Genomic DNA, 49,547 nt, shown 5'->3' on the forward strand with positions numbered 1-49,547 from the left:
AGCTTCGCTACTACCACCAAGTCCTCATGTACATCCCGGGTGGCAACGGAAAGCCCCGCGCGCTGGGCCAGTACGGCGGCGTCGTCAGCGCCGACTCGGAGTGATCCACCAGATTCGGTCCGGACCCGCTACGATGGTTGCTGTTGCACGACGTTGGGCTCTACGAATGATCAAGTGTTCCGTAAAAGGTAGCTAGTTCTTCTCGCAGGTTGGATGTGTGTCGCGACAGTCACTCGCGAAAGTCGTGGGTGACAACTCGCCAAGAGGAGAAATATTATGGCTACAGGAACCGTCAAGTGGTTCAACGCTGACAAGGGCTTTGGATTCATCGCCCCCGACGACGGCAGCGAAGACGTCTTTGCGCACTTCAGCGCCATCGCGTCCAGCGGCTACCGCTCGCTGGATGAGAACCAGAAGGTCGAGTTTGACGTCGAGCAGGGCCAGAAGGGCCTGCAGGCGACGAACATCCGTCCCCTCTGATCTGAACAAGCTCGCAAGAGCCGGGGATGGCCTGCCGTCCCCTCTGATCTAGATCATCGGCGAGAGCCCCGGAGCGTGCTCCGGGGCTTTCGTCATGTCTGGCGACGATGTCTACTCGGCTGCCTTGGGGGCCTCGCGGTAGGAAGGCATCGCGCCGGCGTCGATGGCCTCGAGCAGCTCGATCGCGGCAGCGGCGGCATTCGCTCGGATGGTTTCGGGATCGCACCAGTGGACGGCCTTGATCTCCGTGGGCTGCAGCGTCATGCCCGCGGTGATCGTGGAGTCGACGACACCGAGATCGAACAGGAAGATGCAGGCATCGTCCCAGCTCCGCCAGGCCGGCAACCAGTTGACCGTGATCAGGTCACGGACCTCGACCGTGATGCCGAGCTCCTCGTGGAGCTCGCGAACCAGGCCTACCGCCGGCGCCTCGCCGACCTCGATGACGCCACCCGGCAGATCCCACTCGTTCTTGTACGTGAGCTCGCACAGCAGCACCCGACCCTGCTCGTCGCGCAGCAGTCCCTGGCTGATGACTCGCTTGGTCGGGAGCCCGGCGTTGAGGATCGCGATGAAGCCGTCGCGGCTGTACGGCTCGGGGTCGTCCGCGATCCGCGCCAGCAGCGCTCGGTCCGGCTCGGTCCCCGCGCCGCGAACGGTGCCTTCGCGCCGCATGCCCGCGATCGATGCCGTACGCACGTCGCTGGTCCGATCAACCGGGATCCGCGCTTCGACCCGGGTCATGCCGAGCTCACCGAAGGCGTGCGCGAGCGCGAGACGGAGTGCTCGAACCGCGACTGCGACGTTGTCTGCACCGGTGTTCCAGCGGATCGACACCGTGCGCCGCTCCTCTTGGCGCAGTGCGACCGTACCGATGCGTTCTCCTGCGAGCACGATCGAGAAGCCGGTGAACTCCTCGGAGCCCGAGGTCGGCTCGAGTGCGAGGTCGTCGTCGCGAAGAGTCTCGTTCACACGTTCAGGCTACCGACGAGTCCCCGCGCCGGCTCGACCGATCGTCACCCGGCTGCGAGAGTGACCGACCGCCGTTGCGATTTCGTGGACACGCCTTGCTTACGGTGCGCAACCGCCCACGCCGGCGATGTCCCCATCGCTGTGCAGGGATGAGCCACTGCGATCCGTGATGGCGACTGCCGAACAGTAGTAGAAGCTCAGTGCGCTGGCCCGCTGGAGTGTGACTGACTTCCACAGACCGTTGCCGACAGGCTCGAGGTAGGGCAGCGACGTCGCCAGCAGGGGGTCGGTCGTCGGTCGGGCCGGTACGTCCTCGTGCTTGAGGTAGCGCTCCAGCCAGCGCTGTGTGTAGACGCTGGCGAGGTCCTGGCCGTATCTGCTGGCTGGGAGAACCAACGGGATGTCGGTGTATTCCAGGTGGGTCGACGCCCGGGGGACCACGAGCATGGTGTCGACGCCTGCACTGCGCCAGGCTTCGAACCCGGTATTGCGCTCGCGCATGGGATCCGGGTTGCCCGGGGCGGGGAACAAGGAGGATCCGGCGGACAGGCTGGACGGGGTCACGGTGAAGCCGTACTCGGACTGGATGCCCAGAGCTGGAACAACGGGCCTGGTCGCACCGACGTCGAGCCCTGCGGTCTCGAATCCGCCACCCTGCAGCTTGTCGAGGGCGACGACCGCGGCCACTCGGTCATCCGTGCCCTGGACCTTCGAGACAGCAGCAGCGCCGAGTGAGTGCCCAATGATCGCGAAGCGAGTCGTCCGGCCCCGGGTCACCGCGCGGGGGTCGGAGCTGCGGTCGAACTGCTTCCACTGTGGGTTGTGGGCATCGACCTGTGCACCATCGGATCCGGGGTTGGGGTAGGGCTGCGAGGGCGTCGAGAAGAAGAAGTCGGTCGCGTCCTCGGTGCCCTTGATGAAGTTGGCCGGCTGCTGCGACGTCACGCCGGGACACCCGGTCTGCTCGGTCGGTTGTGCGGGCGACAACGGATTGCAGAATGGAAAGGCCTGGCCGCTGTCATGCGGGAGCGTCTCGCTGGTCCCTTGGCCCTGAACGTCGTAGACCAGCACGACGTAGCCGCGTTCGGCCAGGTCCTGGGCCAGCCACCAGTACATGCGCCCCGATCCCTGGACGGAGCCGGGAGTGATCACGACGCCGGGGAACGGCCCCTTGAGCGACTTGCCGGTGTACGGATCCGTGGCTCCTGGCTTCGGGGTGAAGACATCTCCGCGCAGCAGCGCGCCATGGCGGTTGGTGAATGCAACCGGTGTGATGACCCCACGCGTGCCGTTCCACCCGGCGCGCAGTGGGTTGCCGACGTTCCAGCCCGGCACGGCCATGGCGGGGGTGAGGGCAGGGCGGAGCGGACTGGCGGCCTGGGCCAGCAGCTGGGCCATGATGACCGCGTTGCTCTCCTGGACCAGGGCTGGGAGGTAGGCAGGATTGGACAGCTGTCCTGCGGTCCGGCCGTACGCGTCCGTCATGTTCGCGCTGTCGCGCAGGGTGTACTCGAGGCTGCCGGGCTCGGGAGCCCGTGCTTGAGCGGGGGTCGCGGCGGCGACCAGGGCGGCCGTGGACACGGCGGCAAGGAGGACTCGTGACAACCAGTGCATGCGCTGATCAACGACCGGGAGGAACCCGCGTCACGCGGCATCGGTGCAGTTGGCAGCTCCGCAGCGCTGTCGGCCGAACCCGTCGTGTGCCACGATGCGAGCGTGGAGATCGAGAACGTGCTGTGGATGCTGACCGCGCTGGCCGGAGTCGTCGTGCTGCTGACCCGGATGAGGCTGTCCACCGACGCCGGGCAACCCGGCAACGCTCAGATACCTGCGACGGTGCTCAACATGCACACCGTGCTGGGCGTCTTGGCGCTCGCCGTGTGGATCACCTACCTGATCTCGCCGGGAGGCGTGCTGGGTGTCCTGGCGTTGATCCTGTGGTGGGGTGAGGCGCTGATCGGCGTGCTCATTCTCGCCCGTTGGCTGCCCGGCGGAGGACGGCATGCGGCGGAATCGGTCGAGGACGACTGGGCCGGTGGCCCGTCACTGTCAATCCTGGGGCATGTCGGACTGGTGCTCGGCGTCATGTTCTTCACGTACAGCGTGCTGGCCGGCAAGGTCGTCTGACCCGCAGCCACGCGGTGATGGTTCTGCCAGATGAGTGGCGCCAGGGGCGGGCTGACGCCCGCCCGCAGCACCACTCATCTGGTGTGACTGAGATCAGCGCGGGGGGAGGTCGTCCCGACCGCGCTCGTCCCGGCGACCCTCGGCGCGCTGGCCGTTGAGCACCAGACTGAGCAGGATGCCGAGCGCTCCAGCAGCCATCAGGATGTAGCCGACCGCAACCAGATCGACTCCGTTGATGGAGTCTTGGACCGCGAAGGACAGGATCGCGCCGAGGGCGAGCAGGACAATGGATCCACCGAAGTACATGGCACAACCTTTCGTGGGGGACAGTCCGACGACCCTAGCGGTCCACGATCGGCGCCGCATCTGGTGGACCGCGCGGAGCCCAGGATGCCGCGTCACCGTCTCGCCACGCCGACGAGGCCGAACCGACGCGCTGATCTATGCTCATGCGGACGGCGGACCAACCGCCGGTGATGCGGCTGGAGGCCACGATGGGTGAGCTCGTTCGACTCGAGGTCAAGGACGGGGTCGGCACGATTCGACTCGATCGACCCAAGATGAACGCGCTCGACGCGCAGATGCAGCACGAGATCACCGAGGTCAGCGCGGAGGCGGACCGCAGAGACGACATCGCCGCGGTGGTCGTGTTCGGAGGCGACCGGGTGTTCGCCGCCGGCGCCGACATCAAGGAGATGTCGGCCATGACCTACCAGGAGATGGCGCGCCACGCGCACACCCTGCAGACCTTCACCCGGGCCCTGGCTGCGATCGGCAAGCCCACGGTCTCGGCCATCACGGGATTCGCTCTGGGAGGTGGCTGCGAGGTCGCGCTCGCGACCGACGTCCGTTTCGCCGCGGACAACGCGAAGCTGGGGCAGCCCGAGATCCTGCTCGGCATCATTCCCGGGGCAGGCGGCACGCAACGCCTGGCCCGACTCGTGGGCCCGGCTCGCGCCAAGGAACTGGTCTTCACGGGGCGTTTCATCGACGCGCAGGAGGCATTGGCGATTGGTCTGGTCGACCAGCTGCACCCTGCGGACGAGGTGTACGACAAGGCGACCGAGTGGGCCGCGCAGTTCGTCGGTGGCCCTGCGCTGGCACTGCGTGCGGCAAAGGCCGCGGTGGATCGGGGTCTGGAGGTAGATCTCCAGACCGGCCTCGAGATCGAACGTGCCGAGTTCGCGGCGTTGTTCGCGACAGCCGACCAGGCCGCAGGCATGGCTTCGTTCATCGAGAACGGTCCCGGGAAGGCGACGTTCTCGGGGAGCTGAGCCGGTCCGATCGGCTTGGCGGCCAGCAGCCGGTGGCTGCCAGGTCGCGGTGTGGGGTGCCGCCGCTAGGCTCGAATCATGGACTTCAGATTCCTCGGCAACAGCGGGCTCAAGATCAGCGAGATCATCTACGGCAATTGGCTGACCCACGGCTCGCAGGTGGAGAACGACGCTGCGCTGGCCTGCGTGCGGGCGGCTCTGGACGCTGGTATCACCACCTTCGACACCGCTGACGTCTACGCCAACACCAAGGCCGAGTCGGTGCTTGGCGAGGCGCTGAAGGACCAGCGGCGGGCGTCGATCGAGATCTTCACGAAGGTCTACTGGCCGACCGGGCCCGGCGGACCCAACGACACGGGCCTGTCGCGCAAGCACATCATGGAGTCGATCGACGGATCGCTGGAGCGGCTCGGCACCGATTACGTCGATCTCTACCAAGCGCACCGATACGACCACGAGACTCCGCTCGAGGAGACGATGCAGGCATTCGCCGATGTCGTCCGCCACGGCAAGGCGCTCTACATCGGGGTCAGCGAGTGGACCGCCGACCAGATCCGTGCCGGCCACGCTCTGGCTCGGGACCTGGGCATTCAGCTGATCTCGAACCAGCCGCAGTACTCGATGCTGTGGCGGGTCATCGAGGGACAGGTCGTCCCGGCCTCCCGTGAGCTGGGCATCTCGCAGATCGTCTGGTCGCCCATCGCGCAGGGGGTGCTGACCGGCAAGTACAAGCCGGGAGCCGAGCTCCCGGCTGGAAGCCGTGCGACCGACGAGAAGGGTGGCGCCGACAACATCAAGCACTTCCTTGACGATGAGGTGCTGACGGCCGTGCAGGGGCTCCAGCCGATCGCCGATGGCATGGGCGTGACGATGGCTCAGCTGGCCATCGCGTGGGTCCTGTCCAACGACAACGTGGCTGGCGCGATCGTGGGGGCGTCGCGCCCCGAGCAGGTCGAGTCCAATGCCGCTGCAGCGGGCCTCACGTTGGACGACGACGTGCTCGCCGCCATCGACGACGTGCTCGGCGCCATCCCGCAGACCGATCCGGCCCGGACGAAGTCGCCGTCCGGGCGTGTCGTCTGAGGTGGCTTGCACGCCGAGATGTGGACCGATCACGGGTTGATGCTGTGACAGCTGCAGCCGGTCCTCACAGGTTGGAGAACGCCTCGTTGCCGCCCACATAGGTGGCCGCCACCGGCATCGTCGCCAGCGGGCTGCCAGCAGCCAGGGGGTCGGTATCGAGCAGGACCAGGTCGGCGGGCGATCCGGGAGCAACCGTCGGTTGACCGTCGACCGATGCGGCCAGGGCCTCGCGGGGCGTCAAAGCCTGTTCAGGGTGCCACGGTGACGATCCGACGGCAGCACGGTCGACCGCCGCAGCAATCGTGCTCCACGGATCCAGCGGCGACACAGGGGCGTCCGAGCCGAGCGCCATAGTCACGCCCGCGTCGAGCATCTCGCGCAGTGCGAAGCACCGATCGCCCCGTTCAGGCCACAGGCTGTCGATGATCGGATGGTCATCGATCAGGTGTGACGGTTGGACGCTGGCCCGCAGGTCGAGCGAGGCCATGGCGGCGATGTCCTCCCAGAGCGCGAGCTGTACGTGCTCGATGGACCCGCGGGCACCGGTATCGGCATAGGCGCGGACGGCTTGATGCACGGCGGCGTCACCGATGGCGTGGGTCGCGACCTCGATGCCGGCGTCACGGGCGCGGCGCATGAGGTCGACGAGCTCCTCGGCGGAGTAGTTGGAGTAGCCCGCGGGGTGATCGAGCCGATCACCGTCGGCGTACGGCGAACAGCACCATGCGCTGCGGGTGTTGAGCGAACCGTCCGAGATGATCTTGAGCGGGCCAACGGTGGCGCGCGCGTCGCATCCCGGAAGCGGGTCACCCGTGCGCAGGCCGAGTGCGATGACATCGTCGAGATGGCCGGGGTAGAAAGCAGCGCGGAGGCGGAGCAACCCGGCGGTGTTCCAACGTTGGGGCCACGCTCGGATGTTGTCGGCCAGCTCGAAATCCACCAGCCCGACAACTCCCCGTCGTGCGGCCCGCTCGAGGACGTGCCGATATGCAGCCGCATCCGGCTCGCCGAAGACGTGCGCGACTCGCTCGTAGACCGGGAACCACTCGTGCTCCTGCAGCACCGTGCTGCGTGGAGGAATGCCGAGCATGCTCAGTGCCGCGGAGCTCAGCCAGCCGTGGTGGGCATCTCCGCTGACCAGAACCACCGGCACACCTCCTGCCACGACGTCGAGCTCGGCGACCGTTGCCTCGCGGGTCCATTCGCCCGCCCGGTGCCCGAAGCCGATCAAAGCCTCACCCGGATGCATGTCCAGTCGTTCGGCAACCAACCGAGTGACGTCCTCGGGAGAGCGCGTCATCGAGAAGTCGACCCGTTGCGCTGCCTGTGCCCACTGACCGAGGTGGACGTGTTGGTCCCACAGCCCTGGTATGAGCCAGCGGCCGTCTGCCTGCACCTCGACCGACGCGAACGTGCGGAGGTCGGATGGGCCGACCGCGGTCACGACACCCTGCTCGATCACGACATCGCGCAGGCCTGTCGGAGCTGGACCGCTGATCCCGACCACGCGGACGTTGCGCAGCACCATGCTCGACATGCGGCTCACGCTAGCTCGGACGAGTCCGGGGCTCGGCGCTGGTCCCGCTGCATCCCATTCCCGATCGACCGTTGAAGAGCATCGGCGCGACGCAGCTCAGCGGGAGTCGGGGGAGAGCTCGACCCGAGTCAGGACCCGCATCGAGCCGGTGACCGACACCTCCACGAAGTCTCCGCTGTCAATCGCCTCGCGATAGATCCGGTACGGCGCCTGTCCTCCGTCGTTGGGATCGGGGAAGACGTCGTGGATCACCAGCGCGCCACCCAGGCGGACCCATGGTGCCCAGCCGCGGAAGTCCAGCTGAGCTGCCTCCTCGGTGTGCCCGCCGTCGACGAACACCAGGTCCACCGGGGTGCGCCACCAGCGCGACACGGCGACGGAACGGCCGATCATCGGCACGACGACTTCCTCGAGATCGGCCTCGGCGAGCACGCGCCGCAGAGTCGGGAGCGTGTCGAAGCGACCGGACTCCGGGTCGACGAGCGAAGCGTCGTGGTACTCCCAGCCGACTTGGTGCTCCTCGGATCCGCGGTGGTGGTCGATCGTGACGACGGTCGATCCGGTCGCCTGTGCTGCGTGACCCAGGTAGATCGTCGATTTGCCGCAGTAGGTACCGATCTCGACGGCGACCCCGCCAGAACGTAGGTAATGCGATGCGGCGGCATGGAGCGCCAGGCCTTCGTCAGGCGGCATGAATCCCTTGGTCGACTCCGCCAGCTGCGTGAGACGCTCGGGAAACTCTGTCACCACGGACTCGGGCAGGGGCATGCTTCACTCACCTTCCAGTCGCACAGCGGAAGACCGCTGCCTCGGAACACGCCGTTGGCGGGGGTGGTTCGGGAAATGGCATCGGCAGCAAGGATGACCGTCGCCGCCGTCCACGTGGTCCGCTCATCGGGCCAACGGGTCTCGATGTCGTAGACCAGTCCAGTCCAGTAGGAGCCGTCATTCTCGCGCAGATGCTGCATCGCGGCGAGCTGCGCTCGGGCCTGATCCGTGCGTCCCAACGCGTCCAGCGCCAGGGCGAGCTCACAGGTCTCGCCACCGGTGACCCACGGGTTGGTGGAGACGCAGCGGGCGCCCAACCCGGCGACGACGAAGTCGTCCCAGCGCTCGTCGATCCGCTGCGCCGCACGCTCGGGGGTCAGGGCGCCGCCGAGCAGCGGGTAGTACCAGTCCATCGAGTGCGTCGGCTTGGGGTCGAAAAGCTCGGGGTGCTCGTCGAGTGCATGCCGCAGCCGTGCGGCCGACAGCTCCCAGTCCGGTCGCGAGTCGCCGAGCAGATCGGCCAGGCCGATGGCACAGCGCAGACTGAGGTGAATACTCGCGTTGCCGGTCACCAGGGCCTCCGCCTCCGGACCCGATTCGGTGCGAGCCCAGACGATCGCTCCGTCGGGCCGCTGCATCTCGAGCACGAGATCGATCGCGCGCGCGACGGTGGGAAACAGGCGCTCGACGAACGAGCGGTCGGCGGTGGCCTGCCAGTGATGCCACACACCGGTTGCGATGTACGCGCAGAAGTTCGAGTCGGTGTGCGGGTCTTCCACGACGTCGCCGACGTACCGGATCGCCCACGAACCGTCCGGCCGTTGCACGTCACGCAGCCATTCATACGCGAGTACGGCCGCATCGCATCGGTCGGCCGCGCTCAAGGACATCGCTGCCTGCACGTGGTCCCACGGATCAGTGTGACCGCCGGTGAACCAGGGGATCGCGCCCGAGGGAAGCTGCGTGGCCACGATCGACGCGGCGGTCTGCCGCACCTGACTCTCGGTCAGCACGCCGGGGACAGAAGGAACGGCGGCCACGGTCAGAGCGGCTTTCGGAAGTAGAGGGCGACACTCTTGCCGATGACGGGGTTGAGTGCGCGCTCGGCGAGCCGGGTTGCAGTCGGCGCCTGCATCATGTCCCACACGAGCATCCGGTGGTACGTCCGCACCAAGGGGTGCTGTTCGCGCTCGACCCCGACGGCGCACTTGAGCCACCAGAATGGCGAGTGCAGGGCGTGCGCATGATGCTTGTGGGTGCAGGTCATGCCGGTCGCGACGATCTTTGCCTCCAGCTCGTCGGCCTTGAAGATGCGGATGTGCCCGCCTTCGTTGGCGTGGTACTCGTCGGAGAGGGCCCAGCAGATCCGCTCCGGCAACCAGCGCGGAACCGTCACAGCCAAGATGCCGCCGGGGGCCAGGATGCGCACGAGCTCGTCGATCGCCCGGTCGTCCTGCGGTACGTGCTCAAGGATCTCCGAAGCGAGGACGACGTCGAAGCTGCCGTCGGCGTACGGCATGTCAAGGATGTCGCCGACCTGCACCTCGCCAGCTCCACCGGACGGGACCTCGCCCTCCAGGGCGAGTGCGCCGAACATCTGGTCGACCCCCTTGAGCTCGACCTCGTCCATGTCGTACGCCGTCACCAGCGCACCGCGCCTCAGTGCCTCAAAGGAGTGACGTCCGCCTCCGGCACCGACGTCGATGAAGCGGGTGCCGCGTCCAACACGGAGGCGGTCGAAGTCAACGGTCAGCATGAAGGCTCCTGCTCGTTCGGCCGCGGGCTGCGGCAATGGCCTCGGTGTAGGCCTCGACGGTCGCACGCGCGACCGAGGTCCAGCTGTAGCGTTCGACTGCCCGGGACCGCCCTGCGGCGGCGAGCCGGGCACGCTCGTCGGGTGAGTCCAGCAGTTGTTTGACGGCCGCAGCAAGGGCTTCGGAATCGCCGGGCTCGACCAGCACGGCGCAGTCGCCGACGACTTCCGGCAGCGCTCCGGCGCGGCTCGCGACGACCGGGGTCCCGCACGACATCGCCTCGACTGTCGGCAGCGAGAAGCCCTCGTACAGCGAGGGAACGCACATGACCTCGGCGGACGCGAGCAACGCGGCGAGGTGTTGATCGCTGATGCCGTTGACGACATGTACCGCGTCACCGATGCCGAGCTCGGTGATCTTCCGCTCGGTCGCGCCCCCGGGCTCGAGATTGGAGACCAGATGAAGCTCGACCGCGCGCTCGGTGCGCATCTTGGCGACCGCTTCGAGTAGATGAACGACACCCTTGAGGGGGCGGTCCGCGCTCGCCACCGCGACGATCCGCCCCGGGACGCGCGAGTCGGACGGCGCGAACAGGTCGGTGTCGACACCGAGGGGAACGATGCGCATCTGGGACGGATCGAGGTCGAAGTCTTCGACGGAGTCTGCGGCAGATGCGCCGGCGACTGCCAGCACGATCGGGATGCGACGGGCCACCCTGGCCTGCATCGGCACGAACGAGTACCAGCGACGGACTGAAAGCCTGCGACATAGGGGAGCGGCAGCCAGGTCGACGGCGCGATCTCGGCTGATGGGGTGGTGAACCGTCGCAACCAGTGGCATGCCCCGCCGTACGATGCTCAGCAATCCGTAGCCCAGGCTCTGGTTGTCGTGGACGACGTCGAATTCGTCGGCGCGCTCCCGCAGCAGGCGGGCTGCCCGCAGGCTGAAGGTGAATGGTTCAGCAAAGCATCCGGTCTTCGTGAGCACATACTCCAGCACGTCGGTCGCGCTGTGAAACTCCCGCAGGCGTGGTGTCCGGAAAGGGTCCGGATCCCGAAACAAATCGAGGCTCGGGACGCAGGTGAGCTTCACCCGTGGATCGATATCTTCCGGATAGGGCTGGCCCGAGAAGACCTCGACCTCGTGGCCGAGCTCGGCGAGACCCCGGCTGAGATGGCGCACGTAGACCCCTTGGCCACCACAGTGCGCCTTGCTCCGGTACGACAGCAGCGCGATCCGCACCGGTCCTCCTCGATACTCATGAGTAGGACTACATCATGCCGGGTTGGTCGATGGCTTGTTGCCGCGGGCCACCGTGCGAGGGTCCCGCGAGCGCAGCATGACTTTCCTGCGGTCCCGATCGTTGAGCCATTCGTGGCGGCTGCCCTCACCGCTCCTGAATGTTGCGGCCCGCAGCGGACGAACGAAACGTACGTGACACACGTGACGCATGGGGCATACTGACCACGACGTGCCATCAGCGGTGTAGATGAAAGGGAGTCATGACCGACTCAGAATCCAACCAGCCGGTCGATCGTCGGCGGGCCGACCCGTTGCAGGTTGCCGCTGACATGCTCGAGAGCGAAGAGGCCGCAGCTCGCAGGTCATCTTCAGTCGCCGCTGCGAAGTCCGAGGACGGCGCGCGCCGCACTCCTCAGGGTGATGTGCTGTCGCAGGCTGCCGCAGGTATCGAGGTCGAGGAGGCCAAGGAGAGCCGGGATTCAGAAGGGCGCGACGAGGACAACCCGCGCGCTCGCCGCGCCGCGGCACGTGCGGCCCGTCAGGCCGCGGCTGAAAAGCGTCGGGTCGAGCGCGCCACCGCCAAGGCGTCTGCTGCAACCCGGCGTCATGCCGCGCGCCGCGACGATTCCCCGGCCAGCGACACTCCCGCCGACAAGTCACTTGCGGAGAAGCTCGACGCCGCCCGCGAAGCCGTCTCCACCACGCCGGACCCAGCGCACGATGAGCAAGAATCTACCCAGACCTTCCCGGCTGTCAGCGAGTCTCCGGCGGTAGCGGAGGCGCAGCCGGTCGAGCCCGATGCCACCCGCCTCTCGTTCAATGATCCTGTCGCAGATGGCGACCACCCCCGCAGCCCCTCGCCGTTCTCGCGGCTGGGCAGCGCGCCCACGGCGGCTGAGTTCTCCGAGCAGGCGGTGCCAAGCCCCCAGCCTGAGATCGCCGCAGAGCCTCAGCCGGTGGTCGTCGAGGAACCAGTCATCGAAACGATCGAGAATGACCTGCGGGTCGAGGAGCCTGCCCGCGAAGCGGAGCAGGCCCAACCGGACGACGAACGTTCGGAGAGTCCCGCAGAGTCCGAGCCGGTCGAGCAGGCGCAGCCCGAGCAGGAGCCGGCTGCCCAGCAGCAGAGCGAGCCAGAACGCGTACAGGACGCGCAGTCCGACCTGAAGTCCGAGCCCGAGCCCGAGCCCGAGCCCGAGCCGGCGCAGCCCGAGCCCGAGCGGGCGGAGAAGGTCGAGCCGGTGGAGCAGCGCGAGCCGGCCGACGATTCCACGCCGACGCCGCCGACGGCTGACACCGTCCCGGTCACTTTCGCTGAAAAGCTTGCGGCAGCGAGCGCCGCTGCCCAGCAGCGTGTCGCGGCCGCCCGCGCCGAGGCCGCTCGGCTCATGGAGGAGGCCGCTCGGGAGCGAGCCGAGGTGTCGGCGCGCCTGCAATCCGACGAGGCCGCCCAGCGCGAGATCGCCAATGCGAGGCTCAAGGCCGCCGAGCAGGCTGCCGCAGAGCGTGTCAATGCGGCGCAGCAAGAAGCCGATCGGGTCACCGCGGACATCGAGCGTGAACGCAAGGCAGCTGCCGCCAAGATCGCCGAGCTGCAGAAGGCAGCCGACGAACGCGTCGCCGCGGCCAAGGCCGAGGCCGAACGTCAGGCCCAGCTGCGAATCGAGCAGGCCAACACCGAGGCGCTCCGCCTTGCCGACGAGGCCGAGGCGCAGGCGAAGGCCACCGCTGAGCGGCGATTGGCCGAGTCGGAGAAGGCCGCCGAGGAGGCCGCCCAGCGCCGCCTTGCGGCCGCCGAGCAGGACGCGCAGCGTCGCGTCGAGGCCGCACGGGCCGAAGCTGAGAAGGTCGCGGAGCAGGCTGCCGAGGATCGCGAGGCAGCGCTCAGTCAGCTCGCCAAGGAGCGCGAAGCCGCCGACGCCCGTCTGGTGGACGTCAAGGCGCAGTCCGAGCGGATCGTTGCCGAGGCCGAGCAGACTTCCGCAGGGCATGTCGCCGCGGCGCAGGCCGAGGCAGAAAAGGTTGCGACGCAGGCCGCTGCCGATCGGGAGGCCGCACTCGCCCAGCTCAATCGGGAGCGCGAAGAAGCCGACATTCGACTGGTGGAGGTCAAGGCGCAGGCTGAGCAGACGATTCGAGAGGCCGAGGAGACCGCCCGCAGCCACGTCGCAGCGGCCAAGGCCGAAGCCGAGAAGTATGCACAGGAGACCGCCGCTGAGCGAGTGGCGATCGCTGTGCGAGTGTCCGATGCGGAGCGTGCCGCCGAGGAGAAGCTCGTCGCGGCCAAGGTCCAGGCCGATCGTCTGGCTGCGGAGGCGCTGCAACGTCACGAAGACGATGCTGCGGAGCTGGCGCGCGAGCGCGACGAAGCCAAGGCGCTGGTCGACCGTGCCAACGAAGAGGCCGACAAGCTGGCCCGGGAGGCCGAGGCCGAGCGCGCCGAGGCGGCAGCCAAGCTGGCTGACGCCGAGCGCATGGCTGCCGACAAGATCCGCGCTGCCCAGGCCGAGGCCGAGCGCGTCGCCGCAGAGGCCAACGAAGCCGCTCGCGTGGCAAGCGAGGCGCGCGAGGAGGCCGAGCGCAAGCTCGCTGCTGACGTCGAGGCAGCACGTCTGGACGCCGAGCGAAAGGTCGCCCAGGCCGAGAAGGATGCAGCCGAGCGGATCGAGCAGGCTCAGGAGGAGGCGCGTCGAGTCGCAGACAGGTCCCAGCAGGACGCACGCGAACGTATCGCTGCCGCCCAGGCCGAGGCCGAGCGAGTCACGGTGCAGTCGAAGCGGGACGCCCAGGAGCGGCTCAGCCAAGCAGTTGCTGCGGCACGCTCAGCGGCCGAGGAAAAGCTGCAGGAGGCCGAGCGCACCGCGCTGGAATGGGTTGCTGCTGCGGAAGCCGAAGCCGAGCGGGTCGCCCAGGAACACATCGTGATGGCCAATCACACGTCGGCATCGACACCGCTGACGTCATCTGCGCCCCTGGTCGACGAATACGTCGACGAGGCACCAGACGTCGAGGAAGCTGCGGATCAATCGCCCGAGGAGGTGAATGACGACTCTGGGGCAGCCGCCCCCAAGATCAAAAAAAGAGTCGTCCGCCGCAAGTAGTTTCCTGACCGCAGGGTCCATCGTTGCTGGCCTTGATGCCGAGGCGGTGGCGCCCAAATCAGTCGTGCCCGCGGGCGCGAAGCAGGTAGACGATGGTGCCCGTTCAGAGTTGCGGGACGGGACCGCGACGTCCGAGCTCGCGGAGACTTCGGCACCCTCGCCCGCGGCCGAGGTCAGCACCGACGAACGTCGCGAGCGCCAGGCGACCGCCAAAGCCACCGCGCGTCGTGAGCGCGATGAGGTGAAGGCCGCCAGACGGCAGCATGACGCTGAAGTCAAGCAGGCCAAGCGTGGAGCCAAGGAACAAGCCAGACGTGAGCGCCGGCAGACGCGCGAGCAGGCGGCGGCCGCGAAGGTTCGTCACCGCGCCGACACAGCGTCTTCTGGATCCGCGTTGGCTTCGAGCCTGACGCCGGGGGACAGCCAGCTTCCCGGAGGAGACCGCGCCGGGGAGCAGACCCCGACTCCGTCCTCTCGGTTCGCAGAACGGCTGGCCGCCAAGCGCGAGCGACTCGCCGCTGAACAGGCAGCGGGCGACAAGCAGGCGCAGGATGTTCAGGAGCCGGAGGCCGAGCCGGGGGACGGGTCCATTGCGAAACAGGGCAAGGCGGTCCGGCGGCAGGAGCGGAAGGATTCTCGGCTCGCCCGCCGCGCGGTGGCGCAGAACAAAGCCGCGGCCAAGCAAGACACCCGGGCCAGGCGGACCAAGGTCAAGGAGCAGGCTGCTGCAACCAGGAGCCAGACGCGGGCGAGCACGGCCGCCGCCAAGGCTTCGGCCAAGGTCGATGGCCACTCGGTGCACAAGCAAGATCACGCGCTCGAGATCGAGGGCGTGCCCACCTCGGCCACGTCGGTCGGCGCTGGAGTGGACGACGGTGCTGCCAATCCGGCAGCCGCCGATTTCACCATGGCGTCCGAGCTCGTCGAGACCGCCCCGTGGGCGACTGAGGTCCACGTGGACGAGCGCCGCGTAGGTCAGGCGGCCGACAAGGCCGACGCGCATCGCGAGCGCGAGGAGGCCAAGTCAGCCCGGCGGCAGCAGAAAGCCGATGCCAAGCAGGTGAAGCTCGAGGCGAAGAAGGCTCAGCAGCGCAAGGACGCCGATGCCAAGCAGGTGAAGCTCGAGGCGAAGAAGGCTCAGCAGCGCAAGGATGCCGATGCCAAGCAGGTGAAGCTCGAGGCCAAGAAGGCCCAGCAACAGAAGCGTCAGGACTCGCGGCTCGCTCGCCGCGCGGCAGCCCAGGCGAGTACCGCGGCCAGGCAGGGGGCCCGGGCCAAACGAAGTGAAGCCAAGGAGCAGGCCGCCGCAGCCAAGGACCAGGCGCGGGCTGACGCAGTCGCGGCCAAGGCCGCGGCCACGTTCGACCCCCGTTCTGCAGAGCCGCAGGATCACGAGCTGATCCGGGCCGATGTTGAGCCTGAGAGCGGAGGCCTCGAGCCGGTCGAGCCCATCCAGCATGCCGAACCCATCGCTACGCCCACCGACGACGAGATCGGTGCCGATGATCTCGACGAGGTGAAGATCAGGGACGCCAGCGAGGCGCACTTCGGCCCCCACGTCAGCCACGAGCCGCCCATCACAGGAGACGCCGCTGTGGAGGCCGAGCGCGCCGAGGCGGAAGCCGCCGAGAAGGCCGAGCGCGCCGAGGCGGACGCCGCTGTGGAGGCCGAGCGCGAGCGTCGTGAGGCGCGTGAGCTCGAGGACCGGGCCAAAGAGGCCGCCGCAGAAGCGGCAGTGGTGGCCCGCCGCGAGCGTGAAGAGGCTAAGACGGTGGCCCGACAGGAGCGCGCTGACGCCAAGGCGCTGGCTCGCAGCGAGCGCGATGAGGCGAAAGCGGTGGCTCGGCAGGAGCGCGTTGACGCCAAGGCACTCGTCCGCAGTGAGCGTGACACGAAGCGTGCGCAGAAGGATGCCGATCGCATGGTGGAGCCCCCACGCGAGCCCAAGGTCTCCTTCGCGGAGCGTCGCCGGCAGAAGTCTGCTGGCATGACGGAGTCCGGCGATGCAGCACTTTCGCCCCGCACACGCGCAGCGATCGGCGTGGTGGCCGCGACGGTCGGCGCGATCGGACTCATCTGCTCGGTCATCCTCGCCGTGGGAGCCCTGATGGTCGCCCTCGGAGCCGGAGAGAGCAACGCGGCCTACGACCTGCTCTCCTCGATCTGCGACGCATTGGTCGGACCACTGAGCGATGTGTTCACGTTCACCGGCACCAATGGCGCGGACAAGGAGGCGTTGGTCGCCTGGGGCCTGGGCTCGATGGGCTATTTGCTGATCGGCCTGTTCGCCCAGTCCGTCCTGCGCTCGAGGATTGAAGACTGACCTGACGTCGTGTGACCTACCCCATGCCTGGATCTGTCGCTTGGATTGCTACCTGTAGGTAACATTCAAGTGACAAAGAACCGTGTCATTTCCTCGCTGCTTGGCGTGGGATGGTGGTTCTTGCACAGTCCAGAGACTGACGTGACGGCTGTTCGGCCGCCGCGCCCCAGAATCACAGGAGGGTCCTCGTGACCAAAATCGTTGTCGCTGTGAAGTACGTACCGGATGCCACCGCGGACCGGACATTCAGCGCCGATAACACCGTCGATCGCGTTGGTGTCGACGGCCTGCTCTCGGAGCTCGACGAGTACGCAGTCGAGCAGGCGCTCCAGGTCGTCGAGGCCGGCGAAGGCGAGGTGACGGTCTTGACGGTCGGTCCCGAGCAGGCGTCCGACGCCGTTCGCAAGGCGCTGCAGATGGGCGCTCATGCCGGCGTCCACGTTCAGGACGAAGCCATCCACGGTTCGGACGCGTTCGCGACCTCGTTGGTGCTCGCCGAGGCGATCAAGAAGCTTGACTACGACATGGTGTTCTTCGGCATGGCCTCGACGGATGCAGGACTGGGAGTCGTTCCGACGCTCGTCGCCGAACGTCTCGGCCTTCCGGCGGTCACCTACGCCTCCGAGATCACGGTCGAGGGCGACACCGTCAAGATTCGCCGCGACGGCGACGTGGCGACGCAGGACATCGAGGCCAGCGGCAAGCTCGTGGTCAGCGTCACCGACCAGACCGGAGAGGCCCGCTACCCGTCCTTCAAGGGCATCATGGCGGCCAAGAAGAAGGACGTCCAGGAATGGACGCTGTCCGATCTGGATCTCGACGCCGGATCGGTCGGCCTCGACAACGCCTGGACCAAGGTCGAGTCATTCGAGCCCCGCCCGCCGCGTACCGCTGGCGAGATCGTCACGGATGAGGGAGACGGCGGCAGCAAGCTCGTCGAGTTCCTCACCGCCAAGAAGTTCGTCTGAGAAGGGCACTGACACATGACTGAAGTACTCGTTCTGATCGACGCCCCCGACGGCAAGGTCACCAAGCCCTCGCTCGAGCTGCTCACGATCGCCCGACGCATCGGTGAGCCCTCGGCAGTGGTCTTCGGATCTGCTGACAACGCCGTGCTGGCGGAGTACGGGGCAGAGAAGATCTACACCTACGACGACGCCGCCTACAGCGACTTCCTGGTTGGTCCCAAGGCCGAGGCGCTTGCACAGCTGGTCGCCGACAAGAGCCCTGCGGCCGTCCTGGTGGGCGCCAGTGCCGAGGGCAAGGAGATCAGCGCCCGAGTGGCGCTGAAGACCGAATCGGGCTGGATCGGCGACGCGGTCGACGTTCAGGTCGATGGTGACACCATCACCACGACGCAGTCGGTCTTTGCTGGGAACTTCACCGTGAAGGCGCAGTCCACCCAGGGCGCGCCGGTCATCACGGTCAAGCCCAACTCGACCACTCCGGAGGCCGCGTCCGGTGCAGGTACTGTCGAGGCGGTCACGGGCGACATCTCCGACGCTGCCAAGACCGCCAAGATCACCTCGAGCAAGGCCAAGGAAGCTTCAGGTCGCCCCGAGCTGACCGAGGCCGCGATCGTGGTCTCCGGTGGACGCGGCACGGGCGGAGACTTCACCGAGGTCGAGGCGTTCGCTGACAGCCTTGGTGCGGCCGTCGGTGCCTCGCGCGCCGCGGTCGACTCGGGTTGGTACCCGCACACGTTCCAGGTGGGTCAGACCGGCAAGACGGTCTCGCCGCAGCTCTACGTGGCCAACGGCATCTCCGGAGCCATCCAGCACCGGGCCGGCATGCAGACGTCCAAGACGATCATCGCGGTCAACAAGGACGATGAGGCTCCGATCTTCGAGCTCGTGGACTTCGGCGTCGTCGGGGATCTCAAGGCCGTGCTGCCGCAGGCCACGGAGGAGATCAAGAAGCGCAAGGGCTGAGATTCTGCCTCAGGTCGGCCGGTCCCTCGAGGGGGCCGGCCGACCTGTCTTCGCTGCGATCCCAGGCAGTGATCCGGAGTGCTGGTCATCGCGAACCATCCACGATCACTCGATCTTGCTATTGACGTTCGGGCGACGAGCGAGACGGCTCACTTTGGTGACACTTTGATTAAGCAGCCTTCCAGCGCTGTCCGGTGACCTGATCCAGTGATAGTCATAGGGGGCGCGCGACAGCGCGCTGACTCAATCACAGGAGGAATGCATGCGACTCTCTCGGCGTACCCGTATCGCGGGTGTGGCGTTGATCGCGGCCGGCAGCCTTACCTTGGCAGCCTGCGGTGGCGGTAGCGACAGCAAGAGCAGCAGCGGTAGCAGCTCGTCGGTCATCTCGGTCTACGGCACCAACCCGCAGAACCCGCTGATCCCGACCGCGACCAACGAGGTCGGTGGCGGCGATCCGCTCGACAACATGTTCTCCGGACTTGTCGCGTACAACTCCGACGGCTCGGTCGTCAACGAGGTCGCCGAGTCCCTGGAGCCCAACGAGGACAGCACCGTCTGGACCGCCAAGCTCAAGGACTGGAAGTTCACCGACGGAACGCCCGTCACCGCTGACTCCTTCGTCGACGCGTGGAACTATGGCGCCAACCCGGCGAACAAGCAGCTGAACAACTACTTCTTCTACCCGATCAAGGGCACCGACGACGTCGGCAACACGGTCGGTGGCGCCAAGACCGTCTCCGGACTCAAGGTCGTCGACGACAAGACGTTCACGATCACCCTCAAGGCGCCCGAGTCGGACTTCAACCTGCGTCTTGGTTACTCCGCCTACTACCCGGTGCCGAAGTCGGCGTACGACGCCGATGGCAAGATCACCAAGGCGTTCGGTGAGCGCCCGATCGGCAACGGCCCGTACCAGCTCACGAAGACGGGCTGGGAGCGCAACAAGCAGATCGCGCTCGAGCCGAACCCGGACTACACCGGATCGCACAAGGCGAAGAACGGCGGACTGGTCTTCAAGTTCTACGCCGGCGGTGGCACCGATGCTGCCTACACCGATGTCCAGTCGGGCAACCTCGACGTCCTGGATCAGATCCCGCCGAGCGCGCTGACCACCTTCGAGTCGGACAGTGGAGTCCAGGCGTTCAACGAGCCCGGATCGAGCTTCTCGTCCTTCACCATCCCCGAGCGCCTTCCGCACTTCAAGGGCGAAGAGGGCGAGCTGCGTCGTGCGGCGATCTCGATGGCGATCAACCGTCCTCAGATCACCGAGAAGATCTTCAACAACGCTCGTACTCCCGCGTCGGACTTCACCTCTCCCGTGCTTGACGGCTGGAGCGAGGACGTGCCCGGCAACGAGGTGCTCAAGTTCAACGAGTCCGAAGCCAAGGCCAAGTGGGCCGAAGCCGACAAGATCAGCAAGTGGGACGGCAAGTTCCAGCTCGCGTACAACAGCGACGGCGCTGGCAACAAGGAGTTCAGCGAGGCGATGACCAACCAGATCAAGAACGTTCTGGGCATCTCCGCCGAGCCGAAGGTCTACCCGACCTTCGACGAGCTCCGCAAGCAGGTCACGGATCGCACCATCAAGACGCCGTTCCGTACCGGCTGGCAGGCCGACTACCCGTCGATGCTGAACTACCTCGGTCCGATCTACGCCACTGGCGCGGGTTCGAACGATGGTGACTACAGCAACAAGGCCTTTGACAAGCTCGTCAGCGATGCCTCGGCCGCGCAAGGCGAGGATCGCTACAAGCTCATCAGCGAGGCCCAGGCAATCCTGTTGAAGGATCTGCCTGCGATCCCGCTGTGGTACCAGAACGCCACAGCAGTAGCGGCGAAGGACGTCAAGGGGTTCGAGTTCAACTGGAAGCAGAAGCCGGACTACTACAAGCTCACCAAGTAGTTCGCACACCGTGAGATGACGGAGGCGGCCCGATCCGGGCCGCCTCCGTTGCTCTCGCCATACCTTTCCTGGCCGGTGTCATCCGGCCCCCGCGTGTCAGGCCCCACGGAGTACCGTGATCGACGATGCGTGGGCCCAGCTTCCACGACCTCAGGAGGTCAATCGTGTGGTGGTACGTAGGCAAGCGATTGCTGCAGACCATTCCCGTGTTCCTCGGTGCGACGTTCATCCTCTATCTCTTGCTGTTCTTCCGACCGGGTGATCCGGTGCTCAACCTGGTAGGCAACAAGCCGATCTCTCCGGAGGTCAGGGACGCGATCGCCGCGCAGTACCACCTCGACGACAACTTCTTCGCGCAGTGGTTCTACTTCGTCAAGGGTGCCGTCACGTTCGACTTCGGCAACACCTTCTCCGGGCAGCCCGTCATCAACCTGATCAAGCAGACCTTCCCCGTCACGGCGACTCTCGCCGTCATGGCGTTGCTGTTCGATGCAGTCCTCGGCATCGGCCTGGGCACGCTCGCCGGACTGCGTCGCAACGGCTGGTTCGACTCCAGCGTGCTGGTGGTCTCGCTGCTGCTGCTGTCGGTTCCGATCTTCGTGGTCGGCTTCGTCATGCAGCTGGTGGTCGGCGTCAAGCTCGGCTGGACCTCGCCGACCGTCGGTGGAGACTGGACGGTCTCCGATCTGATCCTGCCCGCCATCGTGCTGGCCATCGCCAACTTCGCCTACACGATCCGGCTGACCCGTACATCGGTTGCCGAGAACCTCAGTGCCGACCATGTCCGCACGGCGCGGGCCAAAGGACTCACCAACCGGTTGGTCGTGCGAAACCACGTGCTGCGCAACTCGCTCGTGCCGGTCGTCACGTACATCGGCATCAACCTCGGCTCACTCATGGCCGGGGCGATCATCACCGAGACCATCTTCAACATCCCGGGCGTGGGCAACACCGCCTACAAGGCCATCGCTCAGGGCGAGACCCCCACGGTCGTCGCGATCGTCACCGTCATGGTGATGATCTATGTGCTGATGAGTCTGCTGGTGGACCTTCTCTACGCCGTTCTCGATCCGAGGATCCGTTATGTCTGAGACACGACCGGGGCAGGAGCGCTTCGTCGCTCCAATCGACGAGACGCCCCTCCGCGCGATTGACGCTGTCAATGTCGACGCCGTACCCGAGAACCAGTGGAAGGAGGCGTGGAAGCGGCTTCGCACCTCGCCCCTGTTCTGGTTGGCGACGTTGATCCTGCTGGTGATCGCCACCATGATCTTCTTTCCGTCGCTGTTCTCCAGCGCCGACCCGAACAAGGCGTCGCTGGACAACAGCTTCGCGCCGGCCGGGAACGGGCATCCGTTCGGCTACACCCAGCAGGGCGCCGATGTGTGGGCTCGCACGGTCCATGGCGCTCGCGCCTCGGTGGCCGTCGGACTGATCACGACGATCATGACTGCTGTCCTGGGCATGGTCACCGGTGCGATCGCCGGCTTCTACGGAGGAATCGTCGACTCCCTGATCTCCCGTCTCAGCGACATCTTCTTCTCGATCCCGTTGCTGCTGGCCAGCATCGTCGTGATCTCGGTGATCAACAACATCTGGCCCGACCGAGGGTTCTGGGCGGCCGTCATGGTCGTCGTGCTCGCGCTGGCGCTGTTCGCCTGGCCCCAGATCACCCGACAGATGCGCGGCGCAGTACTGGAGATCAAGAATCTCGAGTTCGTCGACGCCGCAACTGCGATCGGCGCCTCGAAGCTCAAGAACCTCGGCCGACACATCGTCCCCAACGCGTTGGCTCCAGTCATCGTGGCCTCCACCATCTCGCTCGGCGTGTTCATCGTGGCGGAGTCGTCGTTGTCGTTCCTGGGTCTCGGCCTTCCGCAGAACGTCGTGTCGTGGGGCAACGATCTCTCCGATGCGCAGAACCAGGTTCGATCCGGGCAGCACCTCAACGTGATGTTCGTCCCCGCGACGGCGCTGGCCGTCACCGTGCTGGGCTTCATCCTGTTGGGTGAGGCCGTCCGCGAGGCCCTCGATCCGAAGGCGAGGAAGAAGTGAACGACACTCAGCCCCTGCTGCACATCGACGACCTGAGTGTCGGTTTTCGTGCGGGCAAGGAGACATTGACTGCAGTCGACGGCGCGAGCCTGACGATCTATCCCGGTCAGACGATCGCGATCGTGGGCGAGTCCGGTTCGGGCAAGTCGACCCTCGCGCACGCCGTCATCGGCCTGCTGCCGGGAACCGGCAAGATCCTCGGCGGATCCATCAACTTCGAGGGTCGGGACATCAGCCACGCGAGCAAGGGCCAGATCCTGGCTCTGCGCGGCTCCTCGATCGGCCTCGTGCCGCAGGACCCGATGTCCAACCTCAACCCGCTGTGGCGGGTGGGTTCGCAGATCAAGGAGGCGCTCGTCGCCAACGATGTGGCGACCGGCGCCGCCGCGGACAAGCGGGTCGTCGAGCTGCTCGAGGAGGCCGGGCTGCCCGACGCGGAACGGCGTGCTCGGCAGTACCCGCACGAGTTCTCCGGCGGCATGCGGCAGCGCGCGCTGATCGCGATGGGCCTGGCTGCTCGACCCAAGCTCCTGATCGCCGACGAGCCGACTTCGGCGCTGGATGTCACGGTGCAGAAGCAGATCCTGGACCACCTCGACAGTCTCACCGACACGCTCGGGGTGGCAGTCATGCTGATCACCCACGATTTGGGTCTGGCTGCCGAACGGGCTGATCACCTGGTGGTGATGTACCGCGGCCGGGTCGTGGAGTCGGGACCTGCGCTGGAGATTCTCCAGGATCCTCGGCACCCGTACACCAAGCGGCTCGTGGCCTCCGCTCCTTCGCTGGCCTCGCAGCGCCTGTCCTCGATCCAGGGACGCGCCCAGGTCAGGGAGCGGGCTGCGAAGGCCGCCGCGGGCGTTGCGCAGGAGGTGGCACACAGCAGTCAGGAGTTTGGCGAGGGGGGCGAGGACATCATCTCGGTGGAGAACCTCAGGAAGGTCTTCACCCTGCGCGGTGCCAGGCCGTGGCAGAAGGTCGACTTCGCCGCGGTGGACGATATTTCGTTCCGCGTGCGGCGCGGCACGACGATGGCGATCGTCGGAGAGTCCGGTTCGGGCAAGTCGACGGTCGCCCGCATGGTGCTGGACCTGCTGCCGCCCACCTCGGGCAAGATCGAGTTCGACGGTCGGGATCTGCACGAGCTGAAGACCAACGCGGATCGGCTCAAGTTCCGTCGCAAGATGCAGCCGGTGTTCCAGAACCCGTACGCCTCGTTGGATCCGCTGTACTCGATCTACAAGTCGATCGAGGAGCCTCTGCGCACCCATGATGTGGGGACCAGCAAGGAGCGCGAGGCCAAGGTCCGAGGGCTGCTCGACAAGGTCTCGCTACCGACCACGGTCATGTCGCGCTATCCCGGGGAGCTCTCGGGCGGTCAGCGTCAGCGGGTGGCAATCGCTCGTGCGCTGGCGCTCGACCCCGAGGTCGTGATCTGTGACGAGGCGGTCTCGGCGCTCGACGTGCTGGTGCAGGCGCAGATTCTCGAGCTGCTCAACGATCTGCAGGCCGAGCTCGGTCTGAGCTATCTGTTCATCTCGCACGACCTGGCTGTGGTTCGGCAGATCGCCGACGACGTGCTGGTCATGCAGAACGGCAAGATCGTGGAGGCGGCGCCGGTCTCGCAGGTGTTCGACAGCCCGCGCGAGGAGTACACCCGCAAGCTGCTCGAGGCGATCCCCGGCGGCGCGATCAAGCTGGGCTAGTCCAGGACCACGCCACGCTGAGCGTGGCGTGGTCCTCCGGGGGTGAAAAGTAGCCCGTCCGGCAGATTGACTCCTTCGAACACATGTTCGAAGATGGAGGAATGACTTCCGCGGCCGCTCCGACCCTGACCGAGCTGCGCGCCCGCGTCGACCAGATGCAGGGTCGACCAGCGGCCCAGCCCGTCGCGACGCATCCGGCCTTCGAGGGGTTGCTGCAGCTGCAGACCGGTGCAAGCTATGCCGTCGACTCCGCGAGTCTGGCGATGGCCCTCATGGCCGGCCCCTCGGCCGATGGCGCATGGTGTGGTGTCGTCGGCACGGCAGAGCTGGGCGTGGAGGCCGCCGCGGCCGCAGGGATCGACCTGCGCCGCACGATCCTGGTACCGGCTCCGGGGGACGCCTGGCTCGAGGTCACCGCGGCACTGATCGACGTGCTGGGAGTGGTCGTGCTGGCCGCTCCGGTCAAGGTCTCGGCCAAGGACGTCAGCCGGATCGGCGCCCGCCTGCGCCAGCGAGGCGCGATCCTCATCGCGTATGGCGACTGGCCGCGTTGCGAGGCCACGGTGTCGATGCGTGACGCGGAGTGGGTCGGAGTCGGCCGGGGGTACGGGCACCTGCAGGCTCGCCGGGTGACGGTCGAGGTGCGCCGCGGTACCGCACCGGCCCGCTCGGGCCGGATGTGGTTGCCTGATGCCACTCAGTCCATCCGCCGGGTCGAGGCAGAGGCTCCCGCAGACGTGGGTCAGCCGGCGCGGCTGCGAAGTGTGGTCTAGATGGGTCGGACCATGGTGCTGTGGGCGCCGGACTGGCCGATCGTCGCGGTCGAGGCGCCGGCCTCCACTCCGGCTGCGGTGCTCGACAAGGGACAGGTGCTGGCCTGCTCGCAGGCGGCTCGGGCAGAAGGTGTGCGCCGGGGCATGCGTCGACGTGACGCCCAGTCGCGGTGCCCCGGTCTGGTGCTGCACGAGCACAACGCCGATGCCGACTCGCGGGCCTTCGAGGCCGTGCTTACCGCGATCGAGGAGCTCAGTCCCGGGGTTGCCCCCCTTCGCCCGGGACTCTGTGCGATCAACGTGCCGGCACGGTTCTACGGTGGTGAGTCCGAGGCGGCGGCCGTCATCGCCGAACGACTCGTGGGGCTCGGTGTCTGGGACGTCCGGGCCGGTATCGCCGACGGGCTCTTCGCGGCCGAGCAGGCAGCGCGGCGTGCGCTGGCGCAGGACAGTCTCGTGATTCCCGTGGGCGGCTCGGCGCAGTTCCTGAGCGACCTCCCGATCGATGCGCTCGGTGATCCTGTGGGTCAGGGAGTGGTCGGGCTGCTGCGCCGGATGGGACTGCTGACCCTGGGTGACTTCGCCGCCCTGCCCGCTGCCGACGTCCACACGCGGTTCGGCACTCACGGGGCGCTGCTGCACCGGATGGCTCGTGGGCTCGAGGGCCAGCCGATCGGCCGCCGGCAAGTACCTCCGGAGTTCGAGGCGACCCTGTTGCTGGAGCCCCCACTGGATCTGGTCGAGCCGATCGCGTTCAGCCTGCGCACGACGGCCGAGGCCTTCGTGACCGATCTGGCCGGTCACGGGTTGGTCTGCACGACGGTCCTGATCGAGGTCGACACCGACGGTTCGTTGGCTACGTCACGGCGCTGGATGCACCCGCGCTGGTTCGGAGCCACGGACCTGATCGACCGAGTGCGCTGGCAGCTGCAGGTCGACGGTGCGATCGTTGCACCGGTCGACGCCGTGCGCCTGATTCCCGAGGTCACCGAGCCCTTGGGGGATCACGCTGACAGCCTCTTCGGTGGTGGCCCGGACGAGCGGGTCGAGCGTGGGGTGGCCCGGGTTCAGAGCATCGTGGGCCACGAATCGGTCGTCTCGGTCTCGCTCCAGGGCGGTCGTGGTCCGGGAGAGCGTCGACTGCTCGCGCCGTGGGGAGAGCGTCCCGTTGCCGCCCGGGCCACTCAGCTGCCATGGCCGGGAAGTCTGCCTCCGCCTGCTCCGGCCACGGTCTACATCGATCCGCAGCAGGCGATGGTCGTCGGTGCCGAGGGACAGTCGATCGGGGTGACCGGACGCGGTCTGGTCACGGGAGAGCCCGCCAGGTTCCAGGTTGCGGCCCAGCAGGGCTGGCAGCCCGTCGCGTCGTGGGCTGGGCCGTGGCCGGTCGACGACCAGTGGTGGGATGAGGCCGCTGCCCGTCGGATCGCCCGATTCCAGGTCGTCGGCGTCGACGGCAGCGCCTACCTCATGATCGTCGAGGGTGGCCACTGGTGGGTCGAGGCCAAATATGACTGACAACCGCATCTCCCGGTGGGCCCGAGGTTTGTGCAGCGACGATCCGGTGTGCGACAGCGCAGCCCTCAGGCTCGGCGCGGAGGGGAGTGGCTGATGGGGTGGAGCAATCCTGACGTCTCGTGGCGTGAGCTCGAACGGCGGATGTCCGGCAAGCCCGAGCCCGATGGGGGAGACGCGCCGGGGTGGTCTCGCACCCGCAGCGAGGTCGAGCCCCGGTCGATCCGGCGTCCAGACGGGCCGGTCGTGCCTTATGCCGAGCTGCACTGCCACAGCAACTTCAGCTTCCTGGACGGTGCGAGTGGTCCGGACGCACTGGTCGAGGAGGCGATCGGCCTGGGACTCCACGGGTTGGCGCTGACCGATCACGACGGCTTCTATGGTGCGCCCCGCTTCGCCGAGGAGGCGCTCGCCTACTCCGACCGGGGACTCAAGACAATTTTTGGCGCCGAGCTTTCACTCGGGCTGAGCCGCCCGCAGAACGGCACCGCCGACCCCGAGGGCAGTCACCTGCTGGTGTTGGCCCGCGGCGTCGAGGGCTATCACCGACTGGCCGCGGCGATGACCGAGGCGCACTTCCGCGGTGACGAGAAGGGGCGCCCGATCTACACCCTGGAGGAGCTCGCCGAACGGGGCCGGGACCACTGGCTGATCCTCACCGGATGTCGCAAGGGCCAGGTGCGCCAGGCGCTCAGCACGGGAGGTCGCGAGGCGGCGGCGAGCGCGCTGGACCGCCTCACAGCACTGTTCGGTCTCGACCATGTCGCGGTCGAGCTGATCGATCACGGTTTTCCGACCGACAGCAGCTCCAACGAAGCCCTGGGCGAGCTCGCCGCGATGCACGGACTGCCCACGGTCGCGACCAACAACGTGCACTTCGCGACGCCGGCCAACCGCAGGCTCGCTGCGGCGATGGCGGCCGTACGGGCTCGCCGGAGCCTTGCCGACATGGACGGCTGGCTGCCGGCCACCGGCGCGGCCCACCTGCGATCGGGGGCAGAGATGCAGCAGCTCTTTGCGCGTCACCCGGGAGCGGTCGAGCGCACGGTCGGGATCGCCGACGAGCTGGCTTTCGACCTGCGCGCCGCAACCCCCCGGCTGCCGCGACGGGGCATCCCCGATGGGCACACGGCGATGAGCTGGCTGCGTGAGCTGGCCGACCGGGGCATCGCTGAGCGCTACGCCCACAACCCCGTCGAGGCGCGCCACCGCATCGACCGCGAGCTGCGTGTCATCGAGGAGAAGGACTTCCCCGGCTACTTCTTGATCGTGCACGACATCGTCAAGGAGGCCAAGCGGCGCAAGATCCTGTGTCAGGGTCGGGGGTCCTCGGCCAACTCGGCGCTCTGCTACGCGCTCGGCATCACGGCAGTCGACTCGATCTTCTACAACCTGCCGTTCGAGCGGTTCCTCGCCACGACCCGGGAGGAGGAGCCCGACATCGATGTCGATTTCGACTCCGACCGGCGCGAGGAGGTCATCCAGTGGGTCTACGACACGTATGGCCGGCACAACGCCGCCCAGGTCGCCAACGTCATCAGCTATCGCCCTCGCTCGGCAATCCGCGATGCCGCCAAGGCGCTTGGCCACTCCACCGGTCAGCAGGACGCCTGGTCCAAGCAGATCGACGCCTGGAGCGCGATCTCGACCGAGGACGCCTCTGGCATCCCCGAACCGGTTGTCCAGCTGGCCCAGCAGCTGCTCAGGGGGCCTCGCCATCTGGGCATCCACTCAGGCGGCATGATCCTGACCGAACGGCCGATCGGCGAGGTCTGTCCCATCGAGCGCGGCCGCATGGACCGGCGCACCGTCCTGCAGTGGGACAAGGACGCCTGCGAGTGGATGGGGCTGGTCAAGTTCGACCTGCTGGGTCTGGGCATGCTCGGCGCCCTCGATCACACGATGCAGATCGTCGCCGAGCACCTGGGGGAGGAGTGGGACCTGGCCACGTTGCCCAAGGAGGAGGCCGCGGTCTACGACATGCTGTGCCGCGCCGACTCGATCGGCGTCTTCCAGGTCGAGAGTCGGGCCCAGATCGGCACCTTGCCACGTCTGCAGCCCCGGTCGTACTACGACCTGGCGATCGAGATCGCACTGATTCGGCCCGGGCCGATCCAGGGTGGCGCGGTGCACCCGTACATCCGGCGGGCGACGGGCCGCGAGGAGGTCACCTATCCGCACCCCGTGCTCAAGGGGGTGCTCGAACGGACGCTGGGGGTGCCCCTGTTCCAGGAGCAGCTCATGCAGATGGCGATCGCGATCGGCAACTGCACGGGTGATGAGGCCGATCTGCTGCGGCGGGCGATGGGGTCCAAGCGTGGAATCGAGCGGATCGAATCACTCAAGGACAAGCTCTATGCCGGTATGCGCCAGCACGGCCTCGACCAGGCCGAGTCGGACGCGATCTACATCAAGATCCAGTCGTTCGCCAACTTCGGCTTCGCCGAGAGTCATGCGTTGAGCTTTGCGCTGCTGGTCTATGCCAGCTCGTGGCTCAAGCTGCACTATCCCGGCGCCTTCCTCGCTGCGCTGCTGCGCAACCAGCCGATGGGTTTCTACTCCCCACAGTCTCTGGTGACCGATGCCCGGCGCCATGGAGTCACGGTGCTGCGGCCCGACATCACGCTGTCGCGGGCACAGGCCGATCTGGAGATACTCGACTCGGTCGAGCCGACGGGTCTGGACCGCTGCCTTGACCACGACCAGGCACCAGTCGAACGATTCGTCCGAGGCACTCCCGACCCAACTCCCCGGCACCGGCGTGACGGTGGCTTCGCAGTTCGGCTGGGGCTCGACGAGGTGCAGGGTGTGGGCCTGGAGATGGCCAGGCGCATCGTCGCCGAGCGGGAGGTGCGCCCGTTCCGGGACATGGCAGACGTGTCCCGTCGCTGCGGGATGAGCGCCGCGCAGATGGAGTCGCTGGCGACAGCCGGCGCATTCGACGCGTTCGGACTGTCCAGACGCCAGGCGTTGTGGAACGCCGGCTACGTGGAACGCCCCGACACGCTCGAGGGCACCACGGTGCAGATGCCGCCTCCCATGTTGCCGGGCATGAGCGAGGTCGAGGAGACCATGGCGGACCTGTGGGCCACCCGCATCTCGCCGGACAAGCATCCGATGGAGTTCCTGCGGCCGCTTCTGACGTCGGAGGGCATTCATTCGGTCGCCGGGCTGGCCGACGCCGAGCCGGGGCGGCGGGTCAAGGTCGGCGGGCTCATCACGCACCGCCAGCGGCCGGCGACGGCGGACGGGGTCACCTTCCTCAACCTCGAGGACGAGACGGGAATGCTCAACGTCGTGTGCTCCCAGGCGTTGTGGAAACGGCACCGGGTTGTCGCCCGCAACTCCGCCGGCATGATCGTGCGCGGCATTTTGGAGCGCTACGACGGGGTCGTCAATCTGGTCGCCGATCGGCTCGAACGCATCGAGAGCATCTACCCCCAGGCCGCCGCTGCCATCCCGGCTCGTCATCAGGGTCGCGACTTCCGCTGACGCATGTCATCCGGCGACATGTCACTCCTAGTTAGGGTTGACGTGACTTTAAGTCGCGGTTACAGTGACCTTAGAGTCACGACAACCTTAAGCCGAGCAGCATGGAGGGCCCCGGGACATGACGACGCAGACGATGATCGACCAGCGGGTCTCGCTTGCGGTCTCCACGGTGATCTTCGCGCTCCGCCCGCATCCCGACACTGGACTCATGACGCTCTGGCTCCCGCTCGTGCGCCGGATCCGCGAGCCATACGAAGGGCGGTGGGCCCTTCCGGGCGGCCCGCTGGAGAGCGACGAGGACCTTGCGAGCTCTGCCTCGCACACCCTGCAGCGAACGACCGGCCTCGAGCCCGGCTACCTCGAGCAGCTGTACGCGTTCGGGAGCCTGGACCGCTCGCCCGACGACCGCGTGGTGTCGATCGTCTACTGGGCCCTCGTGCAGCCGGATGAGATCGCCCGGGCCGTGGTCGGCCCCAACGTCGAGTGGTTCGTTGCCGACGAGCTGCCGACCCTGGCGTTCGACCATGACGAGATCGTCGCCTACGCACTGGCGCGGCTACGGGCCAAGATCACCTACACCCCGATCGCGCACGCGTTCCTGCCAGCCGAGTTCACGCTTGCCGAGCTGCGCTCGGTGCACGAGGCGGTTCTACGCACGCATCTGGATCCGGCCAACTTCCGTCGTCAGGCGCTGGCCAGCAAGACCCTTGTCCCGACCGGTACGTGTCTGCAGGGCACCAGCCATCGCCCCCCGGCCTTGTTCCGCTTCGAGGCCCGTCCCCCCTCAATCGCACCACAGGAGCGCAGATGACCTCCATCAACGACCTGATCGTCGCAGCGCCCGCCGCCAGCTGCGATGTCGAGCTGACCAAGGGCCCGTGGGAGTTCGACACGGTCCCCGGCTACGGGCCGGGATGCTCCGAGGACGACGTCATCCCCGAGCCGGTCGTCCGCCCCGGCCAGCTGCCCGCGGAGTACCAGCGGATGAGCGACGACGAGCTGCACCAGCGAATCCGCGCCGCCAAAGAGACCCTCGGCAAGCGCCTGGTGATCCTCGGGCACTTCTACCAGCGCGACGAGGTCATCCAGTACGCCGACTTCGTGGGTGACTCCTTCCAGCTCGCCAATGCGGCTCTGACCAAGCCTGACGCCGACACCATCGTGTTCTGCGGGGTGCACTTCATGGCCGAGACCGCCGACATCCTGGCCCGTCCCGAGCAGCACGTGATCCTGCCCAACCTCGCGGCCGGCTGCTCGATGGCCGACATGGCCGACGAGGACTCGGTCGAGGCATGCTGGGACGAGCTCGTGTCGGTGTACGGCACGGATGACATAGACGGCAAGCAGCCGGTGATCCCGGTGACCTACATGAACTCCTCGGCCGCGCTCAAGGCGTTCTGCGGCAAGCACGGTGGCATCGTCTGCACATCCTCCAATGCCGCGACGGTCCTGGAGTGGGCCTTCGAGCGCGGACAGCGGGTGCTGTTCTTCCCCGATCAACACCTCGGCCGCAACACCGCCAAGGCCATGGGAATCCCGCTCGAGCAGATGCCGATGTGGAATCCCCGCAAGCCGCTGGGTGGCAGTACCGAGCAGGAGCTCCACGACGCCAAGGTCATCCTGTGGCACGGGTTCTGCTCGGTGCACAAGCGCTTCACGGTCGCGCAGATCGATCAGGCGCGGACCGACCACCCGGGCGTCAAGGTCATCGTGCACCCGGAGAGCCCGATGCCCGTGGTCGACGCCGCCGACGCAGCCGGCTCCACCGATGCGATCCGCAAGTACGTCATCGCCTCCGAGCCCGGTGACACGATCGCGATCGGCACCGAGGTCAACATGGTCAACCGGCTCGCGGCGGAGTTCGGGGATCGGACGATCTTCTGTCTGGACCCCGTCGTGTGCCCCTGCTCGACGATGTACCGCATCCATCCCGGCTATCTCGCGTGGACGCTCGACGGCCTGGTCGCCGGCGAGATCCGCAACGAGATCATCGTCCCCGACGACATTGCCGCCGACGCCAAGATCGCGCTCGAGCGGATGCTCGCCGCGCTGCCGAAGTGAGGATCGAGATGACCAGCATCATCGTCGTCGGCAGTGGTGTGGCCGGTATGACGGCAGCGCTCGAGGCGGTGGACACCCACGACGTCACGCTCCTGACCAAGGCCGACCTCGCGCAGAGCAACACCCGGTATGCCCAGGGCGGTGTCGCGGTGGTGATCGACGACCTGTCCGATCCCGGCGCACCGAAGCTCGGCGACACCGTGGCGTCACACGTCACCGACACGATGGTGGCCGGAGCCGGCATCAGTGACCAGGACACCGTGCGGATCCTGTGCGCCGAGGGTCCCGAGGCGATCGATGAGCTGATCGCACGGGGGGTCCCGTTCGACCGACACGACGGTGAGCTGTCGCACGGGCTCGAGGCGGCGCACGCGTATCCCCGCATCCTGCACGCAGGTGGCGACGCGACCGGCGCGGCGATCGCCTACGCCCTGATCGACCGCATCCGCGCCAGCGCCGTCACGATTCGTGAGCAGACCACCGTGGTCGACCTCGTGGTGGAGGGCGGAGCGTGCGTCGGCGTCAGGCTTTTCGATGGCGAAGTGCTCAGCGCCGATGTCGTGATCCTGGCGACGGGCGGAGCCGGCCAGCTGTTCCCGTACACGACCAACCCGGAGGTGGCCACCGCCGACGGACTGGGGATGGCTCTGCGAGCTGGCGCCGTCGCGGCCGACCTGGAGTTCTACCAGTTCCATCCCACGTCGCTCGACGCCCCGGGCAACTTCTTGGTCTCCGAGGCCGTCAGAGGAGAAGGTGCAGTCCTGATCGACGTGCAGGGACGGCGCTTCATGCTCGACGTGCACCCCGATGCCGACCTGGCCCCCCGCGATGTGGTCGCCCGTGGCATCGCCCAGCAGATGTCCCTGCAGCCTGGCGTCTCGGTGCGTCTGGATGCCACCGCGCTCGGCGCTGACTTCCTGGCCCGGCGCTTCCCCAACATCGACGCGGCCTGCCGTGCGCAAGGATTCGACTGGGGCGTGGTGCCGATCCCCGTGACGCCGGCCGCCCACTACTACATGGGGGGCATCCGCACGGACGAGTGGGGACGCACCTCGATCCCAGGCCTCTACGCGGTCGGCGAGGTGGCCTGCAACGGCCTGCACGGCGCCAACCGGCTGGCATCCAACTCGCTGCTCGAGGGTGCGGTCTACGGCACCCGCGCCATCCAGGCCCTCGTCGACCCGCCACCCGCCATGCCCTACGACGAGCAGTGGCAGGAGCCGATCGAGCTCGACCTGTCCGAGGATCCCGATGCGCAGGACGTGAGCCGCACCGATCTGCAGCAGGTCATGTGGGATGCCGCGGGTCTCGCACGGAATGCGAGCGATCTCGAGCTGGCCGCTGCCGAGCTCGCCCGGTGGAAGTCGCCCGAGGTCACCGATGCCAAGTCCGCCGAGGACGCCAATCTGCTCACCGTTGCGCGGGCCGTCGTCGCAAGCGCCCTGGCCCGCCGGGAGTCGCGCGGCGGGCACTACCGGACCGATTTTCCCCTGACCGATCCCGACCAGGCCAGACACTCCGCGATCGTGGCGAGATGACTCTACGGACCTCAGCATGAGCACATCACCAGACGCGACGAAGGGGAGCGAGCATGCTTGAACGCCGACACGTCCAGCGGATCGTCGACATGGCGCTGGAGGAGGATGCGCCGTTCGGTGATCTGACCTCGCAGACGCTCGTGCCGGAGTCTGCCGTGGCGCATGCGGAGCTGATTGCTCGCGAGCCCGGCGTGTTGGCCGGGGCTGAGGTCTTCGCGATCGCCATGACGACGCTCGACGCATCCGTGGTGGTCACGGCCTTGGTGGCTGACGGCGAGCGATTCGAGCGAGGAGCGATCCTCGCTCGCATCGTGGGTCCGGCCCAATGGGTTCTGCAGGCCGAGCGGATCGCGCTCAATCTGGTGCAACGGATGACCGGCATCGCAACGCTCACCGCGACGTACGTCGACGCGGTCGCCGGCACGGGCGCACGCGTTGTCGACACCCGCAAGACCACGCCGGGACTTCGGGCACTCGAGCGGCACGCGGTGCGCTGCGGCGGCGGGCACAACCACCGCTATTCGCTGTCCGACGCTGTCATGGCCAAGGACAACCACCTCGCGATGCTCACCGACATCACCGCTGCGCTCCGGCAGGCCCGGAGCGACCTCCCGCACACGACGCACATCGAGGTGGAGGTCGACCGCCTCGACCAGCTGGACGCGGTGCTCGAGTCGGGAGCGGCGGACACGATCATGCTCGACAACTTCGGCCTGGACGACCTGCGTGCCGGAGTCACGAAGATCGACGGGCGCGCGCTGGTCGAGGCCAGCGGCGGCGTCACGCTCGACACGATCGGTGGCATCGCCCGCACGGGGGTCGACATCATCTCGGTCGGCGCGCTGACTCACAGTGCCCGGGCGCTCGACCTCGGGCTCGACATCACGGTGTCATGAGATCAACGAGCCGCCGAGCGACGGACCTGCTGGCGAGGACGTCGAGATGATCTACCTCGACGAGGCAGCCACGACGCCCCTGCGGCGCGAGGTGCTGGAGGCGATGTGGCCGTACTTCGGTCCTGACTTCGGCAATCCGTCGAGCCACCACGAGGTTGGCGAGTCCGCTAGCCGCGCGCTCAGTCAGGCCCGGGCGGACGTGGCGCAGGCGGTCGGGGCGCGTCCGTCGGAGATCACCTTCACGTCGGGGGGGACCGAGTCCGACAACGCCGCGATCAAGGGCATCGCTCTCGCGGCGCCGCGCGGCAGGCACGTCATCGTGTCCGCGATCGAGCATCCGGCAGTGCTGGAGTCGGCCGAGTTCTTGTCCCGGCTCGGCTTCGAGGTCACGGAGCTCGGCGTGGATTCGGCCGGAACGGTGCGGCCGGGGGACCTGACCGCGGCACTGCGGGATGACACGACGCTGGTGAGCATCCAGTACGCCAACAACGAAGTCGGCACGATCCAACAGATCGAGACGCTGAGTCGGATCGCCGCACAGCGCGGCGCGCCGTTCCACACCGATGCGGTGCAGGCAGCCGGCTGGCTGGACCTGGACGTTGCACGGCTCGGCGTCCAGTCCATGAGCATCTCGGGGCACAAGCTCGGCGCGCCCAAGGGCGTTGGCCTCCTGTATCTCGCGCGCGGCACACGCATCGAGCCGTTGATCCACGGCGGCGGACAGGAGTCGGGCCGGCGGTCAGGGACCGAGAATGTCGCTGCGGCCGTCGGCATGGCTGCTGCGCTACGCCTGGTGGGTGGGTCGATCGATGAAGTGGTCGGGCGCCGTGACGCGTTCATCGACAGGGTGCTTGCCGAGGTGCCCGGCGCGATCCTGACGGGGGAGAGGCATCATCGGCTCCCCGGCAGTGCATCGTTCGTCTTCCCAGGCATCAATGGTGAGACGATCCTCCTCGAGCTCGAGGCCCATGGGGTCGTCTGCTCCAGCGGCTCGGCCTGCGCCGCGGGTAGCGACGAACCCTCGCACGTGCTCACGGCGATGGGCCTGGACGCAGACGTCGCGCAGACCGCGGTGCGCTTCACCTTCGGGCGGTCGACGACGACCGAAGACCTCGACAACGCGGCGTCGAGACTCGTCGATGCCGTGGGCGTCGTCAGCGGCCGCGGCGCGAGACCGTCCTGACCGCAGTCGTCACCCGATGTGACGATCGCCCAGCGCCAAGGCCTGGTCCAGGATGTCCAGGCCCCGCCGAGCGTCGTCGTCACTGATGGTGCACGGCGGGACGACATGGATCCGGTTGAAGTTGGCGAACGGCAGCAGACCTGCCTGCTTGCACGCGCCGAGGATCTCGCCCATCGCCGGACTGCTGCCGCCGTACGGTGCAAGCGGCTCACGGGTGACAGGATCGGAGACGAGCTCTATCGCCCAGAACACGCCCAGACCACGAATCTCGCCCACGCAGTCATGTCGCTGCGCGATCGCTGCGAGGGCGGGTCCGATGACATCGGTGCCGAGCCGTGCTGCGTTCTGGACGATGCCCTCGTCCTCCATGGCTGTCATCGTGGCCACGGCCGCCGCAGCAGCCAGCGGGTGCCCCGAGTAGGTCAGTCCGCCCGGGTAGGGGCGGTGCGCGAAGGTCTCGGCGATGGCCTCGTTGATCACCACGCCGCCGAGGGGGACGTAGCCGGAGTTGACGCCCTTGGCAAAGGTGATCAGATCGGGAACGATGTCGAAGTGGTCGATCGCGAGCCACGCTCCGGTGCGACCGAAGCCGCACATGACCTCGTCGGCGATCAGCACGATGCCATGCTCGTCGCACAGTCTGCGCACGCCGGTGAGATAGCCCGGCGGAGGAACCATGATGCCCGAGGTGCCGGGCACGGTCTCCAGGATGATGGCCGCGATCGTCGCCGGGCCTTCATGCTCGATGGTGTGGCGGAGGTGCTCCAGAGCACGATCGCACTCATCCTGCTGTGACGCGGAGTGGAACTCCGAGCGGTACAGGAATGGACCGAAGAAGTGCACGGTGCCGGCCGTGGCGGTGTCGCTGGCCCAACGCCGCGGGTCGCCCGTCACGTTGACCGCGGTGTGGGTTCCGCCGTGGTACGAGCGGTACGCCGACATGATCTTGTGCCGTCCGGTGTGCAGGCGTGCCATCCGGGTGGCGTGCTCGACGGCCTCCGCGCCCCCGTTCGTGAAGAACACCTTGTCGAGTCCCGGCGGCGTCCGCTCGGCGATCATGCGCGCTGCCTCGGAGCGCTGCTCGTTGGCGTGCACCGGAGAGATCGTGCAGAGCCGGGCTGCCTGTTCCTGGATGGCCGCGACCACCTTGGGATGCCCGTGCCCGATGTTGGTGAAGACCAGCTGGCTGGAGAAGTCGAGATAGCGGGTGCCGTCCTCGTCCCAGATCTCGCTGCCCTTGGCACCGGTGATGACCATCGGCGTGATCTCGGCCTGGGCGGACCAGGAGTGGAAGACGTGGGCGCGGTCCAGGTCGTACGTCCGGCTGCTCATGACTTCGATGGTAGGGCCGCGCTCCGGTCGACGCGGTACGGAGACGGGACCGGAACGGCGTCACCGGGGGCGGGCTACGATTGTTGAGCGATGAACGACTCGGACGGCACCGTCTACCTCGACCATGCGGCGACGACGCCGATGGTCCCTGAGGCGATCGCGGTGATGGCGGACCAGCTGGCGCTGACCGGCAATGCTTCGTCCCTGCACGCCTCGGGCCGCACCGCCCGGCGCACCGTCGAGGAGGCCCGTGAGCTGATCGCGGAACGCTTCGGAGCCCGCCCCAGTGAGGTCGTGTTCTGCTCCGGCGGCACCGAGGCCAACAATCTGGCGATCAAGGGCCTGTACTGGTCGCGACGGGCCCAGGATCCTGCGCGCAACCGCATCGTGTTCAGCTCGATCGAGCATCACGCACTGCTCGACCCGGTCACCTGGTTGGCCAAGCACGAGGGCGCCGAGATCGACATGACGCCGGTCGACACCGCCGGGCGCATCCGGGTGGCCGAGCTGCGGGCAAGCGTCGAGCGCGATCCGTCAACGGTCTCGGCCATCACCACGATGTGGGCCAACAACGAGATGGGCACGATCCAGCCGGTGGCCGACGTCGTCGAGATCGCCAGGGCGCACGACATCCCGGTGCACAGCGACGCCGTGCAGGCGGCCGGCTACCTCCCGCTCGACTTCACCGCCAGCCGGCTCGACGCCATGACGATCACGGCGCACAAGCTGGGCGGACCGGTCGGCGTCGGGGCGCTGCTGATCCGCCGCGAGATCGATGCCACCCCCCTGCTGCACGGGGGCGGTCAGGAGCGCGACCTGCGCTCCGGCACGGTCAGCGTCCCACTGATCGCCGCGTTCGCGGCGGCGGTCGACGTGACGCTCGGCCGCCAGGCCGAGACCGTCGATCGGATCGAAGGGCTGCGCCGCAGGCTCGTCGAAGGCATCGTGCGGGTCGTACCGGATGCCATCATCAACGGCGATCACAGCCCCGGCCCCGACCACCGCCTGCCCAACATCGCGCACGTCACGTTTCCCGGGTGCGAGGGCGACGCGATGCTGATGTTGCTGGACGCCCAGGGCATCGAGTGCTCGACAGGGTCGGCGTGCGCCGCTGGGGTGCCGCAGCCGAGTCATGTCCTGCTCGCCATGGGTTACGACGACGTCGCGGCCCGCGGATCGCTGCGTTTCAGCCTCGGTCACACCTCGACCGAGGCCGACGTCGACCGACTTCTCGCTGCGCTGCCCGCGGTGCACCAACGAGCCCAGCGAGCCAGCCTCGTACGGAGCACCTCATGAGGATCATCGCCGCGATGTCCGGCGGGGTCGACTCCGCCGTCGCGGCCGCACGTGCCGTGGACGCGGGTCACGACGTGACCGGGGTGCACCTCGCACTGAGCCGCAATCCACGATCGTACCGATCGGGGGCTCGCGGCTGCTGCTCGATCGAGGATGCTGGCGACGCCCGCCGCGCCGCCGACCAGCTGGGCATTCCCTTCTACGTGTGGGACATGAGCGAGGAGTTCGCCGACGACGTGGTGGAGGACTTCATCGCGGAGTACACCGCTGGCCGGACACCCAATCCGTGTCTGCGCTGCAACGAGAAGATCAAGTTCGCCGCGGTGCTCGACCGGGCCCTCGCGCTGGGGTTCGACGCGGTCGCGACCGGGCACTACGCCCAGCTCGAGACTGCGCCCGACGGCACGATCGAGATGCACAGGGCGATCGACATGGGCAAGGATCAGTCGTACGTCCTGGGCGTCCTGACGCAGGATCAGCTGGCGCACTCGCTGTTCCCGCTCGGCGACACGGCCAAGGACATCGTGCGGGCCGAGGCAGCGCGGCGCGGCATCCAGGTTGCCCAGAAGCCTGACAGCCACGACATCTGCTTCATTCCCGACGGTGACAACGCAGGCTGGCTGGCCGACAAGCTGGGGCCCAGGCCCGGCACGATCGTCGACGAGGACGGTGACGTCCTGCGGGAACACGACGGTGCGTACGCCTTCACGATCGGCCAGCGTCGCGGGCTCCGGCTCGGCATCCCGGCCGACGACGGCAAACCACGGTTCGTGCTCGACATCGAGCCGGTCAGTGGCACGGTGACGGTGGGACCGCGCGAAGCGTTGGCCGTCGACATGCTCGAGTGCATCAAGCCGCTGTGGTGTGGATCGGCTCCTGAGGACGATCTCGACTGCACCGTCCAGCTGCGGGCACATGGCGACGAGCATCGCGCGACAATTTGCGTGTCGGACGGTGACGTGCGGGTGGAGCTGCACGATCCGGCCAGCGGCATCGCACCCGGCCAGGCCTGTGTCATCTACGCTGGCACCCGTGTCGTCGGGTCTGCGACCATCTCGTCGACCTCCCGCGTGGCTGTGAGCTAGGTCGGGCCACACCACCCCCACCAGCGAAGGAACGTCATGGCGTCAGCCACCGGTATCGGCTCGATGCCCGGGACGGACTTTGTCGAGTCGCTGCGCATCGTCCTGGGAGAGGTCGGCGATCTCCCTTACGTCCCGGAGCTGCCGGCTCGGGGGGTCCACGCGGGCATGATCGGACGGACCCTCGCGGTTCTCGTGGGGCTTGATGCCGATCTGCAGCCTGACGGCTGGCGCATCGGGGTGGGTGAAGGTGCTGATCTGAGACGGGCTCGCTCGCTCCTGGCGCAGGATCTTGATGTCGCCGAGGAGCTCGCCGGTACGCACGCAGGTCAGCTCAAGCTGCAGGTCACCGGGCCGTTGACGCTCGCTGCGACCGTCGAACGGCCGCGGGGGGACAAGATGCTCGCCGATCACGGCGCCCGGCGCGAGATCGCCGAGTCGCTCGCCGAGGGTGTGCGCACCCACATCGCCGACGCCCAGCGCCGCTTCGCGCACGCTGAGCTCGTCGTCCAGGTCGACGAGCCGGCGATCGCCGCGGTTCTCGGTGGCGGGATCCCGACCGCGAGCGGCTTCTCGCGGCACCGCAGCGTCCGGCCGCCAGAGGCCGACGAGCTGTTGCGCCTGGTGGTCGATGCCATCCGCGACGCAGGCGCGCGTCCGGTCGTGCACTCGTGTGCGCCCGACGTACCGGTCGCGCTGCTCGCCGGCGCCGGATTCGCAGCGATCTCCTTCGACCTCGCACTGGCTCGGCCTGACGACGTGTGGGCCGAGACATTCGAGCAGGGCGTCGACCTGTGGTGCGGCCTCGTGCCCCCGACGGATGCGCAGGACGTCGGAGCGCGGGAGCTGGCGGCCCGCGTCACGGCGTTCTTCGGGCACTTCGGGTTCGACAGCGAGGCATACGCCGACCGGCTGGTCGTGAGCCCGACGTGTGGTCTCTCGGGGGCATCCCCGGCCTGGGGGCGCACGGCGCTGGTGACCTCGGCCCTCGTGGCCGGCCGGCTGGAGGGCTGAGCGGGTCGAAGATACGGTCTGGACCATGGGTGTGCGCCGGTTCTTCGCCCGCGACCCGATCGGCGTGGTGCTCAACGTCCTCGGTCACCCCTGACTTGTCGGCATGCCGGTCTCCTCACCGTCTCGTCGCGCAGAGTGTCGCCGCGCGGCGATAAAGTCGGCTCATGGCCACCGACGACGAGCTCAGGCAGCAGCACAAGGAGCTGGCCGAGACGATCGAGGAGCATCGCCAGCACTACCACCGCGATGACGCCCCGACGATCTCCGATGGTGAGTACGACCGGCTGATCCGCGAGCTCAAGGAGATCGAGGAGCAGGTGCCCGAGCTCCGCACGCCGGACTCTCCGACCCAGCAGGTCGGGGGGATGATCTCGTCGACGTTCGAACCCTACGAGCATCGCGAACGCCTCATGAGCCTGGACAACGCGTTCTCGACCGAGGAGCTCGAGGCGTGGCACGCGCGGATCGTGCGTGATGGCGTCGACGATGCCGAGTTCCTGTGCGAGCTCAAGGTCGACGGGCTCGCGATCTCGCTGACGTACGAGAACGGCCGGCTCACGCGCGGCGTCACGCGCGGCGACGGACGGGTGGGCGAGGACGTCACCAACAACGTCCGCACGATCAAGGTCATCCCACACCAGCTCACCGAGTCGGCGGCTCACCCCGTTCCGGCGTACGTCGAGGTCCGTGGTGAGGTGTTCTTCCCGACCAAGGAGTTCGAGGAGTTCAACACGGCCTGGGCCGAGTCTGGAAAGACCCCGTTTTCCAACCCGCGCAATGCCGCGGCGGGCACCTTGCGGATGAAGGACTCCTCTGTCACGGCCGGCCGGCCCTTGTCGATGGTGTGCCACGGCCTCGGCCATCGCGAGGGGTTCACGCCGGCACGGCAGAGCGAGGCGTACGACGCGCTCAAGGCGTGGGGCCTTCCGACGAGCGATCGCGCGAAGGTCGTGCCGGACCTCGAGGCGGTCGAGGAGTTCATCGACTACTACGGCCAACACCGCCACGACGTGGTCCACGAGATCGACGGCGTCGTCGTCAAAGTCGACCAGGTTGACCTCCAGCGCCGGCTCGGGTCGACCTCGCGGGCCCCGCGCTGGGCCATCGCGTGGAAATACCCGCCCGAGGAGGTCAACACCCGCCTCCTCGACATCACGGTCAACGTCGGCCGCACGGGGCGGGTCACCCCGTTCGGCGTCATGGAGCCAGTGCGCGTCGCTGGCTCGACGGTGCAGATGGCGACGCTGCACAACCAGCACGAGGTCAAGCGCAAGGGCGTCCTGATCGGCGACATGGTCGTCCTGCGGAAGGCGGGCGACGTCATTCCCGAGATCGTGGGCCCCGTCGTGGCCCTGCGCGACGGCTCCGAGCGCGAGTTCGTCATGCCGACCGAGTGCCCATCCTGCGGCACCCCGCTGGCTCCGACGCGCGAGGGCGACAAGGACATTCGCTGCCCCAACACCCGCTCGTGTCCGTCCCAGCTGCGTGAGCGACTGACGCACGTCGGCGGTCGTGGGGCGTTCGACATCGAGGTCTTCGGGTGGGAAGGCGCCACGGCCCTCCTGGATGCCGGGGTGCTGACCGACGAGGGCGGCCTGTTCTCGCTGACCGAGGAGCAGTTGCTGCAGGTGCCGCTCTACACACGGGCAGCCAAGAAGTCCGAGCTCGCTGCCGGCGCGGGGAATCGGGTGCTCAGCGCCAACGGCACGGCTCTGCTCGACAACCTGCAGAAGGCCAAGACCCAGCCGTTGTGGCGGGTCCTGGTCGCGTTGTCGATCCGTCACGTCGGGCCGACCGCCGCTCGCGCGCTCGCCACCCACTTCGCCACGATGGACGCGATCCAGGCAGCCTCGCTTGAGACGCTGTCGACCGTCGACGGCGTCGGTCCGACGATCGCCGAGGCGATGATCGAGTGGTTCGCGGTCGACTGGCACGAGGGCATCGTGCGGCAGTGGAAGGACGCCGGCGTGGTCATGGAGGACCAGCGGGATGAGTCGATCGTCCGCACCCTCGAAGGATTGACAGTCGTCGTGACGGGTTCGCTCGAACGCTTCACCCGCGACTCCGTCAAGGAGACGATCATCGCCCACGGGGGCAAGGCCTCGGGTTCGGTTTCCAAGAAGACCGACTATGTCGTGGTGGGGGAGTCGGCCGGGAGCAAGGCCGACAAGGCCGAGCAGCTCGGCGTCGCGATGCTCGACGAGGCGGGCTTTGAGGATCTGCTCGCCAACGGTCCGCCGGTCCAGACCGAGACGGACGAGGATGGGCGAGTCGGACAGGAGTGAGTCGAGGCGCCCGAAACGCACGGCGGTCGGACGGTACGCGCACCATACTGATTTCATGCTAGATATCCGACCCAGCTGCGAATGCTGCGATCGCGACCTGGATCCGACGGCCCGTGGAGTGCTGATCTGCTCGTACGAGTGCACCTGGTGCCGGACCTGCGCAGAGGAGGTCCTGCGCGGGACGTGCCCGAACTGCGGCGGAGAGCTGGTCCGTCGGCCAGTGCCCTCACCCGCACGGCTGGTTGCTCATCCACCGTCGACGACACGAGTGTTCAACCCGGACTGCCTGGCGGCGCACGGATGAACGACGACGACTTCCTCGTGGCGCTCCAGGCGGCGTTCGATGCCAATGACCCGTCGGACGGCATTGATCGAGCGGATGGCTACGGGCGAGATCACCGGATCGAATCGGTACGCGTCGTCGAGTCCGACGACGGGTTCGACGATCTCGAAGTGAGGGTGCGAACAGGTCGCCGGGTGGTCACTGCTCGGGTGTTGTTCGACTCGCCGTGGCGCGCGGCGAGCGGACTCGACGAGGTCGGCGCCTACGCGGCATACGTCGCGGCGAGATGGTCGACAGCGGCCGACGTCGGCCAGCCGGCCGGCTCAGCGGTCAACGTCGGCCAGCCCGAGGGCCTCGAGCAGACGCTCAAGCGTGGGTACACCGATGTGAGTCATCCGGCTTCGGAGATCGCGACCGCTGTCGATGCCGTAGGCGAACCATTTTCAGTTCACGCCACCGAGCAGGAGTGGCACGACTTCCTCGCGAGCCACGGGCCTGCCGCCAGCGCGACCTTGGACACGCTGATCACGGGGCGCTGGGACGACGAGAGCCACATCGTGTACTTCCGCGGAGCATTCCACCGCTCCATCCGCGCGGAGCTGCCGCCGGTTCGAAGCATGTTGCTGCGGGGTACGCGCGTGGCCAGCGCCGAGGCTGATCTCGCTCCTGAGCGCTGAGATCACTTCTCTCGGGCGCGTAGCATCATCGAGTGCCTCCCCGTTCACCCCTGCCGCCGAGACACGGGCTCGACGCGGCCTGGCTGCGCACTCCGGACCGCGATCGTCCACGCCCCGAGGCGTGGGCGACGATGGGTGCCTGGCTGCGTCATCGCCTGCCCGACTGGGTCGAGGTGACGCAGATGCTGGCGGCCCAACGCTTTGTCTATGCAGACGGGCGGGCCGTCGCCGACGACCACGTGTACGAGCCCCACACCTTCGTGTGGTTCCACCGCGAGCTGGTCGACGAGGTCGAGGTGCCCGGGCGGATCGTCGTGCTGCACCGGGACGAACGGCTCATCGTGGTCGACAAGCCGGCCTTTCTGTCGACGATCCCGCGGGGGCGACACGTGCGCCAGAGCGTCGTGGTGCGGTTGCGCGCAGAGCTGGGTCTGCCGGAGCTGTCTCCCTTGCACCGGCTGGATCGGGTGACCTCCGGGCTGCTGCTGCTGGCCACCGAGCGCCGCTGGCGCGGCGCGTACCAGACGCTGTTCCAGGCGGGGGCAGTTCACAAGACCTACCGGGCACTTGCACCGTTGCAGCCGGGCCTGGAGCTGCCCGTCGTCGTACGCGATCACCTGACGAAGCGCCGGGGGACGTGGCAGGCCGAGGTCGTCCCTGGCGCACCGGTCAATGCCGAGACTCGGGTCGAGCTGGAGTCGCGGCTCGATGGGCTCGGCGTCTACCGACTTATCCCACGGACCGGACGGACGCATCAGCTGCGTCTGCACCTGCACGGCCTGGGCATCCCGATCGTCGATGATCCGCTGTACCCGCACGTGCGAGACATCGCCACGGACGACTTCAGCCGGCCCCTGCAGCTGCTGGCCGCCGAGCTTGACTTCGTCGACCCGTTCGACGGGTCACACCGTGCGTTTCGCAGCGGACTGCAGCTCCCGCTGCGCTGAACGACCTCAGGCGGTGTCGCGTGCCAGCGCGGCGAACACCGCGATCGCCACGGCGGCGAAACCAACGCCCCACCACGCGAGCCCGCCCGCCGCGGCGTACAGCGCCACGGTCAGGAACAGCATGATCTGCACCACGAGGCGGGTGGGGTTGTCCAGCCGGCGCATCGAGTTCGGCGCCATCCACTGTGCCCAGATGCCGATGGCGACGAAGGCGAGGAAGGCACCCAGTGCCCAGCCGCGCCAACCACCGGCGAGGCCGTGCCCGGCGAACAACAGCAGCACCAGCATCGCAACCTCGACGAAGAACGCCACGGCATCCAGGATGCCGACGTCGTCGGGCTTCTGCGGTGGCATGAGCACCAGCGTAGACGGGCGTCGTCACAGCCCGATGCGTCGGGCGATGCTTGCGGACAGCTCGACCGGCCGTTCGTCGGGCACCCAGTGGCTGACCCCCTCGAACACCTCCAGCTCGTAGGGACCGGTGACGAATCGCTGGGTGAGCTCCGCGCAGCGACGTCCCAGCGCGGCGTCGCCGTCGCTCCAGATGTAGGTCGTGGGAACCGAGACCCGGCGGCGAAATCCGCCGCCACCGGCCAGCGGGAGCGACCGGTAGTAGCCCAGCCCTCCCTGCAGGGCGCCGGCGGCGATGATTTCGGAGCGAAACGTCTGGATCATCGACGGCGTCATGCCCGCCGCACCCAGCATCTTCTCCCCGAGGCCGCCGGGCCTACTCAGCAACCACTCGGGCAGAAGCGGCAGCTGGAACAGCGCCATGTAGTACGACTTCAGGATCTGTGCGCTGCTGAACAGCGATGCGATGAAGGCACCGGGGTGCGGGACCGACACCGCAGTCAACGATCGGACCGACGAGGGATGGTTCGCCGCGACGCTCCAGGCGACGGCTGCACCCCAGTCGTGTCCGACCAGGTGGACCGGTGATCCGATCCGCTCGATCAGAGCCATGACATCGGAGACCAGGTCGGTTATGCGGTAGGCGAACCGCGAGCGTGGACGGGCGCCGGGGGAGTAGCCACGCTGGTCCAGTGCGTACGTCCGCAGTCCGTGTGCGTGCAGGGCCTCCGACACGACGTTCCATGACGACGGACGCTGCGGGAAGCCGTGCAGCAGCACGACCGGGTCCCCGTGGATCGGGCCACTGTCGATCACCCCGAACGTCAGGCCACCGGTGCTGAACTGGCTGATTCGCTGCTCGCTCATGGCCGCATCGTCGCAGACGATCGAGGCATCGGGAGCGTTTGACACCCGCGCATCCCGCGACGTGACGGTGACTAGGATGGATCGGTATCCCCGACCCCACCGCAAGGATCCGTATGTCTGAGCCCGCCCAGGGTATTTCGCGAGCCGATGTCGCCCATCTGGCCGGCCTCGCTCGCATCGATCTCAGCGACGCCGAGCTCGATCACCTCGCCTCCGAGCTGCCCGCGATTCTCGAGCACGTGGCAAGCGTTCAGCAGGCCGCTGGAGACGATGTCGACGCGATGAGCCATCCCGTGCCGGTCGACAACGTGTTCCGCGAGGACGTCGTGGTGCCCTGTCTGTCACCGGAGGAGGCGCTCGCCGCCGCTCCGGCATCAGACCAGCAGCGATTCCTGGTGCCCAAGATCTTGGGAGAGGAAGCATGAACGCCGACCTCACGCGGGCGACCGCCGACCAGCTCGCCCGCTCGCTCGCGGCCAAGGACGTGAGCTCGGTCGAGATCACCCAGGCCAACCTCGATCGCATCGCGGCGGTCGACGGTGATCTGCACGCCTTCCTGCACGTCGACGCCGAGGGCGCTCTCGCCGTCGCGGCTGACATCGACGCGCGCAGAGCCGCGGGGGAGCAGCTGTCCTACCTGGCCGGCGTCCCGATCGCGGTCAAGGACGTGCTCGCAACCAAGGGTCTGCCGACGACCTGTGGATCCAAGATCCTCGACGGCTGGATCCCGCCGTACGACGCGACCGTGACGGCCCGGCTCAAGGCGGCCGGGTTGCCGATTCTCGGCAAGACCAACATGGACGAGTTCGCGATGGGCTCCTCGACCGAGCACTCGGCCTACGGCCCCACCCGCAACCCGTGGGACCGCACCCGAGTCCCGGGTGGTTCGGGTGGCGGCTCAGCCGCCGCGGTCGCAGCCTTCGAGGCGCCACTGGCGATCGGGACCGACACCGGTGGATCGATTCGCCAGCCTGGTGCTCTGACCGGCACCGTCGGCGTCAAGCCGACCTACGGCGGAGTCAGCCGGTACGGCCTCGTCGCGATGGCGAGCAGTCTGGACCAGGCCGGACCGGTCACCCGCACGGTCCTCGATGCGGCACTGCTGCACGAGCTCATCGGCGGTCACGATCCGATGGACTCCACGAGCATTCCCGAGCCTGTCCCCGGTGTGGTCGCGGCGGCTCGCCGAGCCAACGTCAAGGGGCTGCGAATCGGCATCGTCAAGGAGCTTGGCGGCGAGGGCTTCCAGGCCGGTGTCCGAGCCCGTTTCGACGAAGCCGTCGAGCTGCTCACCTCGGCCGGCGCCGAGGTGGTCGAGGTGTCGATCCCGAGCCTTGAATACGCACTCGGTGCGTACTACTTGGTGATGCCGAGCGAGGCGAGCAGCAACCTCGCCAAGTTCGATGCCATGCGCTACGGCGTCCGGGTGCCGCCTGCGGGGGTCTTGGATCCAAGCGCGGAGCAGGTCATGGCTTCCAGCCGCGACGCCGGATTCGGTGACGAGGTCAAGCGCCGCATCATCCTGGGCACGTACGCACTGTCCAGCGGCTACTACGATGCCTACTACGGTTCGGCGCAGAAGGTGCGCACGATCCTGGCCCGCGACTTCGCGGCAGCCTTCGCCGACGTCGACGTCCTGGTGTCACCGACGTCTCCCACCACCGCCTACGCGCTGGGCGACAAGCTCGATGACCCCCTCGCGATGTATCTCGGCGACGTGGCCACGATCCCCGCCAACCTGATCGGGATCCCGGGTCTGTCCCTTCCGGTGGGCCTGGCGACCGAGGACGGACTTCCGGTCGGTCTGCAGTTCCTGGCGCCGCAGAAGGCCGACGATCGGCTCTACAACGCCGGTGCCGCGCTCGAACGACTCCTCGAGGACAAATGGGGCCACACCCTGATCGCCCAGGCGCCCGAGCTGGAGGTGGCCCGATGAGCACCCGTCATGATTCGAGCAGCGAGACCCTGGTCCCGTTCGACGAGGCGCTGACCCGCTACGACCCGGTCATGGGCCTGGAGATCCACATCGAGCTCAACACCGCGACCAAGATGTTCTGCGGCTGCCCGACCGAGTTCGGTGCGGAGCCCAACACCCAGGTGTGCCCGATCTGCCTGGCGCTTCCCGGCGCACTCCCGGTCGTCAACGCCAAGGCCATCGAGTCCGCGATCCGCATGGGTCTGGCCCTCAACTGCGAGATCGCGACGTGGTGCAGGTTCGCACGCAAGAACTACTTCTATCCCGACATGCCCAAGAACTTCCAGACCTCGCAGTACGACGAGCCCATCGCTTTCGACGGCTACGTCGATGTGGAGGTCGATGGCCAGTCCTACCGGATCGAGATCGAGCGGGCGCACATGGAGGAGGACACCGGCAAGGCCCTCCACGTGGGTGGCTCCACCGGCCGCATCCATGGGGCCGACTTCTCGCTGGTCGACTACAACCGGGCGGGGATTCCGTTGATCGAGATCGTCACCCGCACGATCGAGGTGACGCCCGAGAAGGCACCGGCTGTCGCCCGCGCGTACGTCTCGCACGTCCGCGACCTGATCGGCGGCCTCGGCGTCTCCGACGTGAGGATGGATCAGGGCTCGTTGCGGGCCGACGTCAACCTCTCGCTCAAGCCCAAGGGATCTGAGGTGCTCGGTACCCGATCGGAGACCAAGAACGTCAACTCGTTCCGGTCTGTCGAGCGGGCGGTGCGGTACGAGATCTCCCGCCACGCCGGCATCCTGGACGCTGGCGGCGCAGTCGTGCAGGAGACCCGGCACTTCCAGGAGGACACCGGCACGACGCTGTCGGGTCGGGAGAAGTCCGATGCGGACGACTACCGATACTTCCCCGAACCCGATCTTGCGCCGGTCTCACCGTCGCGCGAGTGGGTCGAGGAGCTGAGGTCGACTCTGCCAGAGCCGCCGGCCGTACGCCGTTCCCGGCTGCAGGCCGACTGGGGATTCTCGGACCTCGACATGCGCGACACCATCGGAGCAGGTGCACTCGACCTGATCGTCGCGACGGTCGAGGCCGGCACGACGCCCCAGTCGGCCAAGAAGTGGTGGCTCGGCGAGATGGCTCGGCGAGCCAACGAGACCGGCCATGACCTCGACGCGCTGGGCATCTCGCCCGTCCAGGTTGCCGAGATCCAGGCCCTGATCGATGCGGGACGGATCAACGACAAGCTCGCCCGCTCGGTCTTCGATGGTGTCATCAGTGGTGAGGGTTCACCCGAGGAGGTCATTGTCGAGCGGCGACTGGAGATCGTCTCGGACGAGGGGGCCCTCAGCGAAGCCGTCGACCGGGCCATCGCGGGTGATCCGGATGCAGCGCAGAAGATTCGCGATGGCAACCTCGGGGTCGCCGGCGCACTGATCGGTGCGGTCATGAAGGAGATGCGGGGACAGGCCGACGCCGGTCGCGTGCGCGAGCTGATCCTGCAGAAGCTCACGTCCTGACCCTGTGCGTGCGCTGTGAAAACGGCGATCGAGCAGTGACCACCTCGGTGGCCGGTTAGAGTTGATCGGGGAGGGAAACCCGTGACACTGACTGACGATCTTGACGATCCCGGAATCGTCGCTGCATGGCACCGACAGGCGCGCCTGTGGTTCAGCGGCGTCTTCCTGACTTTGGTGTTCGCGACCATCGTGACCGACTCGTTCGGGATGGATGCGGTGGTCGCGCTGCTGGGCGTCGGCGTGGCG

General features: G+C 67.6%; 41 protein-coding genes. 30 read left to right on the plus strand and 11 right to left on the minus strand.

Translation table 11 applies throughout. From position 1 onward, the window contains the following. The first annotated feature begins 276 nt into the window (after positions 1-276). On the plus strand, positions 277-480 hold the full coding sequence (gene cspE / locus WB461_RS10055) for a transcription antiterminator/RNA stability regulator CspE (protein WP_056605450.1): 204 nt from the start codon (positions 277-279) through the stop codon (positions 478-480). Positions 481-591: 111 nt separating this feature from the next. On the opposite strand, the gene WB461_RS10060 is transcribed toward cspE, so the two are convergent. Then, positions 592-1,452, minus strand: a complete 861-nt coding sequence (locus WB461_RS10060; protein WP_423852596.1) for an NUDIX hydrolase — start codon at positions 1,450-1,452, stop codon at positions 592-594. A gap of 99 nt (positions 1,453-1,551) precedes the next feature. Then, on the minus strand, positions 1,552-3,066 hold the full coding sequence (locus WB461_RS10065; protein WP_423852597.1) for an alpha/beta hydrolase: 1,515 nt from the start codon (positions 3,064-3,066) through the stop codon (positions 1,552-1,554). Between the two features lie 102 nt (positions 3,067-3,168). On the opposite strand from WB461_RS10065, the gene WB461_RS10070 reads away from it, so the two are divergent. Next, positions 3,169-3,579, plus strand: coding sequence for a hypothetical protein (locus tag WB461_RS10070; protein ID WP_423852598.1), 411 nt, complete (start codon positions 3,169-3,171; stop codon positions 3,577-3,579). A 93-nt stretch (positions 3,580-3,672) separates the two neighbouring features. On the opposite strand, the gene WB461_RS10075 is transcribed toward WB461_RS10070, so the two are convergent. Continuing rightward, positions 3,673-3,885: a DUF6458 family protein gene (locus tag WB461_RS10075; protein WP_423852599.1), complete on the minus strand. Its 213-nt coding sequence runs from the start codon at positions 3,883-3,885 to the stop codon at positions 3,673-3,675. 188 nt (positions 3,886-4,073) lie between these two features. Between WB461_RS10075 and WB461_RS10080 the strand changes: the two genes are divergently transcribed. Together WB461_RS10080 and WB461_RS10085 are read left to right on the plus strand one after the other, a co-directional pair. Then, positions 4,074-4,853, plus strand: a complete 780-nt coding sequence (locus tag WB461_RS10080) for an enoyl-CoA hydratase/isomerase family protein (protein WP_423852634.1) — start codon at positions 4,074-4,076, stop codon at positions 4,851-4,853. A gap of 78 nt (positions 4,854-4,931) precedes the next feature. Further along, positions 4,932-5,936, plus strand: a complete 1,005-nt coding sequence (locus WB461_RS10085) for an aldo/keto reductase family protein (protein WP_423852600.1) — start codon at positions 4,932-4,934, stop codon at positions 5,934-5,936. Positions 5,937-6,000: 64 nt separating this feature from the next. On the opposite strand, the gene WB461_RS10090 is transcribed toward WB461_RS10085, so the two are convergent. The 5 genes from WB461_RS10090 to WB461_RS10110 form a co-directional block, all read right to left on the minus strand. Next, on the minus strand, positions 6,001-7,473 hold the full coding sequence (locus tag WB461_RS10090; RefSeq protein WP_423852601.1) for an amidohydrolase: 1,473 nt from the start codon (positions 7,471-7,473) through the stop codon (positions 6,001-6,003). 96 nt (positions 7,474-7,569) lie between these two features. Next, complete coding sequence (locus tag WB461_RS10095; protein WP_423852602.1) at positions 7,570-8,241, minus strand: class I SAM-dependent methyltransferase; 672 nt, start codon at positions 8,239-8,241, stop codon at positions 7,570-7,572. Next, the gene (locus tag WB461_RS10100; RefSeq protein ID WP_423852603.1) at positions 8,217-9,281 is read right to left on the minus strand and encodes a prenyltransferase; all 1,065 of its coding nucleotides are present in this window, start codon (positions 9,279-9,281) and stop codon (positions 8,217-8,219) included. Before WB461_RS10100 ends, WB461_RS10095 begins: the two co-directional genes overlap by 25 nt. A gap of 2 nt (positions 9,282-9,283) precedes the next feature. Then, complete coding sequence (locus WB461_RS10105; protein ID WP_423852604.1) at positions 9,284-9,997, minus strand: class I SAM-dependent methyltransferase; 714 nt, start codon at positions 9,995-9,997, stop codon at positions 9,284-9,286. Then, positions 9,984-11,237, minus strand: coding sequence for a glycosyltransferase family 4 protein (locus WB461_RS10110; protein ID WP_423852605.1), 1,254 nt, complete (start codon positions 11,235-11,237; stop codon positions 9,984-9,986). The genes WB461_RS10105 and WB461_RS10110 overlap by 14 nt, the downstream gene beginning before the upstream one ends. A 260-nt stretch (positions 11,238-11,497) precedes the next feature. On the opposite strand from WB461_RS10110, the gene WB461_RS10115 reads away from it, so the two are divergent. From WB461_RS10115 to WB461_RS10190, 16 genes are all read left to right on the plus strand, one after another. Further along, positions 11,498-14,338 (plus strand): hypothetical protein, encoded by a 2,841-nt coding sequence (locus tag WB461_RS10115; RefSeq protein WP_423852606.1) that lies wholly within the window; start codon positions 11,498-11,500, stop codon positions 14,336-14,338. Beyond that, positions 14,280-16,661, plus strand: a complete 2,382-nt coding sequence (locus WB461_RS10120) for a hypothetical protein (RefSeq protein ID WP_423852607.1) — start codon at positions 14,280-14,282, stop codon at positions 16,659-16,661. The genes WB461_RS10115 and WB461_RS10120 overlap by 59 nt, the downstream gene beginning before the upstream one ends. 188 nt (positions 16,662-16,849) lie before the next feature. After that, positions 16,850-17,629, plus strand: coding sequence for an electron transfer flavoprotein subunit beta/FixA family protein (locus tag WB461_RS10125; RefSeq protein ID WP_423852608.1), 780 nt, complete (start codon positions 16,850-16,852; stop codon positions 17,627-17,629). A 15-nt stretch (positions 17,630-17,644) separates the two neighbouring features. Further along, positions 17,645-18,592, plus strand: a complete 948-nt coding sequence (locus WB461_RS10130) for an electron transfer flavoprotein subunit alpha/FixB family protein (protein WP_423852609.1) — start codon at positions 17,645-17,647, stop codon at positions 18,590-18,592. A 262-nt stretch (positions 18,593-18,854) separates the two neighbouring features. Continuing rightward, a complete protein-coding gene (locus WB461_RS10135) occupies positions 18,855-20,498 on the plus strand; it encodes a peptide ABC transporter substrate-binding protein (RefSeq protein ID WP_423852610.1) in 1,644 nt (547 codons plus the stop codon). Between the two features lie 164 nt (positions 20,499-20,662). Then, a complete protein-coding gene (locus WB461_RS10140; protein WP_423852611.1) occupies positions 20,663-21,589 on the plus strand; it encodes an ABC transporter permease in 927 nt (308 codons plus the stop codon). Then, the gene (locus WB461_RS10145) at positions 21,582-22,553 is read left to right on the plus strand and encodes an ABC transporter permease (RefSeq protein ID WP_423852612.1); all 972 of its coding nucleotides are present in this window, start codon (positions 21,582-21,584) and stop codon (positions 22,551-22,553) included. The genes WB461_RS10140 and WB461_RS10145 overlap by 8 nt, the downstream gene beginning before the upstream one ends. Continuing rightward, positions 22,550-24,259, plus strand: a complete 1,710-nt coding sequence (locus WB461_RS10150) for a dipeptide ABC transporter ATP-binding protein (protein ID WP_423852613.1) — start codon at positions 22,550-22,552, stop codon at positions 24,257-24,259. The genes WB461_RS10145 and WB461_RS10150 overlap by 4 nt, the downstream gene beginning before the upstream one ends. Before the next feature lie 101 nt (positions 24,260-24,360). Further along, the gene (locus WB461_RS10155) at positions 24,361-25,032 is read left to right on the plus strand and encodes a hypothetical protein (protein WP_423852614.1); all 672 of its coding nucleotides are present in this window, start codon (positions 24,361-24,363) and stop codon (positions 25,030-25,032) included. After that, positions 25,033-26,550, plus strand: coding sequence for a DNA polymerase Y family protein (locus WB461_RS10160; protein ID WP_423852615.1), 1,518 nt, complete (start codon positions 25,033-25,035; stop codon positions 26,548-26,550). It abuts the gene before it with no gap. Between the two features lie 93 nt (positions 26,551-26,643). Next, positions 26,644-30,039, plus strand: a complete 3,396-nt coding sequence (locus WB461_RS10165) for an error-prone DNA polymerase (RefSeq protein WP_423852616.1) — start codon at positions 26,644-26,646, stop codon at positions 30,037-30,039. A gap of 118 nt (positions 30,040-30,157) precedes the next feature. Continuing rightward, complete coding sequence (locus tag WB461_RS10170) at positions 30,158-30,850, plus strand: NUDIX hydrolase (protein ID WP_423852617.1); 693 nt, start codon at positions 30,158-30,160, stop codon at positions 30,848-30,850. Continuing rightward, positions 30,847-32,100: a quinolinate synthase NadA gene (gene nadA / locus WB461_RS10175; protein WP_423852618.1), complete on the plus strand. Its 1,254-nt coding sequence runs from the start codon at positions 30,847-30,849 to the stop codon at positions 32,098-32,100. The genes WB461_RS10170 and nadA overlap by 4 nt, the downstream gene beginning before the upstream one ends. An 8-nt stretch (positions 32,101-32,108) precedes the next feature. Next, complete coding sequence (gene nadB / locus WB461_RS10180) at positions 32,109-33,638, plus strand: L-aspartate oxidase (protein WP_423852619.1); 1,530 nt, start codon at positions 32,109-32,111, stop codon at positions 33,636-33,638. Positions 33,639-33,691: 53 nt separating this feature from the next. After that, a complete protein-coding gene (nadC, locus tag WB461_RS10185; protein ID WP_423852620.1) occupies positions 33,692-34,534 on the plus strand; it encodes a carboxylating nicotinate-nucleotide diphosphorylase in 843 nt (280 codons plus the stop codon). A gap of 46 nt (positions 34,535-34,580) precedes the next feature. Then, a complete protein-coding gene (locus tag WB461_RS10190; protein WP_423852621.1) occupies positions 34,581-35,717 on the plus strand; it encodes a cysteine desulfurase family protein in 1,137 nt (378 codons plus the stop codon). 9 nt (positions 35,718-35,726) lie between these two features. On the opposite strand, the gene WB461_RS10195 is transcribed toward WB461_RS10190, so the two are convergent. Beyond that, entirely contained in the window at positions 35,727-37,049 is a 1,323-nt protein-coding gene (locus WB461_RS10195; protein WP_423852622.1) for an aspartate aminotransferase family protein, read from the minus strand. Between the two features lie 90 nt (positions 37,050-37,139). On the opposite strand from WB461_RS10195, the gene WB461_RS10200 reads away from it, so the two are divergent. The 7 genes from WB461_RS10200 (at position 37,140) to WB461_RS10230 (ending at position 44,633) form a co-directional block, all read left to right on the plus strand. After that, on the plus strand, positions 37,140-38,345 hold the full coding sequence (locus tag WB461_RS10200) for a cysteine desulfurase family protein (protein WP_423852623.1): 1,206 nt from the start codon (positions 37,140-37,142) through the stop codon (positions 38,343-38,345). Beyond that, positions 38,342-39,430, plus strand: a complete 1,089-nt coding sequence (gene mnmA / locus WB461_RS10205; protein ID WP_423852624.1) for a tRNA 2-thiouridine(34) synthase MnmA — start codon at positions 38,342-38,344, stop codon at positions 39,428-39,430. The genes WB461_RS10200 and mnmA overlap by 4 nt, the downstream gene beginning before the upstream one ends. 36 nt (positions 39,431-39,466) lie before the next feature. Next, the gene (locus WB461_RS10210) at positions 39,467-40,441 is read left to right on the plus strand and encodes a methionine synthase (protein ID WP_423852625.1); all 975 of its coding nucleotides are present in this window, start codon (positions 39,467-39,469) and stop codon (positions 40,439-40,441) included. Between the two features lie 164 nt (positions 40,442-40,605). Further along, the gene (gene ligA / locus WB461_RS10215; protein ID WP_423852626.1) at positions 40,606-42,726 is read left to right on the plus strand and encodes an NAD-dependent DNA ligase LigA; all 2,121 of its coding nucleotides are present in this window, start codon (positions 40,606-40,608) and stop codon (positions 42,724-42,726) included. A 55-nt stretch (positions 42,727-42,781) separates the two neighbouring features. After that, positions 42,782-43,030: a DUF1272 domain-containing protein gene (locus WB461_RS10220; protein ID WP_423852627.1), complete on the plus strand. Its 249-nt coding sequence runs from the start codon at positions 42,782-42,784 to the stop codon at positions 43,028-43,030. Continuing rightward, complete coding sequence (locus WB461_RS10225) at positions 43,027-43,686, plus strand: hypothetical protein (RefSeq protein WP_423852628.1); 660 nt, start codon at positions 43,027-43,029, stop codon at positions 43,684-43,686. The genes WB461_RS10220 and WB461_RS10225 overlap by 4 nt, the downstream gene beginning before the upstream one ends. A gap of 131 nt (positions 43,687-43,817) precedes the next feature. After that, a complete protein-coding gene (locus WB461_RS10230; protein ID WP_423852635.1) occupies positions 43,818-44,633 on the plus strand; it encodes a pseudouridine synthase in 816 nt (271 codons plus the stop codon). A gap of 6 nt (positions 44,634-44,639) precedes the next feature. Here the strand turns inward: WB461_RS10230 and WB461_RS10235 are convergent, their stop codons facing one another. Then, a complete protein-coding gene (locus WB461_RS10235) occupies positions 44,640-44,987 on the minus strand; it encodes a YrdB family protein (RefSeq protein ID WP_423852629.1) in 348 nt (115 codons plus the stop codon). A 24-nt stretch (positions 44,988-45,011) separates the two neighbouring features. After that, on the minus strand, positions 45,012-45,851 hold the full coding sequence (locus tag WB461_RS10240; RefSeq protein WP_423852630.1) for an alpha/beta fold hydrolase: 840 nt from the start codon (positions 45,849-45,851) through the stop codon (positions 45,012-45,014). Positions 45,852-45,964: 113 nt separating this feature from the next. Between WB461_RS10240 and gatC the strand changes: the two genes are divergently transcribed. The 3 genes from gatC to gatB are packed head-to-tail and all read left to right on the plus strand — an operon-like array spanning position 45,965 to position 49,301. Next, positions 45,965-46,276 carry an Asp-tRNA(Asn)/Glu-tRNA(Gln) amidotransferase subunit GatC gene (gene gatC / locus WB461_RS10245; protein WP_423852631.1) on the plus strand — a complete coding sequence of 104 codons (312 nt, stop codon included), beginning with the start codon at positions 45,965-45,967 and terminating at the stop codon, positions 46,274-46,276. Next, complete coding sequence (gene gatA / locus WB461_RS10250) at positions 46,273-47,787, plus strand: Asp-tRNA(Asn)/Glu-tRNA(Gln) amidotransferase subunit GatA (RefSeq protein WP_423852632.1); 1,515 nt, start codon at positions 46,273-46,275, stop codon at positions 47,785-47,787. Before gatC ends, gatA begins: the two co-directional genes overlap by 4 nt. After that, positions 47,784-49,301, plus strand: a complete 1,518-nt coding sequence (gatB, locus tag WB461_RS10255; RefSeq protein WP_423852633.1) for an Asp-tRNA(Asn)/Glu-tRNA(Gln) amidotransferase subunit GatB — start codon at positions 47,784-47,786, stop codon at positions 49,299-49,301. The genes gatA and gatB overlap by 4 nt, the downstream gene beginning before the upstream one ends. The last annotated feature ends 246 nt before the right edge of the window (positions 49,302-49,547 follow it).

It is taken from the genome of Aeromicrobium sp. (genome assembly GCF_049587115.1).
Taxonomy (GTDB): domain Bacteria; phylum Actinomycetota; class Actinomycetes; order Propionibacteriales; family Nocardioidaceae; genus Aeromicrobium.

Excerpts from the sequence above, each read along its gene's own strand:
- cspE (WP_056605450.1), top strand. The coding sequence starts at position 277 with ATGGCTACAGGAACCGTCAAGTGGTTCAACGCTGACAAGGGCTTTGGA.
- WB461_RS10065 (WP_423852597.1), bottom strand. The coding sequence starts at position 3,066 with ATGCACTGGTTGTCACGAGTCCTCCTTGCCGCCGTGTCCACGGCCGCC.
- WB461_RS10075 (WP_423852599.1), bottom strand. The coding sequence starts at position 3,885 with ATGTACTTCGGTGGATCCATTGTCCTGCTCGCCCTCGGCGCGATCCTG.
- WB461_RS10080 (WP_423852634.1), top strand. The coding sequence starts at position 4,074 with ATGGGTGAGCTCGTTCGACTCGAGGTCAAGGACGGGGTCGGCACGATT.
- WB461_RS10085 (WP_423852600.1), top strand. The coding sequence starts at position 4,932 with ATGGACTTCAGATTCCTCGGCAACAGCGGGCTCAAGATCAGCGAGATC.
- WB461_RS10090 (WP_423852601.1), bottom strand. The coding sequence starts at position 7,473 with ATGTCGAGCATGGTGCTGCGCAACGTCCGCGTGGTCGGGATCAGCGGT.
- WB461_RS10095 (WP_423852602.1), bottom strand. The coding sequence starts at position 8,241 with ATGCCCCTGCCCGAGTCCGTGGTGACAGAGTTTCCCGAGCGTCTCACG.
- WB461_RS10105 (WP_423852604.1), bottom strand. The coding sequence starts at position 9,997 with ATGCTGACCGTTGACTTCGACCGCCTCCGTGTTGGACGCGGCACCCGC.
- WB461_RS10115 (WP_423852606.1), top strand. The coding sequence starts at position 11,498 with ATGACCGACTCAGAATCCAACCAGCCGGTCGATCGTCGGCGGGCCGAC.
- WB461_RS10120 (WP_423852607.1), top strand. The coding sequence starts at position 14,280 with ATGACGACTCTGGGGCAGCCGCCCCCAAGATCAAAAAAAGAGTCGTCC.
- WB461_RS10130 (WP_423852609.1), top strand. The coding sequence starts at position 17,645 with ATGACTGAAGTACTCGTTCTGATCGACGCCCCCGACGGCAAGGTCACC.
- WB461_RS10135 (WP_423852610.1), top strand. The coding sequence starts at position 18,855 with ATGCGACTCTCTCGGCGTACCCGTATCGCGGGTGTGGCGTTGATCGCG.
- WB461_RS10145 (WP_423852612.1), top strand. The coding sequence starts at position 21,582 with ATGTCTGAGACACGACCGGGGCAGGAGCGCTTCGTCGCTCCAATCGAC.
- WB461_RS10155 (WP_423852614.1), top strand. The coding sequence starts at position 24,361 with ATGACTTCCGCGGCCGCTCCGACCCTGACCGAGCTGCGCGCCCGCGTC.
- WB461_RS10160 (WP_423852615.1), top strand. The coding sequence starts at position 25,033 with ATGGGTCGGACCATGGTGCTGTGGGCGCCGGACTGGCCGATCGTCGCG.
- WB461_RS10165 (WP_423852616.1), top strand. The coding sequence starts at position 26,644 with ATGGGGTGGAGCAATCCTGACGTCTCGTGGCGTGAGCTCGAACGGCGG.
- WB461_RS10170 (WP_423852617.1), top strand. The coding sequence starts at position 30,158 with ATGACGACGCAGACGATGATCGACCAGCGGGTCTCGCTTGCGGTCTCC.
- nadA (WP_423852618.1), top strand. The coding sequence starts at position 30,847 with ATGACCTCCATCAACGACCTGATCGTCGCAGCGCCCGCCGCCAGCTGC.
- nadB (WP_423852619.1), top strand. The coding sequence starts at position 32,109 with ATGACCAGCATCATCGTCGTCGGCAGTGGTGTGGCCGGTATGACGGCA.
- nadC (WP_423852620.1), top strand. The coding sequence starts at position 33,692 with ATGCTTGAACGCCGACACGTCCAGCGGATCGTCGACATGGCGCTGGAG.
- WB461_RS10190 (WP_423852621.1), top strand. The coding sequence starts at position 34,581 with ATGATCTACCTCGACGAGGCAGCCACGACGCCCCTGCGGCGCGAGGTG.
- WB461_RS10195 (WP_423852622.1), bottom strand. The coding sequence starts at position 37,049 with ATGAGCAGCCGGACGTACGACCTGGACCGCGCCCACGTCTTCCACTCC.
- WB461_RS10200 (WP_423852623.1), top strand. The coding sequence starts at position 37,140 with ATGAACGACTCGGACGGCACCGTCTACCTCGACCATGCGGCGACGACG.
- mnmA (WP_423852624.1), top strand. The coding sequence starts at position 38,342 with ATGAGGATCATCGCCGCGATGTCCGGCGGGGTCGACTCCGCCGTCGCG.
- WB461_RS10210 (WP_423852625.1), top strand. The coding sequence starts at position 39,467 with ATGGCGTCAGCCACCGGTATCGGCTCGATGCCCGGGACGGACTTTGTC.
- ligA (WP_423852626.1), top strand. The coding sequence starts at position 40,606 with ATGGCCACCGACGACGAGCTCAGGCAGCAGCACAAGGAGCTGGCCGAG.
- WB461_RS10220 (WP_423852627.1), top strand. The coding sequence starts at position 42,782 with ATGCTAGATATCCGACCCAGCTGCGAATGCTGCGATCGCGACCTGGAT.
- WB461_RS10225 (WP_423852628.1), top strand. The coding sequence starts at position 43,027 with ATGAACGACGACGACTTCCTCGTGGCGCTCCAGGCGGCGTTCGATGCC.
- WB461_RS10230 (WP_423852635.1), top strand. The coding sequence starts at position 43,818 with ATGGGTGCCTGGCTGCGTCATCGCCTGCCCGACTGGGTCGAGGTGACG.
- WB461_RS10235 (WP_423852629.1), bottom strand. The coding sequence starts at position 44,987 with ATGCCACCGCAGAAGCCCGACGACGTCGGCATCCTGGATGCCGTGGCG.
- WB461_RS10240 (WP_423852630.1), bottom strand. The coding sequence starts at position 45,851 with ATGAGCGAGCAGCGAATCAGCCAGTTCAGCACCGGTGGCCTGACGTTC.
- gatC (WP_423852631.1), top strand. The coding sequence starts at position 45,965 with ATGTCTGAGCCCGCCCAGGGTATTTCGCGAGCCGATGTCGCCCATCTG.
- gatA (WP_423852632.1), top strand. The coding sequence starts at position 46,273 with ATGAACGCCGACCTCACGCGGGCGACCGCCGACCAGCTCGCCCGCTCG.
- gatB (WP_423852633.1), top strand. The coding sequence starts at position 47,784 with ATGAGCACCCGTCATGATTCGAGCAGCGAGACCCTGGTCCCGTTCGAC.